Genomic DNA, 40,411 nt, shown 5'->3' on the forward strand with positions numbered 1-40,411 from the left:
AATGCATTGCCTCCCATATCTCTGACGAGGGCAATCGCTGATTTGATTGGAACAATGGCCTTTTCCTCAGTCGAACTGCTGCTGGGACCTGTCGAAATATTAACATAGCCGACCTTACCCGATGGTGAAACTAAACTGTTAATCCAGCTCTGCTTCTCGCCAAGGTTGGCTTGAGTAGCGCCAACACTAGGGAAGACTTGGTTGATGTGACTGCCTGCATAATGTTTGGCAATTTCAGCAACAACTAACGCTTGGCGATTGTCACCTGCCCCCAATCCGATGGAAATGGCATCTTCAATTTCTTGGCCGTATGCTTTCATAGCAGTAACAGCTTCTTTCACAGTTGGGTAATTCTTAGAAAGTACGCCGACTAATACGAATCCTTCAGCTGCTTCAAATACATCCTTGGCATTTTCAATCGTGTTTGCCAACACATTAAGTCCTACTCTATTCTTATATAAACGCTCAGTGATTCTTGGCATTTTCGTCTCCTCCTAATAAAGCACGTAATTGAGAGGCAATAACAGTGACGTCATCATCTTTTAATGGACGTGGATCAATATCAAAATAACCTTGCTTTATCCCATAATCACGGGTGTATATAGCAATGTCGCCATTTCTAAGCTGTGTTGTGATGGCTTCAGCAGTTGTGCCCGTTTCTTCTGCATTTATTTGTACTCTTGAACGGAAAATCGCTCTGCCTGCTTCGTCTTGAACAATCGTTACATTTACTCCGCTTAGATCATTTAATTCCATTAATGGCAGCAGGCTTTCTTTTTCTTGTTTACTTGTATCTTCCTTCTGGCTATACTCATCCAGTGCCTGCAGCAGGCCGAAGCTTGTTTCCTTGCCTACTTTCATGCTTCTTCCTATTCCATGTAATTGCTGTTTTACCCATTCGATATATGTCCGCTTACCGCCGACAATGCCTGAAGTAGGTCCTTCCATTGCTTTAGAACCGCTGTAGATAGCGAGATCGGAGTACTGCACATATTTTTGAATATCTTCCTCAGCTGCTGCATCGACAATCAGTGGAATCTTATTTTGTTGAGCAACCTCCCAGGCTTCTTCAACGGAAATCATATTTTTTTGTACGGCATGGTGTGATTTTACATAAAGAATAGCGGCAGTCTTTTCATTAATAGCTTCTTCGATATGTTCAGCACGCCCTTCGTTTGCATAGCCGACTTCCAAAAGATTCCCTCCACCTAAATAAACCATCGTCTCTACTGGTGCGCCGTATTGAACATTGTGCCCTTTCAGCATGATAATCTCATTATCAGTGATAGCCTCCTGGTGCAACCGCAAGCTTTTGCGCTGGTTTCCTTTTGTAACTAGTGCTGCAACAGATAGTGCAATACCACTGGAAGCTGAATTGACGATAACAGCTGCCTCAGATCCAAGGGTTCCTGCAATATAATCCCCAGCTTTATCGACTAAATCAGCAATTTCCACGTAACTTTGTCCACCTTGTTTCATGGCATCCATCACAGTATCTGTTGGAGCAGAAACCCCGAGTATACTCATTCTTCCACTTGCATTTATGACGCGTTTAAGTCCGTACTTCGCATGCAATGAACTCTCCATTTATGACAACTCCTTTTGGTATAATACGTTTATTTGCTTGACGCTCATTTCCTTCTGAATCGATTAGTGTAATCGGTTGATCTTCTACGTTGAATAAAGTCAGGTTGGCCGTATCGCCAACTTTTATTCGACCTAGTTCTGGTTTGTTGAGCCAGCTAGCAGCTTGAATTGTCACAGCATGGATAATTTCCACCAAGGAATAACCCAGGTAGAGAAACTTTGTTAACACATTGGCTAAACTATAAACAGGTCCATGCAGTCGGTTGTTTTTATAGATATCAGTACTGATGGTTCGAAAAGAGATACCATGTTTCCTGGCCAATTCTGCTACCGAAAAGGAAAAACTTGCGGACCCATGACCGACATCAAAGTGCACACCGCGTTCGATAGCATCTTTCACTTCAGGCAGCGGATACCCTTGTTCATCAAATAGATTGTTGGATTTTCCATTCAAGTAATGTGTTAAAACATCACGCGATTGTAACAATGGCAAAATATCCGTGATAGCAGGTGGATCAGATCCGATATGAATCATTAAAGGCAGTTTGGTTTCAGAGGAAAGCTGTCTTGCAATCTGTAATGGTTTTATCCCGTTTTCTCCAACGACACTTTTGCTTATTCTTGCCTTTAATCCAACGATTTTGTCCCGGTAGATTGTGACAGCATCTTTGACTTTTTGCTTATCAATCCAAGCTAGATTAGCCAACTCGTCAACTCGCTTTAACCCTATTTGAGAAATATTTAAGAAAGCAAACAGATTTGTTTTGGAAGAAAGGCTTGCGGTGATTAAATCTTCTATTCTATCTGCTCCACAGCTTCCTGCATCTACGATGGTTGTTACCCCTTGGGCTACACCAATCGCATCAATTTTATCCCCATATGGAATAAACTCAGGGAAGGCATGAACATGCAAATCAATCCAGCCGCTGGAAATATAGGTACCCTTGAGGTCATAAATCTGTTGTCCCTGTCCATGGCCAGGAGGTGTGATGTCATGAATTTTACCAGATTCAATCACCACATCAAATTCTTCTTCCGAAATACGTTTGACATTACGCAATACGAAGCGATTTATCATTTCATTCTCCCTTATGCATGTTCTATTTACTATTCTAAAAAGTAACTGTATATTAAACATTATAATGTTATAACGTTATTTTATCATAAAAAAATTAAAATATGATAATATTTATTGTTTTTTGAAGTTAATAAAAAGAACCAGGTGGATATTTCTCCATCGACTATTTTAGTTAAATTAGAAAAATAATTAATCTATTATCGACTCTGTCAACAGCACTAGAGCCTTCTTGCAAAGAAGAGGGCATTTGCTTTATACCACTCAGTGTGCTGCATATTATTTTTACCATAGGAGTTTTGAAGAATTGCAGGAACAGGGCGAATCTATTGGGTCTGGTTCCTGTTATTAGTTTTCATGCCAGTACAGGAGTTAACGTTTGTTCAATGTTAAAAAACCCTCTAATTAAAACATATCCTACATAGTAGACTTACCATTTTTTTCATTAATTCATCCTGTTAATCTATTTGTTATATTATTATATCAACTAGTAGAACTTTTAAAAAAAGAAAAAAGATGTTTAAAAAAGAGGTTGACAGTTGATTTAATGTATGTATAATAAATGTTAACGTTTACATAAAGGTGATTTATACAGAAAAATAGCATTTAACTTAACTTAAAACCACATGAAAAATTAATTCGTTTAATAAGTTGATATATAAATATAACTATTATGTAAATTGATACTTCAATATAGCTCATATCGCAATATTACACCTTTCTAACCTTCGTTTGTATACGCTTACAATGTTTGTTGTTATCCTAAATATCACGTGCTCATTTCTTGAAAATCACTTGGACATCGTAAAGATTCATTTCAATTGCATATGATCAAAACTTAATTCGTTTTGATTTATATAGAGTAAGAGGAGAGGAGGATGTTTCCATTTTTATTAGACACTTAATCTAGAATAAGGGGGTATTTCTTTTGAGAAATACAAAAATTAAAATTTTCTGTATTATTTCTTTGTTTACATTGTTTGCGGTCCTGGCTGGGTGTTCGCAAGATAAAGAAGCGGGAACAGGTGAGTCAGATTCCGGTGGCAACCAAGACCAAACGACGATTACCTTTTGGCATCCTATGACTGATACATCTGGAGAGGCGGTAGAAGAGGTTATTAAAGCATTTGAAGAGCAAAATCCTGACATTAAAATTGATGCATCCTATATAGCGAATCAAGGTGAGGGACAAAATGAGAAGCTTTTGACAGCGGTAGCGGGTGGAAACCCTCCAGATGTCGCCTATTTTGACCGATTTGAAGTTGCATCATGGGCAGCCCAGGGATCGTTAGAAAAGTTGACTGATTTAGCTGAAAAAGATGGTATTACAAAGGATAAGTACTATCCGTTTTCTTGGGAAGAGGCAAGTTATGAAGGCGATCTCTATGGAATCCCCACGACAACAGACTCAAGATTATTATTCTACAACAAGGATCACTTTGAAGAGGCAGGTTTAGATCCGGAAAATCCGCCGAGCACAATTGATGAACTAGAAGCCGCTGCTGAAAAACTAACCATTAAAGACGGTAATCGCTTTGAAAGGATTGGCTTTATTCCATGGTATGGGCAAGGCTGGTTTTATGGTTGGGGCTGGTCATTTGGCGGAGATTTTTATGATCCGGAAACGAAAACAGCAACCGCAGATCATCCGAAAAATGTGGAAGCTTTACAATGGATAACTGATTTCGCAGCTGAATATGGTGTAGAAGATATTGCTGGTTTTACCAACTCTCAAGGGACAGGAGCAATGGATCCATTCTTGACTGGCCAAATTAGTATGAAAATCGATGGTAACTTTGGTGTTGCAAATATTGAAAAGTTCAAACCAGAACTAAACTATGGTGTTGCACCAATGCCAACCCCAACTGGTTCTGATCACACGACTTGGTCTGGTGGTTGGTCTGTAGTTATTCCGAAAGGTGCTAAAGAAAAAGAGGCTGCTTGGGAATTCTTGAAGTTCTTTGGCGGAGAAGAAGGGCAGAAAATTTTTAGTGAAAAAAGTAGAGACTTTTCTGTTATTGATTCTGTCAATGCCGAACTTGGTTATACAGAAGATCCTATTTTCAGTGAATTTATAAATATTTTACCTGAGTCACATGCACGTCCGGTAATGACTGAAGGATCCCTATATTGGAATGAGCTATCGACGGCTGTAGAAAATGCAACTCGCGGAAACGGAACTCCTGAAGAAATTTTAGCAGAGGTGAATGAGAAGGTGAATGCAGCACTGCAAGAATAAGGTAAGAAGGGGCTGAGACAAGACTATCACGTTCCAATTCAAAGAGAAATATGCACTGCTAGAGCTTATGTTGCTTTGAAAGTGAAATGTATTTTGGAGTGAGTTAATCGGACTCGCCATAGATCTTTCTTTGATAAGATACGTGTTTGTCCCAGTCCTTAGTATTAATAAAAGGGGTGTGACCTTTGAAGCGAGATGTAAAAAATTCAAATATGCAAACTTCGATTGACGGAGCTTTAGCTAGAGATACAAATAAGAAATTATTAAAAGGTTCATCTTTAACTGGATGGCTGTTTGCATCACCTTGGGTTATTGGATTGCTTTTATTCTATGCATTTCCTCTTTTCTCATCTATTTACTTTAGTTTTACCACGTATAGTATATTGCAGCCAGGTGAATTTGTGGGCCTGCAAAATTACAGACAGCTTTTTAGTGATGAATTATTTTGGAAGTCCATTTATAATACCATCTATTTTGCGGTATTTTTTGTTCCATTAAGTATCATTATAGGTGTCGCTTTAGCGATGATGTTAAATATGAAAGTAAAAGGGATGGCTATATATCGCACAATCTTCTTTTTGCCTACGCTAGTCCCTCATGTTGCCTTAGCGGTATTATGGATGTGGCTGTTAAATCCCGGGTTCGGCCTTGTGAACGGTGCACTTGACATGGTTGGTATAACAGGGCCTAACTGGTTAGGTAGTGAATTTTGGTCGAAGCCATCGCTTATTTTGATGTCTTTATGGGCAATTGGTCAGCCTGTGATTATTTATCTTGCTGGATTAGGAGATATTCCAAATGAACTGTATGAAGCAGCAGAAGTAGATGGTGCGAACTGGCTCCAGAAAACTTTTAAAGTTACGCTTCCTCTACTGACTCCCGTTATATTCTTTAACTTAGTAATGGGATCAATTGGAGCTTTTCAGCAGTTTACCTTACCTTATACGATGACACAAGGGCAAGGGACACCTGCTAATACGTTAACTTTTTATGTTATGTACCTATACGACAATGCTTTTAAGTTTTTTAATATGGGATATGCTTCCGCAATGGCTTGGATTCTCTTTATTCTTATTATGGCTTTAACCGCTGTAATCTTTATGACATCCAAACGATGGGTTCATTATCAAGGAAAATAGGAGGGAGGTATAAGTATGCAACCGCATATAAAGAAAAAAATTCAACTGTCGTTAGCGCAAATTTGTTTAATTCTTGCTTCAGCTTTTTTCATTATTCCATTCTTATGGATGGTCTCGACATCACTAAAACCGATAACACAAGTATTTACTTATCCTCCTGAATGGATTCCGAACCCATTTCAATGGAGTAATTATGTAGATGCAACAGAATATATACCATTCTTTACTTACCTGAAGAATACAACTGTTATTACAGTTTTGAGTACGTTAGGTGTTATTCTTTCCTGTCCGCTTGTGGCCTATAGCTTCGCCAAGCTGGAGTGGAAAGGGCGTAACGTGATGTTTGTCATTACGATAGCGGTAATGATGATCCCGATGCAAGTTACAATGATTCCATTATTTTTACTGTTTAACAAAATTGGCTGGGTGGGAACACCACTTCCGCTAATCGTTCCAGCATTTTTTGGAGTCCCATTTTCTATCTTTCTCATGCGGCAATTTTTTATGGGCCTGCCTGATACTTTAAGGGACGCAGCGAAAATTGATGGGGCTAGTGAGTTTAGAATCTACTGGCAGATTATGCTTCCATTGGCTAAGCCCGCAGTATTAGCAGTTGGATTGTTTCAATTTATGAATGTATGGACGGATTTTATCGGACCTTTGCTTTATTTAACAGAAGAATCTCAATATACGCTCTCCCTGGGACTTCAACAATTTCAAAGTCAGAAGGGAACGGAGTGGGGATTAATGATGGCCGTATCTACGATGATGACACTGCCGATCATTGTATTATTTTTCTTTATGCAGAAAACTTTTATGCAAGGGATTACATTTAGTGGCATAAAATAATAGTTTTAAACATTCACTTAGGAGGATTTTATGAATTATAAAATAGGAATGCGCATATCACCGAATATTGGAAAACAAGGGATAGGAAGTGCAGCGAAGTGGGCTGCTAGTGTGGGTTTAGATGTACTGGATGTGCCGTATATAAACAAAGAAGTAAAAGCCGTTTGTGAGGAAAATGGAATAGATATTGGTTCTGTTGATGGGGCGGGAGCAGTTGGAAGCACAAAGCTTTTAAGTAAAGATAAACAAGCGCGCGATGAAGCTGTTGCGTTAATTAAGAAACAAATGGATGAGATGTCAGAGCTGGGCGCAACAGTCATGTTTATGTGTCTTATCCCAGAAGACATTAATACATCACGTAAAGAAAGCTTTCATTTATGGAAAGAAACATTCCCTGATATTGTAAAACATGCAGAGCAAACCGGAGTTTATATCGCTTTAGAAGGATACCCTGGACCAGCGCCACAGTATCCAACTATTGGTTGTACACCTGAAATGCTACGAGCGATGTTTAAGGAGATCCCATCTAAACACTTTGGTCTTAATTATGATCCATCACACCTAGTTCGCCTTGGAATCGATCATTTAAGGGTATTGTCTGAATTTGGTGACAGAATAAATTATTGTCACGGTAAAGACACAGAAATTCTAGCGGAAGAATTATATGAATGTGGTAATTTAGCGGCTACTTTTGGTTCGCAATATGATTTTTCAGAAGGTTCGTGGCGTTATACCATTCCGGGGCATGGAGAAGTGGAGTGGGATAAAGTGGCAGTTCGTCTAGAGAAAATAGGCTATCGAGGGCCAGTTAGTATTGAATTAGAGGATCATCGATATTGGGGATCATTAGAAGCTGAACAACAAGGGATTGTCAAAGCTAAGGAACATTTGGCTTTGTACTTGAAGTAAAGGCCATCTGGGGGGATGAGAAATGTCTAATAAAGTGAAGGTAGCAATTATTGGATGCGGTGGAATAGCAAATGGTAAACATATGCCAAGTTTAAGAAAACTGGATCAAGTAGAGTTAGTGGCATTTTGTGATATTGAAGTACACAAAGCGGAAAAGGCAGCAAACGACTATGGTCCCCAAGAGGCAAAGGTATATGAGGATTATAAATCGTTGCTTGAAGATTCGGAAATCCAAGTGGTTCATGTGTGTACACCAAATCATGTGCATGCGGATATCACAGTAGCAGCATTAGAGGCGGGAAAACATGTTATGTGTGAAAAGCCAATGGCTAAAACATCTGATGAAGCACGGCGAATGGTCGATGCTGCTAATAGAACCGGTAAGAAATTAACGATTGGCTATAACAACCGGTTTAGACAGGATAGCCAGTATTTACACCAAGTTTGTGAACGTGGTGATTTGGGAGAAGTATATTTCGCTAAAGCACATGCGATTCGCCGCCGGGCTGTGCCAACATGGGGAGTTTTCCTTGATGAGGAAAAACAAGGAGGTGGCCCGTTAATTGACATTGGTACACATGCACTTGATTTAACGCTTTGGATGATGAATAACTACAAGCCAAAAGCTGTATTTGGAACAACGTATCATAAATTAGGGAAAAAGAAGAATGCTGCTAATGCATGGGGGTCCTGGGACCCTGAGAAGTTTACCGTAGAAGATTCAGCTTTTGGTTTTATTACGATGGAAAATGGAGCAACAATCGTATTGGAGTCAAGTTGGGCCCTCAATACGCTAGATGAGGATGAAGCCAAGTGTTCATTAAGTGGAACAGAGGGCGGAGCAGATATGAAAGAGGGACTTCGTATAAACGGTGAGAACTTTGGTAAATTGTATGAAACGAATGTTGAATTGGGTGCTGGCGGGGTTGCTTTCTATGACGGAAAAACAGAAAGTGATGCTGATCTGGAAGCACGTTTGTGGATACAAAGCATTGTAAATGATACCGAACCTGTCGTGAAGCCGGAGGAAGCCTTTGTAGTTACACAGATATTAGAGGCAATCTATGAATCTGCTAAAACCGGGAAAGCAGTTTACTTATAATTTCTGATATCAAACCTTGAGCAGATATCAATCAACAGGACGCACACTGGTTAAATAATTGATGATTATACAAGGTTGTTTTACTGAGAATGAAGGATTTTTTTCTCATTTAGATCTATCTAGTTACAGAAAAAACCCATGTCAATTTTCTAATCTAGAGCAAAAACCTGTAAGAAAACAGCTTATATAAAAGAAGGAGTTTAATGATGACGCAAATCTTAAATATTGGAATTATAGGTAGTGGAGGGATTGCAGCTGCTCATGCTAGAGCATACCTTGACATGAATGATGTTAAGATTGCTGGGGTAGCGGATGTAATTCCTGGTAAAGCAGAGGAGTTTATCAAACGACTGGGATTAGAAGGTGCACAAGCGTTTGACGATCATAAAGATCTATTAGAATTGGATCTTGACGGCGTCAGTATCTGTACACCAAATGTCGCCCATCATCGCACCAGTGTCGATTCCTTATTGGCAGATAAACATGTACTTGTTGAAAAGCCGTTAGCAGTAACGCTAGACCAAGGAGTTGAAATGGTGCAAGTTGCTAAACAACAACAGAAGATTCTAACAGTGGGCTTCCAACCTAGATATGATCCTAATATGCAGGCGGTAAAAGATATTGTGAGATCTGGAGAATTAGGGAATGTTTACTATGCACAGACAGGCGGGGGACGTCGTCGTGGAATGCCTGGTGGTACGTTTGTAAATAAAGGCTTAGCTGGTGCGGGCGCTATGGCAGACATTGGATGTTACTCCTTGGACTTAGTCCTGAATGCATTAGGTTATCCGAAGCCGCTTACGGTATCTGCCTTTACTTCCAACCACTTTGGAACAAACTCAATCTATCATCCTGAAGCAGACAAATTCGAAGTAGAAGATTTTGGTGTTGCCATGATTCGATTAGAAGGCGGAAAAGTTCTAAACTTTAAGATATCATGGGCGATGCATATGGATTCGCTTGGACCAACATTATTTCTTGGTACAGATGGTGGCCTGAAACTAACACCAGCCGGAAGTGGACCGTGGAGTGGTGTCTGGGATGGAGGCATTGGTTCTATTAGTATGTATCATGACATAAATAATCATCATGTAGATACAACAATTCCAGTACAAACGCACACAATTGATATATTCAAGGCAAAAGTTCGGGATTTTGTAGTTGCTATTAAAGAAGGTAAGCCTGCCCCTATCCCTGGGGAAGAAATCCTTATTAATCAGGCAATTATTGATGGTATTTTACGATCATCTGAAATAGGGAAAGAAGTAGACATTCATATCCCTGTAATTTAAATAGTAGTAAAGGCTTGGGACAAAAGAGGGCTTCTCCTATTAGTTGGGGAAATCACATCTGCGGAAATTGCTACATCTGAGGGAGGAGCTCTATCTGAAAAATCCCATAAACTTATCGCACGTAGCAAAATTCCTTTTCTCTTTCGAGGAATTGCGCACGTGGTAGTGGAAGCTGCATCCTTGGAAAGGGAAGCTTCTATGGCAGTGATCAATTAGTTCTCTACAATGAAAGGGTGGGTTTAGTATGGAACTTGATGGTTTGACAGGCAAAGTCTATAAAATAACCGATTGGGTCATGACTGTGGCTATAGCTAATCTTTTTTGGTTTCTATTTAATTTACCTATCGTTTATTTTTCGATAGCTATGCTGTTAGTAGATAATAGTAATGAGTGGATAGCATTGTTGATTCTTATCGTATTCTTTGCACCTTTTGTGTTTTTTCCGTCAACGACAGCAATGTTTGCTATTATTAGAAATAGAATTATGAATATTGAGGAAAATAAGAACTTATTTCGGTCATTTATTAGTCATTATAAAGCAAATTATGTAAGAAGCATGCTCGGTGGACTTATTTTGTGTGCCTCGTGGGTTATTTTAGCTGTTGATTACTATTTTTTCACGGAACATGTAAGTCAACTGTTTAGTTACATATTTATAATTTTTGCGTTCTTCTTATTGGTTTGTACACTTCACTTCTTCTCTGTCACTGTCCATATGCATTCAGGGCTATTAGTAGCATTAAAAAACGCTATATTAATTACACTTGGGAATCCGTTGCTTACTTTGGGCATTGGATTACTCAGTGGATTGATTATTTATGGAAGTTTTCATATCACGACGTTTTTGATACCATTTTTTATGGGATCTATCATAGCCTATGCCTCTTATCTGGGCTTTTTTAAGTTTTTCTCAAAGGTCCAATCTTTACAATAGCTATAACTTAATAGGCGGAAAGAGATAACTAGCGATGTGTGGCGCTATTATTAAATGGAGAAATTAAATTTGAGGTGATATAGGTGAGAAGTAAGCAAGAAATGATGGACTTAGGAATGAATTTTGCCCGTAATTGTGAAAAGGTGAGAATTTTCACCTTGGAAGGATCGCTGACAAACCCTAATATACCGAAAGACGAATTTCAAGATTATGATTTTAGTTATTTTGTAACAGATCTGCAATCTTTTAAAAGGAATGATGATTGGCTGGGTTATTTTGGTGAGAGAATTATCATGCAAAAACCAGAAGCAATGGAATTGTTCCCGCCAGAATTGGGTAATTGGTTCTCGTATTTAATGCTTTTTGAAGACGGAACCAAAATAGACCTAACGTTAATTCCGTTGGAAGAATATGAAGACTATTTTAAAAAATCCGATGGCTTAGTTGAAGTATTGTTAGACAAAGACAATCTAATCCAAAATCCAAGCATCCCAACAGACAGCATGTATCACATTCAGAAGCCGAGTTATCAATCATTTGATGACTGCTGTAATGAGTTTTGGTGGACGGCTACCTATGTTGCAAAGGGTCTTGCTAGAAAAGAGATTCTATTCGCGATTGATATAATGAACGGCGTTTTCCGCCCTAATTTGCTTACCATGTTACGTTGGAAGGTTGGATTGGATACGGAATTTTCACTAAGTCTAGGCAAATCAGATAAATTTTTAAAAAACTACATTCCTGATACTACATGGAATACGTTATTATCCACCTATCGTATGGGTTCCTACAAGGAAATGTGGGAAGCGCTGTATAGATGTATTCGGTTATTTAGAGAAACTGCATACCATATCGCAGGAGCGCTTGGTTACAGTTATCCTGACTACGATGAGAAAGTGAGCAAGTATATAGATAGTATTCGGAAAAAATATGCACAATCTACTTGAATGCGGTGAGAAATAGCATCTGAAAGTAATTTACAGGTAATTATTGTATTGCTCAAAAGGTTAGTCAAAAGTCTGATTAACCTTTTTTCAGTAGAAATAGTTTTATATGAGGCAGCGACTACTCCTGCGATTTATATTGAATTTTCCATGCTCACTGCACCACTGAAATCTAAAGGTGAACATCATCCTTATGCAAATTCTGCCAAGTTTCCTAACTATAATATTCTTCTATTATGGCCAGACTCTTTATAACATTGACCAACAAATAATCCTAGTTAAATATTACTGCTAATTTTTTGTTATAATCGATATATAATAATATATCAAAATTTGCTTCTAGATAGAGGTGGCTTAATGAAGTCTTTATATGAACAAGTTTATGAATCTTTAAAGGAAGAAATAATTTCAGCTAAATATAAAATCGGTGATAAGATTCCATCCGAAAATGAATTAGCTGAGGCTTTTCAAGTTAGTAGAATAACCAGTAAGAAAGCCTTAGAAATGCTTGTTAACGAAGGTTTTGTTTACCGGCAACGAGGTAAAGGTACGTTTGTAGCGAAACAAAGAAGTGATAACAAGGGGATCAATCATTCTTTGAAAATGGAAAAACCCTTATTTGGATTAATCATAACTTCTTTCACCGATAGTTTTGGCAGCGGTTTAATTCATTATATAGAAGAAGAATCTGATGGTAAATGTTTTATTGTATTGAAACGTTCTCAAGGGGATCCAGAGCGAGAGGAACGTATCGTAAAAGAGTTACTGGATTACGGGGTTGATGGCTTAATCATATATCCTGCTCACTCTGAACATTATAGTTCAGAAATACTGAAAATGGTTGTTAATAAATTTCCATTAGTATTGATTGACCGTATTTTTAAAGGTTTGGGTGCAACATCTGTAGCAACTGATAATCAGGAAGCAGCACTAAAAGGGGTTAATTATCTTTTCGAGATTGGACATGAACAAATCGGAGTACTTATGCCTGTGGATTATGAGATGACATCGATAGAGGACAGGTTAACCGGAATTGTTAACGCGTATGCGGATAAGCAAGTGAAAGTTAATAGAGATCTGTGGTGTTATCATATTAAAAGTACCTTGCCAATTCCAAAGGCAACGGGAGAAGAAGATGTTGAAGTAATAAAAGAGCACATTAGAACTAATCCCAAAATGACAGCACTATTCGCATTGGAATATAATATTGCTATTTTAGCAAAAACTGCTGTAGAGCAATTAGGGATGAAAGTGCCAGAAGATATGTCTATTATCTGCTTTGATAGTCCCCCGCAATATGACTTAGAATGGAGATTCACCCACTTAAAGCAGAATGAAGAGGAGCTGGGCAGGGTGGCAATAAACAGATTGCTTCATATGTATCAAGAAAATAATGAGATTGAAAAAGATCGTGTTTCTGCAATGTTAAAAATTGGCAATTCAACTAAACCATTGAAAATAAAATAACGAGGTTTGGCCGATTGCAGAGGAGCTTGTGCAATAATACTCCGCTGTCCCAATGAGAGTTGATGTACTAATCGGAACAGAACAAGGAGTGATTTCTCTAATTGAAAAGAGCATCGTTCAAGTGTGACGACGCTCTTTTCTTCACTATTAAATTGCCAAAGTTCCTTAGCCTGAATCTGACAAATCGAATCAATAATTTTTAACCAGCTGATTTGCTTTCAAATTTACTATCAGATTCTGATACTTCTTGAACTTTGTAGTACTTTCCTTCTTCTTTCTTCATTACTTTAATAATGGATAAGCAAATAAATATTAATATTATGGTAAATGGTGTGGCAACAACAATGGATATTGTTTTTACAGCTTCCAATCCTCCGGCCAACAGAAAGACGGTTGCGGAGCCGGCCGTAATAAGTCCCCACATTATTTTCACCTTGTTGGAAGGGTTAAGATTTCCTTCCGTACTAAGCATTCCTAACACAAAAGTTGCTGAGTCTGCTGAAGTAACAAAGTAAGAAAAAATAAGAACCATCGCTAGAATGCTTATAACCGAACCTAATGGAATGTTATTTAAGAACGCAAATAGAGCTGAGTTCACATCAGCATTTATAATTTCTCCTAAACCAGTATTTCCTAAGTCATGAATAAGATGAATGCCGCTGCCGCCAAGAACAGAAAACCAAACAAATGATATCAATGAGGGAACAAACAGAACACCTATGATAAATTCTCTGATCGTTCTCCCTTTAGAAATTCTGGCAATAAAAGATCCTACAAAAGGAGCCCATGTAGTCCACCAAGCCCAATAAAAGACTGTCCATGCACCAATCCAGCTATTAGCTTCACTGTTATACGGCTCCATTCGCAAACTCATGGGTAAAATGTCACCAAAGTAACTTCCTGTGGAACTGATGAACACCTCAAGAATTTGTTTTGTGGGTCCAATAAACAGAACCGCAAATGTCACTGTGAAGAAAAGTAACATATTTAAATTAGACAAATATTTTATCCCTCGATTTAATCCTGACCATGAGGACATAATAAATAATACAGTACCAATCCCTATAACTAAAAGTTGAACAGTTAAGGTGTTTGGAATATTCCATTGTGAGTTCATCCCGCTTGTGATTTGCAGGGTACTTAATCCAAAGGTACTCGCAACACCTACTGCTGTAATAAAGACAGAGAGAATATCAATAGTTTTGCCGATAGGCCCATTAATCTTATCACCTAACAAAGGATAAAAGATGGAGCTTATGTTACCAGGTAATTTTTTTCTAAACTGAAAATAGGCAAGCCCTAAGGCTACTAAGGCAAAAATTGCCCATGGGTGTAATCCCCAGTGGAAAAAGGTGAATTTCATAGCAAGGCTTGCGGCTTCCGATGTGGAGCCCTCACCATAAGGGGGTGTAGTGTAGTGCATCACGGGTTCCGTTACGCCCCAAAAAACTAAGCCAACGCCCATTCCTGCACTAAAAAGCATCGAAATCCATGATAACGTACTGTAGGCTGGTCTATCCTCATCCTTACCTAACCGGATATTTCCGTATTTTGAGAACATAAAATACAGGCAGAGAATGACAAAAAAGGTCCCGATTAAGAGATAAAACCAATTAAAATAAGTTACAGCAAAGTCCAGAAAGGCTTGTGCTTTCTGACCCAGCCATTCATTAAACACAACTCCGATAAATACAAATAATATACTTATCAATAAAGAAACACGAAGAACAATATTTTTTTTAAACATGTAAACCTCCTATAAAAAATGCGAACCAATCAATGATAACATAAACTTGGATTAGGGTTAAGGGTTTAAGGTAAAGCATGTATTATAAAGGAGAAGGTTGTAATTGTATTCATGTTGGTACATTATTTGAGAGTTTTGCGGAGAATTTAGGGAGATATGCCATGCTAATCTGTCGTTCATTGAACAACCTGTACAAGGAAGATAAATAAAAAAGCAGCTAAGAAAGCTGCTTTCAAATAACCTATCTTTTTAAGTTAGGATTTTCATTTTTTGCTTCTGTTACTTTGGGTTTTCGATATCCTCCGGCAATATCTGCGCGTTTAAATTCTTTTGCATAAATAACTTCCTGAGCGTCAGATGGTTGATGCCCATTTCCTCCTACAGGTTGATACTGTGTTTTTTTAGACATAGTGCTCATCCTTTCTATTGGAATTGGGTTATATATCATATTTACCCTTTATTTCAATGTGATAAACATGGTCTTTTTTCAAAAATGGAGTTTCCTTTATTGTGAATTTGAAATCAGACTATTAGATTTTTAATTTTAATAGTTTAGTTGATTTGCTTTCATAGATTTTCTGCGAGATTTTTTCGGTGACTTCGCAGCAATATATCCACCGTCAAATAGTTTGCCAGGAATTAAGTCATACTTTTGAATGAGCTCATCTGCTTTATCCACATCACTTTCCATTAGGGCATATTGAAAAATCCTGGCTGCTGCTCTGGCATCCTCTAAGGCGTTGTGGTGATTAAATGTTATGTTTTTCCATTTGGCAAGTGTGTTCAATTTATAATTGTATAATCCAGGCCATACGACTTTAGAGATAATAACCGTGCATAAGTAGTCTATCTCTGGGGTTTCGATTTCAAAATGATCTAAAGAATGTCTCAACACGCTCATATCAAAACTTGCATTATGAGCTATACTGACATGATTGGTTAAATAATAGCTTAAATCATCCCAGACTTCAGAAAAAGTAGGTGCTTCCCCTACATCAGCTTCTGTTATCCCGTGAATCATAGAATGATAGGGGTCAAACTCCATGTTTGGATTAATTAATGTATAATACTCCTCAATGATTTCCTCTTTATTAAAAACGACAACTCCCACTGCACAAGGACTATATCGATCTTTATTAGCAGTTTCGAAGTCAATTGCTACATAATTCAAATACTCACATCCTTAACCTTTTAACATTCTGTGAAACTATGCTTATCGTTATTTTACGTAAATATAGGCAAGGAACACAAGAGAAAGGCTGTGATTAATTGTAAGGTAGAGGTACTTGATGATAACAAAGCTTCCGTGTTTGTTAGTGTTTTTTTGTTTTAAGAAGAAGAGGATGAGCGAAGAAAGATGATCCATATGGACTAATTTAGAAGTTTTCCTAAAGATCCAGCAACTTTATCTTCATGCTAATTGCCCGCTTATATACTATATTGATTTATTTCAAAGGACGATAGTACTGATTTTTCGATATCTCAGTCCTGTGGTTATAGGTATTTGGTGCAATATTCACAAATATGGATTATTATGCTATAAATAGATTGGAAACATTATGTAAAATTTAATAAGGGAGAGAGTTGTAAATGAAGAATGTTGGAAAAAAGGCTGTCGTAGGTATAGCTACTGCGACTATGGTATTAGGCTTCGCAACAGGAGTAGGAGCAAATTCACTTTTAGAAAAGATAACAGCCTATAAGAACCACGGGATTAATTTCCAGGTAGATGGTCAGGATTGGACACCCAAAGACCCATCAGGGAACGATTTAACTGCTATTACTTACAGTGGCTCTACATATTTGCCAGTCCGTTCCGTAGGTGAAGCTTTCGATGTTGGAGTTAATTGGAATGATAGTACGCAAACGGTTAGTCTTGGTGAGACTGACAAGGACTTGTCAATTATGGATTTGAAAGTTGTAAAAGACCATTATGCTGTTTCGAAAACAGTCGATAGTAATGTAACGGTACAAAATGGTGTGAATTATGAAAGTGGATTCCATATCAAGGAGATCAATTCAGCAGAGAAAGAATTTACTCTCGGACCTAATGGCAGTTACCAACATGCTAATTTTAAAGTCTTTGATCTGGGAAGTGAGAAAGGGATTACTGTAACATTTAAAGACGGTGATGTAACTCTGAAAGAAGTAGACGTAACTGCAAATGGAAAAGGCGTCGATGTCGACATAAACATTGGCGGTGTGAAAGAACTGGAAATAATATTTGAATCAAAAACGTTAGGTTCTGATTCTCAAGCATTTATTACAGGTACTGTTAATTAAGCACCATTCCGTTGTTTTATAACTATGGTGAAAAAGGCTAACGAACACCACTGCTGCAGCATTTACTTTGAAAATCACCACTGAGTCTGACCTCACAAATAATAAAAAGCCTCTACTGAATGAAACTGCAATTTATAATTCACAGCTAAGTAGACACGGAACAAGCATAGCTAATAGTATAAGAATTAGCGTATCATAGAGCCTTCCCTCTATTCTCTTTCCGAACAACTAGACTTTGCTCATGCTTAGAAGTAATAGGATAAGAGATTGTATTGTAAACTAATTCTAATATCTAAAAGATGAGACAGGGAGGAAGCTCCTTGTCTTTTCTTATCCAGATGGAAAATGAATTAGTTAGAGGCGAAATAGAGCACCAAATCAGACAATAATTCATTAGAGAAAAACTGTCCGATTTAGTATGTGCATTATTTCTTACTGGAGTCCAGAAAAATGTACGGTTACTTAAACTAAGTAAGTCTTCCCATCCCGCTGTTCAATTTTTCTTTCTTTCATTAATTTACCAAGTGCACGTTTGAATGCTGCTTTACTAATGTTAAAGGTACCACGGATATCTTCTGGATCACTTTTATCGGAAAACGGAATCACTCCATTGCTTTCCTCTAGTCGTGCCAGGATCATATCAGCATCTTCCCCCATACTGTGCTGCTTTAATGGTCTTAGGGATACATTTAATGTGCCATCTTCTTTCACTTCAATGACACGGCCTTCCACTAGTTCGCCTAGTCGTGGTTCTTCTTTTCGTTCAGTGTGGTGGATAAACCCGCGGTAACCTTCTTCCGTGATGCAGACAGAACCTTCTCTGTCTGTACGGTAGATGCGACCAGTAACGTTAGCGTTTAATAGATCATCTGGTGCTTCTTCAAACAATTCTCTTTCAAATACTATCTCCGTTGCCGGGAGTGCGAGAAGGCGTCCTTTCCGATCTCTTCCTAACGAAATATACACCTTGTCACCTGCAGTTGGCCATACATTTTCGAACAATGGCAGTTCATCTTTTGACAGGAGGATCTCCTTTGTTGTACCAATGTTAACAAATACACCTAAGTGTGGTAAAACTTCTACAACTTCAGCCCAGCCATATACGTTAATTTGAATTGCTGGTAGTTGTGTTGTTGCAACAGTTTGTCCTTTTTTATCCTGATAAAGAAAAACATCAACAGATTGCTCAGCTTCCAGTTCTGTATCTGTTTCATTATGGTGCAGGAGTATATCGCCTTCTAATACGTAACCAGTTTCGATTTCTCGCAGTACTTCCAGTATTTGGATTGTACCTATTTGATTATTCATGGTATAACCTTCTTTCTTCATTAAATATGTATTGGAAAAGGGGTACTCTTACTATAAGAGTACCCCTTTGATTTATAAAGTAACACATAAGATTTATTATTATTTTTATAATCCCGATAAATTCGGGTGGGAAATTTCATTAATCGAATTTCACTTTACCGCGGTATATATTCCACTAGGTGTTCTCTAACTTAAGCAACGTAAGCCCTACCTGCTCTTACGTCCTTGCGACCCCTTAGTCGCGCCAGTGTGAATAAGCATCTTCAAAAAAACTTACGTAGAATGCCAGCTACACTTATAGGTTACTTCTATTTGTTAACCTTACTATTTTCTCATGAATCTAATTGAATGTCAACTTTTATTTTGAAAAGTGATGGATCAGGAGGTGATCAGTTTGACTCAGCCATTATGTACATACGAATCCCATACTCTCATCATTTCCTTTTTCCCTTTCTCTGTTTTTTACTAGATGAAGAACCAAAAAAGAAGAATATGGCGGCTAATGTTATAAAAAGGGAAATAGGTGCTGCTACCGGCTCCTCTAATCCTAACCTTAGAAAGAAATCGGTCAGTGTATCAAACAACCATTCAATAGCGTAATAAGTGAAATCACCTATTTTCTCCAGTATCATATAAAAAAAATCAGGTATATTTTCCATGGAAAACCCTCCTTCTTACTAATACGAATCTATTTACAAAAAGTTTCCCTTTTTCAATTAGTATTTTATTCGTCCATTGAAACGGGTATAAACTAATATTATGTAACAAAGATACGTCGGACTCTAAGGAATGATACAAAATTGTAGTCTAATTGCAAAAAGATTGAAACATTGTACAAGTTGATGTTTGTTAAAATGTAGGTTGCATAGGTTAGATAAATAAGGTAATAGGGAGGGATAGGATGACGATGGAAGAACAATTAATTAATAAATCCTATTATCAGACATTTACAGATGGTATTCAACAAGTGGAGCCAATCAGGATACTAGGTGAATTATATATAGATGAACAACAAAAAGAAATGCCAGAATTATCGGATATCCGCTTTGCACAGGGAGAGGTGTATTTTCTCAATAAAGATTATGAGGCGGCCATCTTTAAATGGGAAAATGTTGATAATGAATTAGAGCCATGGGCACAGAAGAATATAGCTGATGCACATGTTAAGATGAATTTGCTTGCCATTGCAGAGGACTACTATAATGCAGTGGAGACAGATTCAGATGTATTAAAAACAGAGGTGCTTCTGCAGCTGTTCTCCCTTTACATACAGCTCGGCAATCATGGGAAGGCAGTTGATTCTATTAAGCAGGCAGTTGACTCAAACCCGGACTATCCTGAGGTTACCGATATGGCACGAATGTACTTTGAGGAACAACAGGATTGGGTTAATGCTGTTGAGCTTGCAGTTAATGAGGCGAAGCGGACGGAATCGTTAGCATGGTTTGTCGTTGTAGAAGGATATGTTGAACAAGGGCATACGGAAAACATTAATCCAGATTATTTTAATGAAGTGTTAATGACACTATATCACATTGATCACAACCGTTTTGAAAGTCTAACAACTGCGCTGTGGAGCAGTTATCGGCAAAATGATCTTTATTTCACTTGGCTGGAGGAGATCAATCATATTCTGTTGAGCGCGGATCCTGGGAATTCCTATGTATGGAGTAAGCTTTCCAATCAATATAGGGTAACATACTTTGAATTACTGACTGGCAACTATTTAATAAAAGAATTTTCTTATTTAATTCCAAATCTTTTAACTAATTGGATGAAAATATCGATCGCTTCACATGCTGCCATAGCTTCAGCTGCCGTACTGGCGTGGAGTGAAATTTATCCGTCTAATATAGAAGCCTCCATTGTTAACAGAGCGAAAAGTCTGTTAAGCGACGCTGCATATTATCCGCATGGTATAAATGATGGGGTACAGCTTTTCGAGTCAATCATCAAATGGGCAGAGCGTGAAGGCTTGCTTATGGACACACGTTATCAATGGATTGTTGACGAATTAACTGATTTAAATCAATACAATGTAATGTTTACTGGGACAGAGGTGAATGGTAAGTCATCATTTGTGAATATGCTCCTGAATGACGAGCTTTCAGACAACGCGGCTAATGCTACTGTCTTTTACAAAGATGCCGATAATGCGAAAATTGTTGCAATTACGGGTGATGAGGAAAGAAACATAGCGGAACATGGTGATTTTAATGAAGCAACAAAAGATGTGCAAACATTGATCTCCTGTGAAATGCCGGTATCATTTTTACAGAATAATCAGCTCAGCTTAATAGATGCGCCTAAGTTAACCAGTGAAGGCAACCATTATGTGAATGCAGCAGACAGCATTATGTTTGTTCTGAATGCAGACTCTAATCTTACAGGAAACGAGCTCGATAAAGCTGTTAAAATCAGGGAGCAGGCACCTGACTTGCCTGTTCATTTTCTATTATGCGAAATGGATCGAAATACAGACAGCCAGGAAGCAATGGAACGGACGGAAAGAATAACTTCGAGAATCCATGCCTATTTTCCAGGTGCAAAAACGTTTTTCTTTTCCATGAATGAAGACAGAAACCATCAATTAGACGAGTTTTCTTCGTTTATCCAATCAGTTCAGAGCGGGCATACATTGGAAGAAGAACGTACAACCAAAATTTTGTACTATATAAAAAAATCACTTGAGTTCTTACTAACCAAACGAGAAGAAGCAGAACATTCATTAATGGATAATATTGAGTGGAATGAAGAAAAAGTCACCAAATTAAAAGGGGCACAAAATCAATTAGGTGACATTGAAGAAAATTCGGTGCAGGTTATCAAAACGTCTTATCTATCCATTATCATAAAATGGAGACAGAATTTGACCAAAAAGCTTCCAGAGTTGATACAACAAAGTGCGGAAGTGGTGAAGGAAGACAGTGACCTTGGAACCATTCATAAAGAGCTTAATGATACAATAAATAAGCGGATAAATTATTATATTGAAGAAGTGGTTTTACCAGATTTATATAAAGAGCTTCAAGAATGGATTGCGTACAGTGAAAGAGATCTTGGTGAAAGCCGCGCATATTTAAGTGAGATGAGTGAGAGTTTTAATAATTTATTCGGTGAAGAAAAGATACATTTCGAATGTGACAGTAAAGTACTGGATGATTGGCATCGGGACATCAATCGCATGACAAGAAGGAACATCCAGCTCACTAGAGGAATTTTTATCACTTCCAACAGCATTTCCCCATTCTTATGGAAAAGTGCTGGTAAGATTGTTGGTGCGTTATCCAAAAATAAAGAATCCCTTCATCATAAATATAAACAATTCATTGAGGGGAAAGACTACAGTAAAACGATTGATATCATTGTTGATGAATTTCTGCAGCAATTCGACATCTTTGAAAAGTCACTGGAACGGGATATTAACATGTTCTTTTCCGATTCCTATAGAGTTTTAAGTGAAACGTTAAGAGAAACATATGATGAGATTGAAGAGAATAAAAAAGTGCTAGGCGAAATGCGCGATCAGCCAGAGCTGTACTTCAATCCAATAACATTGTTCGAGCTAAAACTTCGTCAATACGAATGGATGACAAAAGCAAGTGATGGGGTTTATCAAAATAGTTAGATAATAGAATATTGCTAGATTTGGCTTTGTATTTGTGAAGAGTATTTTACGAATGCAGAGTCTTTTTTTATCTTATAATTTGTTGGTATTAAGGAAGACTATCTTACCCATAAAATGATAAAATGGCGAGCCATACTTATGATGAAGAACTGGCAGAGAAGTTAGTTAACGAAATACGGGAACAGTTTTTACCTTTAATTAGAAACTTATATAATAGATTGCTAAAGGAAAGATAAGATGTTTGGATTAATTGAAAGTGATTTACATTATATTAAAAATGCTTTGAATAAATTTAATGAAATTGAAACTGGAATTATTTTTGGAAGTCGGGCGATGGGAAACTACAAAAGAGGGTCAGATGTAGACATTGCAATAACAGGAAAAGAAGTTACCTCAAAGACATTATATATGTTATCTGACTTATTGAACGAGGTGTATCCTTTGCCGTACTTTTTTGATATTAATCATTATGAGTCAATATCAAATGTGAATTTTAAAAATCATATTGATAAAGAAGGTAAAATAATTTATAAAGCTAAATCCCGATAGAAATAGAGCAGTACAGAAAAGGGTACTGGACAAAATGAATAATGTTAACCCAAGAAACGAACAATACCAGTTCAAGAGATGGACTCACATACTAAGCGCAGTGTTTTGGCGGAGCGACATATGACCAACTTTTTACATGAACAAAAACCCAAACTTTTTAGTTAAAGTTCGGGTTTTAACGCAATAAAATAGTTTTGTCTCAGTCTCTTTTAATATCAAGTGTCAATAAATGACTCCTAAATCCCTGTTTTAATACCAAAACCAACTAAAATCACGGCAGTTGATTTTTGAAATACTTGCTGAAATTTTGAGTTATTCAACCATTTTTTTGCATAGTCAATCACATAAACAAGCGTTAAAAACCATATTACAGCAAGTGATGTAAGAATAAGTGCCAAAATAATTAATTGTTGATTGACATTTCCGTTCAGATCAATAAATTGAGGCATAATCGTTATATAAACAATTACAGTCTTTGGATTAAGTATATTACTAAGTAAAGCTTGCATAAAGGAGGCTTTATTATACTGTTTAGAAGATTGGCTAGGTTCCTTCGCATGTGCCTGCATTTCCTCAAAAGAAAACGCACTTTTTGCAAAAAAGCTTCTGATCCCCAAATAAATTAAGTAAGCAGCTCCAGCATATTTAATTATACTGAAGAGAATGACCGATTTGGCAATAACAACAGATAATCCCAGAATAGCGATAAGTGTCCAAAATGTAAGTCCCGTTGCCATTCCAAGCACTGTATAACGTCCGGCTTTTCGACCATAGCTGAGCGTATTTCTTACTAATAGAATTGTATCTGCTCCTGGTATAACAACCATCATTGCTGCAATGGATATGTATGATACTAAGCTGTCCATCTGAGTTCACCCTTCCTTTTGCAATTAGTGACTACCAAGGTAACTACCTTATGAATTATATCAGAATATCTTGGAATAAATCAACAAAATTTGCTAAAATACAGTTACACTAAAGTTCTGTTGGAGGGCTTATGAAAGATAGCATTTTAGAAACATTGAAAAAACTGAATTTTACCGAATATGAAGCGAAAGCATATCTTACCTTATTGGGAGAATCGCCTTTAACGGGCTATGCAGTAGCGAAAAATTCCGGAGTACCTCGTTCCAAAATATATGAAGTTCTGGAAAGTCTCGCTATTCGAGGAGATATTCTTGTTAGTCATGGAACCACACAACGGTATACTCCTGTGCCAGCAAAGGAGTTAATCAAAAACCGCCGCAGGGAAACAGAAGTGAATTTTGAACAGGCTGAAAAATCATTAGCAGAGTTTGAACGTTCTGCACATGACCGTGAAAATATCTGGAACATAACTGGTGACAACGAAATCCTCGATAAAGTAAAAGATTGTATAGCGTCTGCTGAAAAGAGAATTCTCTTAGAGATTTGGAAAGAAGAATTCAAAGCATTGGAGCCTGAACTGCAAAGAGCAGCAGAGCGAGGAGTCCACGTAATAATAATTGCTTATGGTGAAATTATTTCTGATTTCGCCGAGGTTTATATTCATTATATGGGCGATGAAATTACAGAGGAGTATGGTGGGCGTTGGATTGTTATTAGTGCAGATGATTCAGAAGTAGTAGCAGGTATTGTCTCATTGGGAGAAGATAGCCGTGCAGCCTGGACAAGACATGTAGGGCTCGTCATGCCAATTACAGAAGTGATCATCCATGATTTGTATCTTATGGAAATTATGAAAGGTCATCGAGACCTTTTAGAAGGAAGTTTCGGAAAAAATCTTGTGAATTTACGTCACAAATTCTCGATTCACCCTGACTTTAAAAAACATTATCTAAAATAAGATAGTAGTAGATTTTCTTTTTATACAACTTAAAGCAAAACAGGTATTATTCAATCCTTTAAGACAACTTTTGATTTCGTGCGAAAGGTCTTAAAGGATTATTTTTAGTATGATTGCTTTGCTGTTGCATCTTTGAGAATCCAGTGAATGTCAAGCCATTATCTTTATGCTTATGCTAGGTTAGTAATATTTATCGAAAAATAATGCGTATAATAAGGATAGAAGACTCCATAGAAAATTCTGGTCCTTATAAAGAAAAAGTCTGATATAATACGTACAGTAGCTATAATTCCAACTTATACAAGTAAATCCTTTTTTGGGAAGTGGAAATTATAACTGCTATCATTCCATGGATCATCTACCAGCTTGTGAAAGATATCTCGTAGAGCTAACTCCTTAAATGTAAGCGCTTCATTAAAGTGATTATTACCGAAAAATATTTTATGAAAAAAATCTATAAGAGAAAGGAAAGTGTGCGATGAAAAAGTTTCCACTAACGATACAACTGACGATTATCATGTATTGTTTACTGCTCGTTCCAGTTATGCTTTTAAGTTGGTACAGCAGTGCACAGATTTTTCGCAATGCGGAAAATGCTATTGCAGATTCTTCTCTGGCTGAATTAAACGCTAATCGCAAACTTACGGAGAATGCTATGAATAATGTAGCTCGCAACACGGTAACACTTGCAAGTTCAGATGTTTTTGACAGTATTCGCTCTTATCACAGTTATTCGGAAATCAATTCCCATTTCAGTTACATTACCAACGCATTAGCCGTTTTACGAGAATTGTCATCCTTGAATCGCATGGAAGATGGAGTTTATTCTTCCTTCTTCTATTTAAATGATTCAGACTATGTATTATCAACTGACAAAGGAGTCACATTATTGGACAGGTATGATTCCATTGACTGGATTGAGGAGGCAATTGCCGGGAGGAAAGGAATAATAGGTGTGTGGTATCCGCGTAAGCTTAACTCAGGAGTTAATGTTATATCATACGTGTTGCCGCTCAATCGATTATCAACAAATACTCGTGGCACGATTGTCGTAAACGTTAAAGAAAGTCAGTTTGAGAAGTATCTTTCTTCCTCGGAGTCCGGTAAACAAGGGTATATCCTCACAGATTCTACTGGAAGAATTATATCTCATCCTGATAAGACGCTGTTATTAAATAGCGATAATGGGGATCAGATTATAAATGAGATATTGGAAGAAGATAAATCAGAGGGTTATACGTTCCAGGAAATTGAGGATGAACGAGTGATATACTCATGGTCGGACTCAAAGCAGTCAGGATGGACATACATAAGCATAAATTCAGTCAATGAACTGATGATTAATACGCAAATTATGCGGCAGAATATTATAATTTTTACAACTTGTATTATTTTGATCGGGGTTATCATGACTGTATTTCTCGCTAAGTGGTTATCTCAACCAGCACGAAAATTAGTCGGGAATTTGCGTTTGCACACTAATTTGGAAATAGATAAACGAAACGAATTGGATTTTCTTGATGAAGCTTTTGAGAGAATGCAACAAGAGGAGGAAGTTCTCCAGAAAATGTTGAGTGTCCGTGAAGACGATTCTTGCAATCTTGCTATATATAATCTTATTAGAGGAGAAATTACCGGACAAGGCCGTGAAATATTTCCTTGTTCATGTTTCCTTGTTGTTGTGGTATCCATTGATCAATATGGGGACTATGTTAGCAACTACAATCCAGAGACCCGAAGTTACCATTGTTATATGATTACCTCAACCTTCGATAGCTTGTTTTCGGAAGATGTAAGGGTTCGAAGTGTGCACCAGGGTAATGGTTCTTTTATTATCGTGATAAATTATGATGAACCAGGATTTGATTTTGATATTCATTCTGTACTTGTCAGCGTACGGGAAAGAGCGAAGGAACTGTTGAATCACTCTGTCACTATCGGTGTAAGCAGATCTGCGGAGGGAATGTCCGTGGTGTCGGATCTCGTTGCAGAAACAATGGAACTTATTAAGCAAAGAATTGTGGAAGGAAGCGGTGGTATCACTTACTGGAAGAAGCAAGATGAGCAAGATGTAAGATACATTTATCCGTCCAATAGCGAAAGGCGCATTCTTAACTTTCTGGATCAGGGTGACCTCGATAACATCAAAAAGGAGTTAAAGGTGATCAATAAAGAGATTCGTAGTGCGGAATATATTGCTTACGATAATATCTTATTCATTTATCATCAGTTAGTTGGCATTAGTATTAAACATTTAAGAGAAAAGAATGTCAGTACCTCCCAGATTTTTGCTAAGAAAATAAATATTTACACAGATCTTGCTTCTATAGATACACTGGATGAGCTAGAACAATATCTTAGTGATTTTTTTGAAGAAATTGTAAAGTATCTTACACGTAGTTCAACTGAGACGAAAGATTACGGAGGTCGTATACTCAACTATTTGGATGAACATTTTGACAAGGACATTGTGTTTGAAGAGATGGCAGAGGAACTCGGGATCAGTTATTCTTATATGCGTAAAATCGTAAATGAAATGACAGGTCAAAGTCTGATTAACCATATTAATCTGCGTCGCATCGAGAAAGCGAAAATAATGCTCATAGACTGGGATCGGCCAATTGCGCAAATTGCTTCAGAGGTTGGTTACAATAATGTCCAAAGTTTCAACCGTTTTTTTCGTAAATTCGAAGGTATGTCGCCGAGCAAATATAAAGAGATAAAAGCCAGAATACACTGAGTGAATTTTTACAGGAATTCAGTATTAATGCGAGTATCATGAAAATGACTTTTGGTCTGCATAATTGATAAGTTATTTTTGCTTATTATATTTAAAAATGATAATTCAGAGTGGCTCAGTCCCTCATTAACACAAGAATGAATCAAAAATGATAAGAGACTATCAATATATACGATTTACTTACAGATGAACTGATTGCTATGATCAAAATGTCCACAGAACAACTTTACTTTGGATGGAGCGAGACAAGTTTTTAAATAAGGAGGTGAGGTATTGAAAGTGAAGCCGGAAGTGAATTCTAAAAATGACAGCGCTTTAATTTTAGTTGAAAGCAATAGAAAAAAAGGAATCATGCATTATATGCGCCGTGACTGGCAGCTTTACTGTTTACTTCTTATTCCATTGTCCTTCACATTAGTCTTTAAATATGCGCCATTGTCAGGACTCTTAATTGCGTTTCAAGATTACAACATTATAAAAGGATTCTGGGCAAGTGAGTGGGTAGGATTCGAAGTGTTTCGGGAACTGTTTTCTAAACCGGCATTCGCACAGGCACTTCGCAATACATTATTACTTAATATTTTGGATCTGCTGTTCAGTTTCACTGCCCCGATCATGTTAGCGTTATTACTGAACGAGATCAAAGGCAATGTATTTAAACGTGTAAATCAGACATTACTTTATTTACCCCATTTTCTTTCCTGGGTCATCATTGGTGCCCTTGCTTATCAATTGTTAGGGTTAGGGAGCGGAATGCTGAACAATCTTATTGAGCAGATGGGAGGTACTCGTATCCCGTTTCTGCAAGAGGACAACCACTGGCTGTTCAGTTACATCCTTATTGGTGTGTGGCAGAGCATGGGGTGGGGGACCATTATCTATCTAGCTGCAATTAGTGCGGTCAATCCAGAGTTGTACGAAGCAGCAACTGTTGATGGGGCAGGCAGATGGCGGAAAATGTGGCATATCACACTGCCTTGTATCCGGCCAACGATTGTTACCTTGCTTATCTTGAATCTGGGTCATATCATGGGAGGCTCATTTGAGAGAGTGTATGCTTTGCAAAACATGGCGACAACGGAATACACGACAATTATTCCGATTTTAGTTTATCGCTGGGGACTCGAAAGTGGCGACTATAGCAGTGCAACAGCGCTCGGATTATTCCAGGCGGTAATTGGACTTATCCTGGTAGTGCTTGCTGACAGAATGGCGAAAAGATTAGGGGAAGATGGAATTCTATAGGAAGGAGGTTAAAGATGGGAAGATCTGTAACCAATATAAATTTGCCTCGGTATAAAAAAGTAAACATAGGCGATATCATCATCGGAATTACGATATTTTTGATTTCCTTAACTTGTCTTCTTCCGTTTGTTCATGTTGTTGCCAAATCTTTAAGTGCTGATGCCTATGTTATCGCAAACAAGGTGTTTCTTTGGCCGAAAGAACTTACCTTTGATGCTTATGCAAAGATTTTTGCCGACCAGAGTATTTTGCAATCTTTTTATGTAACCGTAATCATAACGGTGCTGTTCACAATATTAGGTATGATCATTACCGTTTGTGCTGCCTACCCGTTATCCCGGAAGCAGCTGAAAGGTCGAGTCGCACTGACTTTTCTCTTTATGTTCACGATGTATTTCACTGGTGGTATTATTCCTGAATACTTGCTCATTAACCAATTAGGATTGCTTGATACGATATGGTCGCTCGTACTTCCTGGGGCTTTTAGTGCTTTCAATCTGTTGATCTTAAAGACTTCGATTACTAGTACAGTTCCAGTCAGCTTAGAGGAATCGGCACGAATGGATGGAGCAGGGCATTTTCGGATTTTGTGGCATATCGTCTTACCGATTACCAAGCCAATACTTGCCACACTGTCTCTCTTCTATGCGGTAGGTCGTTGGAACATGTATCAGGATGCGTTATTTTACATTACGTATAATACGGAATTACGGCCATTGCAATTGAAATTATATTATTTGGTTGTTCAGGCTACCGAGAGTTTTCAACTTGAACTAACACAAGTGTCGACGAGTAATCCCGAGGTTCTTAAGGCATCAATTGTTGTCTTTGCAACACTGCCAATCCTCTGTATCTATCCTTTTGTTCAAAAGTATTTTGTTAAAGGCGTGATGATTGGTTCGATAAAGGAATAACTTTGTGTGAAATACCAAATTAGATTAGTGGAAAAGGGGAAGAGAAAATGAATAAAACGAAGAGTCTTATTATATTTATGGCTGTTTTTATCCTTCTTTGTGTGTTATCCGCTTGCTCGAATAATACGATGGAAAGTAATGATGATCAAAAGGAACAATCCGAGACTGCAGACAATCTTCCTAGTGAAGAGGATGGGAAATTTCCTGAAACAGTAAATCTGGATATACCAGTCTATGATCGGGCGTTCGAAGGTTGGAATGTAAGTGATAACTATTATACACGCTGGATTAAAAAGGAGTTTGGTGAAAAGCATAACATTAATGTGAACTTTGTTCCGATTTCTAGATCTGAGGAAGTTACCGATTTTCAACAATTGCTAGCTGCCGGCAAAGCCCCGGATATTATTTATCATTATGATATGCCTCAAGCACTTGGTTACTATGGAGAAGGTGCATTGCAGTCAATTGATTTTGAGGAGATTGCTGAATATGCCCCGACATACTGGGAGAATACAAGTGAAACCATTGAGCAATACAGCGTTGTTGAAGGCCAGAATATATTCTTTTTTGCAGAGCGTCCCGACATCTCCAATTATGTTTCCATCATTCGAAAAGACTGGGTGGAAGCTGTAGGGATGAAGGTGGAGGATTTAACCTCTCTTGAGAAATATAACGAAATGCTTGAGAAGTGGAAGGAAGCAGGGCTTGGGACAGCAGGTGGATCCCTGACTAAGGATATTTATAATTATAACTATGCTTTCCGTGATTGGCCGATCGATCCGGAACACCGTGCCCTTTATTCGGATCTGGCTGTTGCAGATCTAACAACTCCTGCTACTGAGCGCTGGCTGCGTAATCTGCAGTATCAATATCACAATGGTCTGATTGATCAGGAGTTCTATTTACGTGATGCGAACAGCGGCAAGGCTGAATTTGTTGCGGGCAGAACAGGTACACATGGAGAATATATTGCTAGTAATACAGATATTTTTGAAGCTACTTTGAAAAATAATCCAGATGCTGAATTTGCTGTGATTCCTCCTTATGCCGGAATTCCAGAAGGTGGAGTCCCGCAAGGAAGAGCCAATTGGCCATTTGGGATCATTATGGGGATTAACCAGGCATCGTCAGACGCTGAGCGTATTGCTGTTTGGATGTATCTTGAATGGATGAGTCAGCCTGAGAATTTATTCTTCCTGCAGAATGGTGTGGAAGGTGAGAATTATACGCTTGATTCAGAGGGCATTCCAGTTCGAAATGCTGATTTCAATGGTGAATCAGTCTTGTCTATGAATAATAATAAAGACTATTGGTCACTTGTTACAGAAGCAGCTCAATTTGGATCAGAGGAATTGACACTGAAAGCGAATAAAGGTTTTTGGTCTCCTCCAGGTTACGAGTATATTGTTGATGATATGATCAAATATCAAGAAGAAGTTAAAGAATATGTTACACCAGATGCGTTATTCACTGTTGTGATCGAAAGTTTAAATGAATATAAAGCAGACCTGAATTCACTCTTCCAGGAACTGTACTTGGATATCGTTCTAGGACCTGAAGACGAATTTGATGAGAAATACGAAGCTGCCAAGGAACAATACCTTGAAACTGGCTATCAGGAAATTCTTGATGAAAAACAAAAAGCAATTGATGAGGGTCAGTACCGGTAATTGCTTTAATCTAAATGGAAAGAGTCCTGCTTTTAAGCAGGGCTCTATATAAATTGCATAACGAGACAATGGATTTGGAAAAGAGGGAAATCAAATGAAACAAAGTGGCATTATGTTTGAGTTTAATAGATTTTCAGAAGAGATATTTAAGTTTCTGTTTGCTAATTTATTGTGGGTATTGTTTAATTTACCAATAATCATTATTAGCTTCAACTTACTTATTGTAGAAGAGCCGAGTGGACTTATTCCAGTAATTGCATTAATTGTTCTGTTGCTTCCTTTTGTGTTCTTTCCTTCTACTGCAGCAGTGTTTGGGGTTATCAGGAAATTTAAAATGAAGGAAGACATCTTACTAGTTAAAACCTTTTGGCAAAAATATAAAGAGAATTATGTCAAAAGTATGGTGGGAGGTTTCATTATCGTTTTTATCGCAAGTGTTTTAATCGTTGATTATTTTTTCTTAATAAATTTCATCAACATGTCCTTTCATTTCCTCCTGATCATTTTGCTTTCTTTATTAATTGTTTTTACTTTGAATTTCTTTTCCATAATTGTACACATTGACCTGAAGACATTAGCTCTCTTAAGGCACTCTCTTTTATTCACATTTGCCAATCCTGTTCAAACAATCAGAATAGCGTTGTTTTTTTTGGTGTTTGTCTATGTATGCTCTCAGTTTTTCGTTTTATTGATTCCTTTTTATTTAGGCTCGATAATAGCTTATCATTCCTTTCATGTTTTTTGGATAAGATATACAAAAATAAGACAGCAAGGGTCAGTAGCTTCCATATAGGCAAAGTATAGGATCGATGGTCCTTTTCCATTTTTATAAACAAAAGACCTTCAATATATTGATCAATATACTGAAGGTTACTTTCCTTACTATTATCAACTGAAGCCGTTGCTGCTTTCTTTATTTTAAATGCAGCAGTCTTTGCTTTAACTCATTTTCCATTGAGCTGATTTCTTGTTCTGCTTCCAGGCGTTTTCTTCGTCCATCGTCTTGAATCTTGATTACTTCTTCCAGTGTGGAAACTAAATTTTCCTGTGTCTTCTTCAATGTCTCAATATCGACAAGACCTCGTTCATTTAATTTTGCTGTTTCAATTGTATTTGTTTTTAACATTTCTGCATTTTTCAATAAAAGATCATTGGTAGTTTTGGCAACTTGTTTCTGCGCTTCTACTGCATGTTGTTGGCGGAACATCGTCAAAGCTATTGCTATCTGGTTCTTCCATAATGGAATAGCTGTCAGAATGGAAGATTGAATCTTTTCAACAAGCACCTGGTTGGTATTTTGAATTAACCTGATTTGCGGTGCGCTTTGAATGGTGATTTGCCGACTTAATTTTAAATCATGCACTCGTTTTTCCAAGCGGTCTGCAAATTGTATAAGATCGTTCACTTCCTGATATTTAATTTGATCATTAGTAGATTCAGCAGCTTTCTTCAATTCAGGGATTTGTTTTTCCTGGATTTCTTCAAGCTTAAGTTCTCCTGCTGCAATGTAGACATTCAGCCCTTTAAAGTATTCTTTATTGTTTTCATAAAGTTTCTCTAACATGGAAATATCGGATAATAGTGCATCCTTATTCTTATCTAACTTCACACTTATCCGGTCAATTTGGGCTCCTGTCTTCTGGTATCTTGAAAGTGTTTCCTGAACGGAGCTTGACAGTTTTCCAAACATTCGTTTGAGAACATTCTGCTTCTCTGGTTTCAAATCATCCGGATTCATTTCATTAAATTTCTTCATTAAGTCACTGATGACCTGGCCAACTTCCCCTACATCCTTTTTCTGCACATGATCCAGCATTTAATGAGAAAAAGCTAATAACTTTGTCTGTGCCTGAGTACCATAGGAAATGATCGCCTGATGGTTTTTCGGATCAATTTGTGTTGCAAGCGACCGTGCTCTTTCTTGATCTTCCTCTGGAAGCACATTGATCAATTTCGGTTCATTTGTTTCTTTTATTTGGGTGTCTGCCGTGTTTTCCTGCCCATCAAATGGATTAGCTAACAAATCATCCATTAAATTATCCTCTGTTTTGTGAACTGTTTCCTTATTGTTGATCATCATAATCCAACCTTTCTTTTCGCTTTGACGTATGATTAGCAAAGTCTACTTCAAATTGAAGCTGCTCTATATCATCAGAAAGAATATGATACAGGTCCTTTTCAATGGTAGTTTTCATCACTTTAATTGTGTGCCTAGTCTCTTGAAGAACTAGTTCCATCTCACTGCTTTTCTTCGGTTGTGTGGAGAGAAGCGCATACTTTTCCGTTAATTCGACAGCAGAATCCAAGTGGGAAAAATAGAATTCCTCTCCCTGATAGAATCGCCTTGGTTCTTTCTTTGTGACTTGATAGATCTTTCGGATGATACGCAATAAATCAAAGCTCTCTTTCAGAAAAGCCATTTGGCGAATCGACATAAGCGCTTTTTGCATACGACGGATTTTTTGTTTGGCTTCCTGTAAATTCCTTCGAATATATCGATAATCTTTTATAGTCAACTGGTTCTTCTTTAGAAAACGAAAATAGATAACAACAGAAACCAGCCAATAGGTTATGCCGGCACCTGCCATAGCTATCAATGATGCATTCCAGTAGGACAAGTCAATTGCAAAAAAACTAACGAGCCATATCGTAACCATCACTGGAAATGCAAGGAAGATACGAGCCATTACTGTTAGAAACTTATACATCTTTATCGACTCCTAACTTTTCTATCTATTTTTAATTACGTTTGAAACAAATAAAAGTTTCATTTTTACTATGTGAAAAATAAAAACCTTTAATAGATACCAGTATCACACTTCTTTTGTTAATCATACTATATCTCAAATAGATTTTGAAAGATATTTCCATTAATAGAAAATAGAACGATAGCAAGCATTGTTTGTGTGAGAGGGGATATCATTCGTAACTTTTCCTAATATCCCCTAAAAGCGTCATAACTGGAATAAGAAATGAATTATGGACCATACTGAAAATAAAGAATGAAAAGGCATAATGCTGTGCTGTTAACAGGAGGTCAATCCTTTGAAAAATATTGCGACACTGAGATCGTATAAAAAAATTATAAAACTGCCTATAAGTGCACGCCCGCAACTGAATCCTGATGATGTATGGGTGCCGGACGGCTATCAGGTAGAAGTGGTGGCTGCAGGATTATCGTTTCCAACTGGTATGGGATTTGCGGAAGATGGTTCCTTATACATATTAGAGGGTGGCAGTACATGGCCGACTCGACCTGCCTTACCTCCAAGAATCCTGAAAATGGATTCAAGTGGGAATGTTGAAGTTTTTGCGGTAGAAACGTTAGGGGGACCTCGTGGGGTTACGTATCATGATGGCTATATTTATGTCAGTTATAAGGGCGGTTATTTAGCAAGAATTGTCCGTTATGATGTAAAAACAAGAGAACGGGAAGTGTTGATTGAGGATATCCCAAGTGGTGGCTGGCATGAACCAGGTGGACCTGTTTTCAGTCCTGTGGATGGATTGATGTATTTTGCGAATGGCTCTGTCTCGCAAAATGGTGTTAATTTACCTGCTGGTTTTACAGTTGACCTTGCGAAACATCCTCATGCCCATGATATTCCCGGTCAGGATGTTACTTTAACAGGGAACAATGTTACGACAAGAGACCCATTGATGCCGTTTCCATTTCTGACTGAGACAGGACCATTTAAGCCATTTGGAACTCCTGCCAAAAAAGGAGAAAAGGTAAAAGGAGAGTTATGGTGTACAACTGGACTTTGGCGTTCCAAGCCAGATGGCAGTGATGTAGAGCTGCTAGCCTGGGGAATACGCAATCCATATGGTTTGGCATTTAGTGAAGATGGTGAATTATATGCATCAGATAATTGCCTGGAGGAAAAAGGGGAGCGTGCCATTGCAGGGGATCCAGATCGGATATGGCATATTCGTAATGTAAAAAGCCCTCATGGAAGCATAAAAAAACCAGATTGGTATGGTTTTCCTGAGTTGAGAGCAGATGGAGTACCTGTTTGGGATGAGCGAGCGAAGCCGGAGAAAGGAATGCCTGCAGAACAATTAATTGAAGATCTGCCAGAATGGGCAGGACCGCCTGTTTATTTGGAAAAACCGCATTCTGCCATGACTAAAATGGATTTTTCGAGATCTGACGAATTTGGATTCAGAGGGGAACTTTTTGTAACCGAATGGGGGACCTATGCACCACTAAATTCCCCGCATGAAAGGGATAAAGACAATGGTTTCCAAGTGGCAAGGGTTGATGTAAAGACAGGAAAGGCAGAAGTATTTTTGCGTAATAAACAGCAAAATGACCCGAACCGTCCTAAAGGTGGAATCGAACGTCCTGTTGATTGCAAGTTTCATCCCGACGGAAAAAGCTTGTATGTGCTTGATTTTGGGCATTCTCCGGTAACGGAGGGGCTTGTTCAAGCATACGGCCATACTGGTGTACTCTGGAAAATCACAAAAAAGTAAAAGAGAAACCTCTGTGTAAAATTTAATAATTTTAGGAAGCAGGTGTATGAATTGAGTGGGACAATCTTAATTGAGCTTGATAATGACTACTTGTCAGGGCAACTGGACATAGTAGAAAAGTGGCTGGAGCATACAGCCACAGCACAATATGTCCTTGTAGATAAGTTAACAAAAGCAGTGCCAAATATAGAGGAACCACATATCCGTGAAGCGATAGAAAAAATGGCTGATGCGAACGAGCATCATACGAATGGTGTGGAACAGCTTTTTTCGTTTATTGATCGAAAACAGAATCAAAAGTCCAATCAAGTATTAGCAACTGTTGTAGAAAAACTGGAAGAAGGTCTGATGAGATTTCAGGAGCTATTAGGAGGTGCTGTTGGATCATGGCAAGAGCTTCATCACTTACTGTTGCTTAATCAACAGGCAATGGGTGCATTTGCAGTAGTGGAGCAGCTGGGACTTTCGCTGGGTATGAAAGAAATAGTAGATGTCAGTTTCTCCATTACCCATGAGAAAAAGATGCACCAGATCATCCTTCAGGAATACATGCTGGAGATGGCGCCGATTTCTATTTTATATAAGGAAAATATTTAATATAACATCAATTGGTTCAGTTATATTTTTCATTAACCTGCATTATATAGGTACAAGGGAGGGATGGAAATGCAAGACAAATTAATTGGTAAGAGGCTGTTTCTAAAGGAGCATGGGATTACATCAGGGCAGTATTCCAATGCGGTAAAACTTGTTCTTGGCAGTGTTCTGGGTACAATTGCGGCACTGTTGCAATCAGCCGGTTTGTTTGCTGGATTTGGTTATTTATTCAGTATGATGGCTACTGGACCTATTGTTCTGGCAACTATCCTTTCTATCAAAATCGGGTTGATTACATATACCTCCACTGCCTTGTTATTACTTATTATTCAGCCATCAGAAATAGTTGTCTTTCTGTTTACTACAGGACTTTTAGGAGTTGGCCTGGGTATTGGCTTTAAGCTGTTAAAAAAAAGGATCCTTGTAACAATGACAGGAGCATTTTCCTTAGTGCTCGGGGTCATCGTTCTGCTGTATTTGTTCCAATTTCCCATCTTGGGCCCTGGTGTAACAGGCCCGCCTGGACTTTTCATTATATTGGGACTCAGCTGCTTTTGCCTTCTCTACAGCTGGATCTGGATGCGGATAAGCTTAGTGATGATGGTAAAGTTGGAAAGACAATATAGTCTTAGGCGAAGTCAGGCTTAAGTTTTAATTTAACTAAACGATTCCTGAATAATAAAAAACAACCTTCATTAATAGGTTGTTTTTTATTATTCAGCTTTTTCCGTCCCTTGCGGCGTGTTTTTATGTTTATAAATCTATAACTGTTTATTATTCTATAGTAATCATTACTATTACTCGATTTGTGAAGAAGGCATTTTTTGTGAGACGCATACTTTAAGGCACCCAGCAATGTTGAATTTTCTAAAGTTTCCTCAAATCGTTTTCAAATAATTCCAGACAGCATTAGTGAACGACTGTATCTGTGTCGGTGTACGTGTTTCTTCAAATAATTTCAGAAACGGTTTCAACAGTTTCCGGACAACAATTTTTCTTACGCGATCACGTTCTAACTCACTCACGATTACATCAAACAGATCTTGTTGCTCTTCATTAAATTCATTTTGTGTGCGCAATTGTGAGGCCATATCCATAATCTCTGATTTTGTTACAACTTTCTTATGGACATTTGCTTGAAGTAAGTCGATGGCAGAATTATTTAATATTGTGCTGCCTTTCTTTTTCATCTCGCGTATGAGCACTTCTACATAAGATAAAATCCTTTCGTTTACTTCCTCTAGTGCATATTGGCTGTTGGTCAGATTCAGTGTCAATAACATATATTGCAGCATTCCAAAGTACAATACCGTTGCCTCTGTCGAATACTCTCGAATTTCTTCTCCCATCACATCTACCAGACGATTAGCCAGCCATTCCATTTCTATTACTCTATGTTGTAACACTAGCTTCTTTAAATCAGCTTGATTGGAATAAAGAATATTCTCAAATAATGCTCGTAGATTTCTTTCTTCATTCAGCTTCATTAATATTGTTATCTGCTCAATCAATACTGCCCGATCTTGCGGGTCCTTGCCGATTTGCATTGCCACTCTTTGTTGACTGGCATCATATCGGATGTTCTCTAATATTTCTGCAATACAATCATTTTTCGATGAAAAGTAATTGTAAAAAGTTCCTTTTGATATATTGGCTTTTTCAATAATTTCCTGAATTGAAGTTTCCTGAAATCCTTTTTCGATAAACAGTTTCAAAGCAATGTCTGTTACTTTCCTTTTACGCTCGTTCATAGCATCCTCCTGCCTTTTCTATATTCATATTATACGTTGAATATTAGTGAAAAACAAATTAATTATACTTTTGGTATAAAAATGTTGCAAAAAATGAACTATGGGTTTAAAATATTCAAGTACTAAATAAATCATGTATAGATAAGAGGGAAGATATTATGAATACACAAATGAAAAAGACACCATATTTAATGATTAGTATATTGTTTGTAGGTGCTTTCGTCTCATTTCTAAATAATTCATTATTAAATGTAGCATTGCCTTCCATTATGGTAGATTTAGAAATAAAGGATTATTCTACTGTTCAATGGCTGGCAACAGGATATATGCTTGTCAGCGGGATATTAATTCCTGCATCAGCATTTTTGATTACACGTTTTTCGAACCGCAGTCTGTTTATCACTGCCATGACAATTTTTACGTTAGGTACAGCTTTAGCTGCTTTTGCACCTAACTTTGGGTTATTGTTAACTGGACGTATGGTTCAAGCAGCAGGTTCTTCCGTAATGGGGCCATTGCTGATGAATATCATGTTAGTAAGTTTCCCACGTGAGAAACGCGGAACTGCAATGGGTGTTTTCGGTATGGTAATGATTGCTGCACCAGCAATTGGGCCAACATTATCGGGATATATCGTCGAATATCACAGCTGGAGATTGCTTTTTGAAATGATCTTACCTTTAGCTATTATCAGCTTGGTTTTTGCAATCTGGAAGTTCCAAAATGTAATGGAACAAAATAAAAACGCGACACTTGATTATTTATCTCTCGTTTTATCCAGTCTTGGTTTCGGTGGAATATTATATGGGGTAAGTAATGCGAGCTCACAAGGATGGGACGATCCAGTCGTCATATCAACATTAATAATCGGCGGAATCGGACTAATTTTATTCGTGATGCGTCAGCTTAAAATGAAAGAACCATTATTGGATTTACGAACATATAAACATCCTATGTTTGCATTATCGTCTATCATTATGATTGTCAATGCAGTTGCGATGTTCTCGGGTATGATTTTAACACCTGCATATGTACAGGATGTTCGTGGTATCTCACCACTTGATTCTGGGTTAATGTTATTGCCGGGTGCCCTTATTATGGGGATTATGTCACCAATTACAGGGAAGCTGTTTGATAAATTCGGTCCACGTGTTTTAGCGGTACTTGGTCTTGCTATTACAGGTGTTTCCACGTATATGCTTGCAAATGTGCAGATTGATTCAACTTACACATACATCGTCTTTGTCTACTCTCTACGTATGTTTGGTATGTCAATGGTGATGATGCCGATTATGACAAATGGCTTGAATCAATTGCCAACAAAGTTGAATCCACATGGTACAGCAATCAACAATACTGCACAGCAAGTATCAGGAGCAATTGGTACAGCGGTTATGATTACAATTATGAACTCTGTTGCAACAACTAAAGGGGAAGAGTTGATGAGCAGTGTAGATCCAACAGCAGTAACAGAGGCTGCAGCTGCATCTATGACACAACAAGCGTTACTTAGTGGAATCCAGTATTCCTTCTATGTAGCATTAGCGATTAATATAGTTGCCTTTGTTCTAGCGTTGTTTGTGAAACGAGTGGACACGAGTGAGAAGACTGTAAAAGAAATTGAGAAGCAGGAAAATACTCAGGCAGAGCCGGCGGTATAAATATATGAAGAAGACGCAGTGTCGAAGCAGATACTGCGTCTTTTTGTTTGTTTGTGTGTGAGTAATCTCTGAGTTTGCTGTTAATTTTAATATAAAGCGGAAATCTGTGATGATCGCCCGGCAGATTTCCCGTTAATCCCGATAAAAGCGGGAAATCCCTGCCGGTCGCCCAGGAGATTTCCAGTTAATGTTGAGATAAAGCGGAAATCCATTATGATCGTCCGGCAGATTTCCCGTTAATCCCGAGATAAGCGGGAAAACGGTGCCGATCACTCGGCAGATTTCCCGTTAATCCCGATATAAGCGGGAAAACAGTGCCGGTCGCCCAGGAGATTTCCAGTTAATGTTGAGATAAAGAGGAAATCCGTTATGGTCGCCCGGCAGATTTCCCGTTAATCCTGAGATAAGCGGGAAAACGGTGCCGATCACTCGGCAGATTTCCCGTTAATCCCGATATAAGCGGGAAAACAGTGCCGG

General features: G+C 37.9%; 33 protein-coding genes and 1 pseudogene. 22 read left to right on the plus strand and 12 right to left on the minus strand.

Annotated elements, in window-relative coordinates; all coding sequences use genetic code 11:
• The 3 genes from F9U64_RS23185 to F9U64_RS18480 form a co-directional block, all read right to left on the minus strand.
• Nucleotides 1-482: KDGP aldolase (locus F9U64_RS23185; RefSeq protein WP_407647345.1), on the minus strand; the 482-nt coding region annotated here is incomplete at its 3' end.
• Entirely contained in the window at nt 466-1,587 is a 1,122-nt protein-coding gene (locus F9U64_RS18475) for a DgaE family pyridoxal phosphate-dependent ammonia lyase (protein WP_153406378.1), read from the minus strand. The genes F9U64_RS18475 and F9U64_RS23185, both read right to left, overlap by 17 nt.
• A complete protein-coding gene (locus F9U64_RS18480; protein ID WP_153406379.1) occupies nt 1,553-2,665 on the minus strand; it encodes an amidohydrolase/deacetylase family metallohydrolase in 1,113 nt (370 codons plus the stop codon). The genes F9U64_RS18475 and F9U64_RS18480 overlap by 35 nt, the downstream gene beginning before the upstream one ends.
• A 925-nt stretch (nt 2,666-3,590) precedes the next feature.
• On the opposite strand from F9U64_RS18480, the gene F9U64_RS18485 reads away from it, so the two are divergent.
• The 9 genes from F9U64_RS18485 (at nt 3,591) to F9U64_RS18525 (ending at nt 13,537) form a co-directional block, all read left to right on the plus strand.
• A complete protein-coding gene (locus F9U64_RS18485) occupies nt 3,591-4,901 on the plus strand; it encodes an ABC transporter substrate-binding protein (RefSeq protein ID WP_153406380.1) in 1,311 nt (436 codons plus the stop codon).
• Between the two features lie 185 nt (nt 4,902-5,086).
• On the plus strand, nt 5,087-6,040 hold the full coding sequence (locus F9U64_RS18490; protein WP_228275794.1) for a carbohydrate ABC transporter permease: 954 nt from the start codon (nt 5,087-5,089) through the stop codon (nt 6,038-6,040).
• 15 nt (nt 6,041-6,055) lie between these two features.
• Nucleotides 6,056-6,889 carry a carbohydrate ABC transporter permease gene (locus F9U64_RS18495; protein WP_153406381.1) on the plus strand — a complete coding sequence of 278 codons (834 nt, stop codon included), beginning with the start codon at nt 6,056-6,058 and terminating at the stop codon, nt 6,887-6,889.
• Nucleotides 6,890-6,919: 30 nt separating this feature from the next.
• Nucleotides 6,920-7,798: a sugar phosphate isomerase/epimerase family protein gene (locus F9U64_RS18500; RefSeq protein WP_153406382.1), complete on the plus strand. Its 879-nt coding sequence runs from the start codon at nt 6,920-6,922 to the stop codon at nt 7,796-7,798.
• Between the two features lie 22 nt (nt 7,799-7,820).
• Nucleotides 7,821-8,900, plus strand: coding sequence for a Gfo/Idh/MocA family protein (locus F9U64_RS18505; protein ID WP_153406383.1), 1,080 nt, complete (start codon nt 7,821-7,823; stop codon nt 8,898-8,900).
• A gap of 206 nt (nt 8,901-9,106) precedes the next feature.
• Nucleotides 9,107-10,192: a Gfo/Idh/MocA family protein gene (locus tag F9U64_RS18510; protein WP_153406384.1), complete on the plus strand. Its 1,086-nt coding sequence runs from the start codon at nt 9,107-9,109 to the stop codon at nt 10,190-10,192.
• Between the two features lie 244 nt (nt 10,193-10,436).
• A complete protein-coding gene (locus tag F9U64_RS18515) occupies nt 10,437-11,126 on the plus strand; it encodes a YesL family protein (protein ID WP_153406385.1) in 690 nt (229 codons plus the stop codon).
• A gap of 83 nt (nt 11,127-11,209) precedes the next feature.
• Nucleotides 11,210-12,073: an aminoglycoside 6-adenylyltransferase gene (gene ant(6) / locus F9U64_RS18520; protein WP_153406386.1), complete on the plus strand. Its 864-nt coding sequence runs from the start codon at nt 11,210-11,212 to the stop codon at nt 12,071-12,073.
• Nucleotides 12,074-12,427: 354 nt separating this feature from the next.
• Entirely contained in the window at nt 12,428-13,537 is a 1,110-nt protein-coding gene (locus F9U64_RS18525) for a GntR family transcriptional regulator (protein ID WP_153406387.1), read from the plus strand.
• Between the two features lie 199 nt (nt 13,538-13,736).
• Here F9U64_RS18525 and F9U64_RS18530 read toward each other — a convergent pair whose 3' ends face one another.
• The 3 genes from F9U64_RS18530 to F9U64_RS18540 all read right to left on the minus strand — a co-directional run bounded on the left by F9U64_RS18530 (nt 13,737) and on the right by F9U64_RS18540 (nt 16,455).
• The gene (locus F9U64_RS18530; RefSeq protein ID WP_153406388.1) at nt 13,737-15,284 is read right to left on the minus strand and encodes a BCCT family transporter; all 1,548 of its coding nucleotides are present in this window, start codon (nt 15,282-15,284) and stop codon (nt 13,737-13,739) included.
• Between the two features lie 241 nt (nt 15,285-15,525).
• On the minus strand, nt 15,526-15,693 hold the full coding sequence (locus tag F9U64_RS18535; protein WP_153406389.1) for a YfhE family protein: 168 nt from the start codon (nt 15,691-15,693) through the stop codon (nt 15,526-15,528).
• Nucleotides 15,694-15,828: 135 nt separating this feature from the next.
• A complete protein-coding gene (locus F9U64_RS18540; RefSeq protein WP_153406390.1) occupies nt 15,829-16,455 on the minus strand; it encodes a 3'-5' exonuclease in 627 nt (208 codons plus the stop codon).
• 419 nt (nt 16,456-16,874) lie between these two features.
• Between F9U64_RS18540 and F9U64_RS18545 the strand changes: the two genes are divergently transcribed.
• The gene (locus tag F9U64_RS18545) at nt 16,875-17,567 is read left to right on the plus strand and encodes a stalk domain-containing protein (protein WP_153406391.1); all 693 of its coding nucleotides are present in this window, start codon (nt 16,875-16,877) and stop codon (nt 17,565-17,567) included.
• Between the two features lie 462 nt (nt 17,568-18,029).
• On the opposite strand, the gene F9U64_RS18550 is transcribed toward F9U64_RS18545, so the two are convergent.
• The gene (locus F9U64_RS18550; RefSeq protein ID WP_153406392.1) at nt 18,030-18,875 is read right to left on the minus strand and encodes a CvfB family protein; all 846 of its coding nucleotides are present in this window, start codon (nt 18,873-18,875) and stop codon (nt 18,030-18,032) included.
• Nucleotides 18,876-19,309: 434 nt separating this feature from the next.
• Nucleotides 19,310-19,534: a hypothetical protein gene (locus F9U64_RS18555; protein WP_153406393.1), complete on the minus strand. Its 225-nt coding sequence runs from the start codon at nt 19,532-19,534 to the stop codon at nt 19,310-19,312.
• A gap of 242 nt (nt 19,535-19,776) precedes the next feature.
• On the opposite strand from F9U64_RS18555, the gene F9U64_RS18560 reads away from it, so the two are divergent.
• Entirely contained in the window at nt 19,777-22,503 is a 2,727-nt protein-coding gene (locus F9U64_RS18560) for a GTP-binding protein (RefSeq protein ID WP_153406394.1), read from the plus strand.
• A gap of 237 nt (nt 22,504-22,740) precedes the next feature.
• Nucleotides 22,741-23,052 carry a nucleotidyltransferase domain-containing protein gene (locus F9U64_RS18565; RefSeq protein WP_153406395.1) on the plus strand — a complete coding sequence of 104 codons (312 nt, stop codon included), beginning with the start codon at nt 22,741-22,743 and terminating at the stop codon, nt 23,050-23,052.
• A gap of 236 nt (nt 23,053-23,288) precedes the next feature.
• Here the strand turns inward: F9U64_RS18565 and F9U64_RS18570 are convergent, their stop codons facing one another.
• A complete protein-coding gene (locus F9U64_RS18570; protein WP_153406396.1) occupies nt 23,289-23,918 on the minus strand; it encodes a homoserine/threonine efflux transporter in 630 nt (209 codons plus the stop codon).
• 131 nt (nt 23,919-24,049) lie between these two features.
• Between F9U64_RS18570 and F9U64_RS18575 the strand changes: the two genes are divergently transcribed.
• From F9U64_RS18575 to F9U64_RS18600, 6 genes are all read left to right on the plus strand, one after another.
• Entirely contained in the window at nt 24,050-24,877 is an 828-nt protein-coding gene (locus F9U64_RS18575) for a TrmB family transcriptional regulator (protein ID WP_153406397.1), read from the plus strand.
• A gap of 478 nt (nt 24,878-25,355) precedes the next feature.
• On the plus strand, nt 25,356-27,617 hold the full coding sequence (locus tag F9U64_RS18580; RefSeq protein WP_153406398.1) for an AraC family transcriptional regulator: 2,262 nt from the start codon (nt 25,356-25,358) through the stop codon (nt 27,615-27,617).
• Nucleotides 27,618-27,968: 351 nt separating this feature from the next.
• Nucleotides 27,969-28,862, plus strand: a complete 894-nt coding sequence (locus tag F9U64_RS18585; protein ID WP_194287438.1) for an ABC transporter permease — start codon at nt 27,969-27,971, stop codon at nt 28,860-28,862.
• A gap of 14 nt (nt 28,863-28,876) precedes the next feature.
• Nucleotides 28,877-29,776, plus strand: coding sequence for a carbohydrate ABC transporter permease (locus F9U64_RS18590; RefSeq protein WP_153406399.1), 900 nt, complete (start codon nt 28,877-28,879; stop codon nt 29,774-29,776).
• A 47-nt stretch (nt 29,777-29,823) separates the two neighbouring features.
• Nucleotides 29,824-31,446, plus strand: a complete 1,623-nt coding sequence (locus F9U64_RS18595) for an extracellular solute-binding protein (RefSeq protein ID WP_153406400.1) — start codon at nt 29,824-29,826, stop codon at nt 31,444-31,446.
• A 94-nt stretch (nt 31,447-31,540) separates the two neighbouring features.
• Nucleotides 31,541-32,239 (plus strand): YesL family protein, encoded by a 699-nt coding sequence (locus F9U64_RS18600; protein WP_153406401.1) that lies wholly within the window; start codon nt 31,541-31,543, stop codon nt 32,237-32,239.
• 120 nt (nt 32,240-32,359) lie between these two features.
• Here the strand turns inward: F9U64_RS18600 and F9U64_RS18605 are convergent.
• Together F9U64_RS18605 and F9U64_RS18610 are read right to left on the minus strand one after the other, a co-directional pair.
• Nucleotides 32,360-33,526 (minus strand): annotated as a pseudogene (locus F9U64_RS18605) (toxic anion resistance protein).
• Nucleotides 33,510-34,154: a 5-bromo-4-chloroindolyl phosphate hydrolysis family protein gene (locus F9U64_RS18610; RefSeq protein ID WP_153406402.1), complete on the minus strand. Its 645-nt coding sequence runs from the start codon at nt 34,152-34,154 to the stop codon at nt 33,510-33,512. Before F9U64_RS18610 ends, F9U64_RS18605 begins: the two are co-directional and overlap by 17 nt.
• Nucleotides 34,155-34,491: 337 nt before the next feature.
• On the opposite strand from F9U64_RS18610, the gene F9U64_RS18615 reads away from it, so the two are divergent.
• From F9U64_RS18615 to F9U64_RS18625, 3 genes are all read left to right on the plus strand, one after another.
• Nucleotides 34,492-35,925 carry a PQQ-dependent sugar dehydrogenase gene (locus F9U64_RS18615; protein ID WP_153406403.1) on the plus strand — a complete coding sequence of 478 codons (1,434 nt, stop codon included), beginning with the start codon at nt 34,492-34,494 and terminating at the stop codon, nt 35,923-35,925.
• 51 nt (nt 35,926-35,976) lie between these two features.
• Complete coding sequence (locus F9U64_RS18620; RefSeq protein WP_228275796.1) at nt 35,977-36,522, plus strand: hypothetical protein; 546 nt, start codon at nt 35,977-35,979, stop codon at nt 36,520-36,522.
• Between the two features lie 69 nt (nt 36,523-36,591).
• Nucleotides 36,592-37,170 (plus strand): hypothetical protein, encoded by a 579-nt coding sequence (locus tag F9U64_RS18625; protein WP_153406405.1) that lies wholly within the window; start codon nt 36,592-36,594, stop codon nt 37,168-37,170.
• A gap of 230 nt (nt 37,171-37,400) precedes the next feature.
• On the opposite strand, the gene F9U64_RS18630 is transcribed toward F9U64_RS18625, so the two are convergent.
• Entirely contained in the window at nt 37,401-38,273 is an 873-nt protein-coding gene (locus tag F9U64_RS18630) for a TetR/AcrR family transcriptional regulator (protein ID WP_153406406.1), read from the minus strand.
• A 158-nt stretch (nt 38,274-38,431) separates the two neighbouring features.
• Between F9U64_RS18630 and F9U64_RS18635 the strand changes: the two genes are divergently transcribed.
• Nucleotides 38,432-39,934, plus strand: coding sequence for an MDR family MFS transporter (locus F9U64_RS18635; RefSeq protein ID WP_153406407.1), 1,503 nt, complete (start codon nt 38,432-38,434; stop codon nt 39,932-39,934).
• The last annotated feature ends 477 nt before the right edge of the window (nt 39,935-40,411 follow it).

The organism is Gracilibacillus oryzae (assembly GCF_009498735.1).
GTDB classification, from domain to species: domain Bacteria; phylum Bacillota; class Bacilli; order Bacillales; family Amphibacillaceae; genus Gracilibacillus; species Gracilibacillus oryzae.

Bases quoted from the DNA above. Each gene is read 5' to 3' on its own strand.
- F9U64_RS18475 (WP_153406378.1), bottom strand. From the start codon at position 1,587: ATGGAGAGTTCATTGCATGCGAAGTACGGACTTAAACGCGTCATAAAT.
- F9U64_RS18480 (WP_153406379.1), bottom strand. From the start codon at position 2,665: ATGATAAATCGCTTCGTATTGCGTAATGTCAAACGTATTTCGGAAGAA.
- F9U64_RS18495 (WP_153406381.1), top strand. From the start codon at position 6,056: ATGCAACCGCATATAAAGAAAAAAATTCAACTGTCGTTAGCGCAAATT.
- F9U64_RS18500 (WP_153406382.1), top strand. From the start codon at position 6,920: ATGAATTATAAAATAGGAATGCGCATATCACCGAATATTGGAAAACAA.
- F9U64_RS18505 (WP_153406383.1), top strand. From the start codon at position 7,821: ATGTCTAATAAAGTGAAGGTAGCAATTATTGGATGCGGTGGAATAGCA.
- F9U64_RS18510 (WP_153406384.1), top strand. From the start codon at position 9,107: ATGACGCAAATCTTAAATATTGGAATTATAGGTAGTGGAGGGATTGCA.
- F9U64_RS18515 (WP_153406385.1), top strand. From the start codon at position 10,437: ATGGAACTTGATGGTTTGACAGGCAAAGTCTATAAAATAACCGATTGG.
- F9U64_RS18525 (WP_153406387.1), top strand. From the start codon at position 12,428: ATGAAGTCTTTATATGAACAAGTTTATGAATCTTTAAAGGAAGAAATA.
- F9U64_RS18530 (WP_153406388.1), bottom strand. From the start codon at position 15,284: ATGTTTAAAAAAAATATTGTTCTTCGTGTTTCTTTATTGATAAGTATA.
- F9U64_RS18535 (WP_153406389.1), bottom strand. From the start codon at position 15,693: ATGTCTAAAAAAACACAGTATCAACCTGTAGGAGGAAATGGGCATCAA.
- F9U64_RS18545 (WP_153406391.1), top strand. From the start codon at position 16,875: ATGAAGAATGTTGGAAAAAAGGCTGTCGTAGGTATAGCTACTGCGACT.
- F9U64_RS18550 (WP_153406392.1), bottom strand. From the start codon at position 18,875: ATGAATAATCAAATAGGTACAATCCAAATACTGGAAGTACTGCGAGAA.
- F9U64_RS18555 (WP_153406393.1), bottom strand. From the start codon at position 19,534: ATGGAAAATATACCTGATTTTTTTTATATGATACTGGAGAAAATAGGT.
- F9U64_RS18560 (WP_153406394.1), top strand. From the start codon at position 19,777: ATGACGATGGAAGAACAATTAATTAATAAATCCTATTATCAGACATTT.
- F9U64_RS18565 (WP_153406395.1), top strand. From the start codon at position 22,741: ATGTTTGGATTAATTGAAAGTGATTTACATTATATTAAAAATGCTTTG.
- F9U64_RS18570 (WP_153406396.1), bottom strand. From the start codon at position 23,918: ATGGACAGCTTAGTATCATACATATCCATTGCAGCAATGATGGTTGTT.
- F9U64_RS18575 (WP_153406397.1), top strand. From the start codon at position 24,050: ATGAAAGATAGCATTTTAGAAACATTGAAAAAACTGAATTTTACCGAA.
- F9U64_RS18580 (WP_153406398.1), top strand. From the start codon at position 25,356: ATGAAAAAGTTTCCACTAACGATACAACTGACGATTATCATGTATTGT.
- F9U64_RS18585 (WP_194287438.1), top strand. From the start codon at position 27,969: ATGCATTATATGCGCCGTGACTGGCAGCTTTACTGTTTACTTCTTATT.
- F9U64_RS18590 (WP_153406399.1), top strand. From the start codon at position 28,877: ATGGGAAGATCTGTAACCAATATAAATTTGCCTCGGTATAAAAAAGTA.
- F9U64_RS18595 (WP_153406400.1), top strand. From the start codon at position 29,824: ATGAATAAAACGAAGAGTCTTATTATATTTATGGCTGTTTTTATCCTT.
- F9U64_RS18600 (WP_153406401.1), top strand. From the start codon at position 31,541: ATGAAACAAAGTGGCATTATGTTTGAGTTTAATAGATTTTCAGAAGAG.
- F9U64_RS18610 (WP_153406402.1), bottom strand. From the start codon at position 34,154: ATGTATAAGTTTCTAACAGTAATGGCTCGTATCTTCCTTGCATTTCCA.
- F9U64_RS18625 (WP_153406405.1), top strand. From the start codon at position 36,592: ATGCAAGACAAATTAATTGGTAAGAGGCTGTTTCTAAAGGAGCATGGG.
- F9U64_RS18630 (WP_153406406.1), bottom strand. From the start codon at position 38,273: ATGAACGAGCGTAAAAGGAAAGTAACAGACATTGCTTTGAAACTGTTT.
- F9U64_RS18635 (WP_153406407.1), top strand. From the start codon at position 38,432: ATGAATACACAAATGAAAAAGACACCATATTTAATGATTAGTATATTG.